At 70.0% G+C, this 56,791-nt stretch carries 50 protein-coding genes (2 of these 50 only partly in view); 23 read left to right on the forward strand and 27 right to left on the reverse strand.

What is annotated here, in order from left to right:
• Window positions 1-560, reverse strand: the 5' end (the start) of a protein-coding gene (locus tag AB0C35_RS16795; protein WP_358456125.1) for a helix-turn-helix domain-containing protein. 718 nt of this gene lie to the left of the window's left edge; the window shows 560 of its 1,278 coding nt (coding positions 1-560); its start codon is at window positions 558-560; the stop codon falls past the left edge of the window.
• Between the two features lie 363 nt (window positions 561-923).
• On the opposite strand from AB0C35_RS16795, the gene AB0C35_RS16800 reads away from it, so the two are divergent.
• Window positions 924-2,525, forward strand: coding sequence for a ubiquinol-cytochrome c reductase cytochrome b subunit (locus AB0C35_RS16800; protein WP_358456289.1), 1,602 nt, complete (start codon window positions 924-926; stop codon window positions 2,523-2,525).
• A 13-nt stretch (window positions 2,526-2,538) separates the two neighbouring features.
• Here the strand turns inward: AB0C35_RS16800 and AB0C35_RS16805 are convergent, their stop codons facing one another.
• The 5 genes from AB0C35_RS16805 to AB0C35_RS16825 all read right to left on the reverse strand — a co-directional run bounded on the left by AB0C35_RS16805 (window position 2,539) and on the right by AB0C35_RS16825 (window position 5,455).
• Window positions 2,539-3,639, reverse strand: coding sequence for a crosslink repair DNA glycosylase YcaQ family protein (locus AB0C35_RS16805; RefSeq protein ID WP_358456128.1), 1,101 nt, complete (start codon window positions 3,637-3,639; stop codon window positions 2,539-2,541).
• Window positions 3,636-4,007, reverse strand: coding sequence for an HTH domain-containing protein (locus AB0C35_RS16810; protein WP_358456131.1), 372 nt, complete (start codon window positions 4,005-4,007; stop codon window positions 3,636-3,638). Before AB0C35_RS16810 ends, AB0C35_RS16805 begins: the two co-directional genes overlap by 4 nt.
• 122 nt (window positions 4,008-4,129) lie before the next feature.
• Window positions 4,130-4,339, reverse strand: a complete 210-nt coding sequence (locus AB0C35_RS16815; RefSeq protein WP_358456133.1) for a zf-HC2 domain-containing protein — start codon at window positions 4,337-4,339, stop codon at window positions 4,130-4,132.
• Window positions 4,336-5,022 (reverse strand): cytochrome b/b6 domain-containing protein, encoded by a 687-nt coding sequence (locus tag AB0C35_RS16820; protein WP_358456136.1) that lies wholly within the window; start codon window positions 5,020-5,022, stop codon window positions 4,336-4,338. The genes AB0C35_RS16815 and AB0C35_RS16820 overlap by 4 nt, the downstream gene beginning before the upstream one ends.
• Window positions 5,012-5,455, reverse strand: a complete 444-nt coding sequence (locus AB0C35_RS16825) for a hypothetical protein (protein WP_358456138.1) — start codon at window positions 5,453-5,455, stop codon at window positions 5,012-5,014. The genes AB0C35_RS16820 and AB0C35_RS16825 overlap by 11 nt, the downstream gene beginning before the upstream one ends.
• Before the next feature lie 139 nt (window positions 5,456-5,594).
• Between AB0C35_RS16825 and AB0C35_RS16830 the strand changes: the two genes are divergently transcribed.
• The 7 genes from AB0C35_RS16830 to AB0C35_RS16860 all read left to right on the forward strand — a co-directional run bounded on the left by AB0C35_RS16830 (window position 5,595) and on the right by AB0C35_RS16860 (window position 10,446).
• Window positions 5,595-6,107: a sigma-70 family RNA polymerase sigma factor gene (locus AB0C35_RS16830; RefSeq protein ID WP_358456140.1), complete on the forward strand. Its 513-nt coding sequence runs from the start codon at window positions 5,595-5,597 to the stop codon at window positions 6,105-6,107.
• Window positions 6,100-6,777: a zf-HC2 domain-containing protein gene (locus AB0C35_RS16835; protein WP_358456143.1), complete on the forward strand. Its 678-nt coding sequence runs from the start codon at window positions 6,100-6,102 to the stop codon at window positions 6,775-6,777. The genes AB0C35_RS16830 and AB0C35_RS16835 overlap by 8 nt, the downstream gene beginning before the upstream one ends.
• Before the next feature lie 106 nt (window positions 6,778-6,883).
• On the forward strand, window positions 6,884-8,119 hold the full coding sequence (locus AB0C35_RS16840; RefSeq protein WP_358456146.1) for a PP2C family protein-serine/threonine phosphatase: 1,236 nt from the start codon (window positions 6,884-6,886) through the stop codon (window positions 8,117-8,119).
• A gap of 75 nt (window positions 8,120-8,194) precedes the next feature.
• Window positions 8,195-8,548 (forward strand): PRC-barrel domain-containing protein, encoded by a 354-nt coding sequence (locus AB0C35_RS16845; RefSeq protein WP_358456149.1) that lies wholly within the window; start codon window positions 8,195-8,197, stop codon window positions 8,546-8,548.
• Between the two features lie 34 nt (window positions 8,549-8,582).
• Entirely contained in the window at window positions 8,583-8,753 is a 171-nt protein-coding gene (locus tag AB0C35_RS16850) for a hypothetical protein (protein ID WP_358456152.1), read from the forward strand.
• Window positions 8,754-8,855: 102 nt separating this feature from the next.
• On the forward strand, window positions 8,856-9,152 hold the full coding sequence (locus AB0C35_RS16855) for a helix-turn-helix transcriptional regulator (protein WP_358456154.1): 297 nt from the start codon (window positions 8,856-8,858) through the stop codon (window positions 9,150-9,152).
• Window positions 9,153-9,249: 97 nt separating this feature from the next.
• Window positions 9,250-10,446 carry an MFS transporter gene (locus tag AB0C35_RS16860; RefSeq protein WP_358456157.1) on the forward strand — a complete coding sequence of 399 codons (1,197 nt, stop codon included), beginning with the start codon at window positions 9,250-9,252 and terminating at the stop codon, window positions 10,444-10,446.
• On the opposite strand, the gene AB0C35_RS16865 is transcribed toward AB0C35_RS16860, so the two are convergent.
• The 3 genes from AB0C35_RS16865 to AB0C35_RS16875 all read right to left on the reverse strand — a co-directional run bounded on the left by AB0C35_RS16865 (window position 10,333) and on the right by AB0C35_RS16875 (window position 13,230).
• Window positions 10,333-11,190 (reverse strand): AraC family transcriptional regulator, encoded by an 858-nt coding sequence (locus AB0C35_RS16865; protein WP_358456160.1) that lies wholly within the window; start codon window positions 11,188-11,190, stop codon window positions 10,333-10,335. The genes AB0C35_RS16860 and AB0C35_RS16865 overlap by 114 nt on opposite strands.
• Window positions 11,191-11,355: 165 nt before the next feature.
• Complete coding sequence (locus AB0C35_RS16870; RefSeq protein ID WP_358456162.1) at window positions 11,356-12,009, reverse strand: maleylpyruvate isomerase N-terminal domain-containing protein; 654 nt, start codon at window positions 12,007-12,009, stop codon at window positions 11,356-11,358.
• Window positions 12,010-12,312: 303 nt separating this feature from the next.
• Window positions 12,313-13,230 carry a hypothetical protein gene (locus tag AB0C35_RS16875; RefSeq protein WP_358456164.1) on the reverse strand — a complete coding sequence of 306 codons (918 nt, stop codon included), beginning with the start codon at window positions 13,228-13,230 and terminating at the stop codon, window positions 12,313-12,315.
• Between the two features lie 148 nt (window positions 13,231-13,378).
• Between AB0C35_RS16875 and AB0C35_RS16880 the strand changes: the two genes are divergently transcribed.
• Window positions 13,379-13,669 carry a hypothetical protein gene (locus AB0C35_RS16880; protein ID WP_358456167.1) on the forward strand — a complete coding sequence of 97 codons (291 nt, stop codon included), beginning with the start codon at window positions 13,379-13,381 and terminating at the stop codon, window positions 13,667-13,669.
• Between the two features lie 120 nt (window positions 13,670-13,789).
• On the opposite strand, the gene AB0C35_RS16885 is transcribed toward AB0C35_RS16880, so the two are convergent.
• The 3 genes from AB0C35_RS16885 to AB0C35_RS16895 form a co-directional block, all read right to left on the reverse strand.
• On the reverse strand, window positions 13,790-14,260 hold the full coding sequence (locus tag AB0C35_RS16885; RefSeq protein WP_358456169.1) for an HAD domain-containing protein: 471 nt from the start codon (window positions 14,258-14,260) through the stop codon (window positions 13,790-13,792).
• Between the two features lie 61 nt (window positions 14,261-14,321).
• Window positions 14,322-14,612 carry a DUF397 domain-containing protein gene (locus AB0C35_RS16890; protein WP_358456172.1) on the reverse strand — a complete coding sequence of 97 codons (291 nt, stop codon included), beginning with the start codon at window positions 14,610-14,612 and terminating at the stop codon, window positions 14,322-14,324.
• The gene (locus AB0C35_RS16895) at window positions 14,609-15,376 is read right to left on the reverse strand and encodes a helix-turn-helix transcriptional regulator (protein WP_358456174.1); all 768 of its coding nucleotides are present in this window, start codon (window positions 15,374-15,376) and stop codon (window positions 14,609-14,611) included. Before AB0C35_RS16895 ends, AB0C35_RS16890 begins: the two co-directional genes overlap by 4 nt.
• 315 nt (window positions 15,377-15,691) lie before the next feature.
• On the opposite strand from AB0C35_RS16895, the gene AB0C35_RS16900 reads away from it, so the two are divergent.
• From AB0C35_RS16900 to AB0C35_RS16910, 3 genes are all read left to right on the forward strand, one after another.
• Window positions 15,692-15,820 carry a hypothetical protein gene (locus tag AB0C35_RS16900; protein ID WP_358456176.1) on the forward strand — a complete coding sequence of 43 codons (129 nt, stop codon included), beginning with the start codon at window positions 15,692-15,694 and terminating at the stop codon, window positions 15,818-15,820.
• 1,099 nt (window positions 15,821-16,919) lie between these two features.
• Window positions 16,920-17,639: a hypothetical protein gene (locus AB0C35_RS16905; RefSeq protein WP_358456178.1), complete on the forward strand. Its 720-nt coding sequence runs from the start codon at window positions 16,920-16,922 to the stop codon at window positions 17,637-17,639.
• A gap of 40 nt (window positions 17,640-17,679) precedes the next feature.
• Complete coding sequence (locus AB0C35_RS16910) at window positions 17,680-18,279, forward strand: class F sortase (RefSeq protein WP_358456180.1); 600 nt, start codon at window positions 17,680-17,682, stop codon at window positions 18,277-18,279.
• A 100-nt stretch (window positions 18,280-18,379) separates the two neighbouring features.
• On the opposite strand, the gene ccrA is transcribed toward AB0C35_RS16910, so the two are convergent.
• Together ccrA and AB0C35_RS16920 are read right to left on the reverse strand one after the other, a co-directional pair.
• The gene (gene ccrA, locus AB0C35_RS16915; RefSeq protein WP_358456182.1) at window positions 18,380-19,705 is read right to left on the reverse strand and encodes a crotonyl-CoA carboxylase/reductase; all 1,326 of its coding nucleotides are present in this window, start codon (window positions 19,703-19,705) and stop codon (window positions 18,380-18,382) included.
• Between the two features lie 37 nt (window positions 19,706-19,742).
• A complete protein-coding gene (locus tag AB0C35_RS16920; RefSeq protein WP_358456183.1) occupies window positions 19,743-26,489 on the reverse strand; it encodes an SDR family NAD(P)-dependent oxidoreductase in 6,747 nt (2,248 codons plus the stop codon).
• Window positions 26,490-26,779: 290 nt separating this feature from the next.
• Between AB0C35_RS16920 and AB0C35_RS16925 the strand changes: the two genes are divergently transcribed.
• Together AB0C35_RS16925 and AB0C35_RS16930 are read left to right on the forward strand one after the other, a co-directional pair.
• Window positions 26,780-30,022 (forward strand): DHA2 family efflux MFS transporter permease subunit, encoded by a 3,243-nt coding sequence (locus AB0C35_RS16925; protein ID WP_358456186.1) that lies wholly within the window; start codon window positions 26,780-26,782, stop codon window positions 30,020-30,022.
• 21 nt (window positions 30,023-30,043) lie between these two features.
• Window positions 30,044-31,264, forward strand: coding sequence for a glycosyltransferase (locus AB0C35_RS16930; RefSeq protein ID WP_358456291.1), 1,221 nt, complete (start codon window positions 30,044-30,046; stop codon window positions 31,262-31,264).
• Window positions 31,265-31,480: 216 nt separating this feature from the next.
• Here the strand turns inward: AB0C35_RS16930 and AB0C35_RS16935 are convergent, their stop codons facing one another.
• From AB0C35_RS16935 to AB0C35_RS16945, 3 genes are all read right to left on the reverse strand, one after another.
• Window positions 31,481-34,555, reverse strand: coding sequence for an MMPL family transporter (locus AB0C35_RS16935; RefSeq protein WP_358456189.1), 3,075 nt, complete (start codon window positions 34,553-34,555; stop codon window positions 31,481-31,483).
• A gap of 178 nt (window positions 34,556-34,733) precedes the next feature.
• A complete protein-coding gene (locus AB0C35_RS16940) occupies window positions 34,734-36,530 on the reverse strand; it encodes a fatty acyl-AMP ligase (protein ID WP_358456192.1) in 1,797 nt (598 codons plus the stop codon).
• A 350-nt stretch (window positions 36,531-36,880) separates the two neighbouring features.
• Complete coding sequence (locus AB0C35_RS16945) at window positions 36,881-37,186, reverse strand: hypothetical protein (RefSeq protein ID WP_358456195.1); 306 nt, start codon at window positions 37,184-37,186, stop codon at window positions 36,881-36,883.
• 1,614 nt (window positions 37,187-38,800) lie between these two features.
• Between AB0C35_RS16945 and AB0C35_RS16950 the strand changes: the two genes are divergently transcribed.
• Window positions 38,801-39,547, forward strand: coding sequence for an IclR family transcriptional regulator (locus AB0C35_RS16950; protein ID WP_358456197.1), 747 nt, complete (start codon window positions 38,801-38,803; stop codon window positions 39,545-39,547).
• A 105-nt stretch (window positions 39,548-39,652) separates the two neighbouring features.
• Here the strand turns inward: AB0C35_RS16950 and AB0C35_RS16955 are convergent, their stop codons facing one another.
• On the reverse strand, window positions 39,653-40,015 hold the full coding sequence (locus tag AB0C35_RS16955) for a YkvA family protein (protein ID WP_358456199.1): 363 nt from the start codon (window positions 40,013-40,015) through the stop codon (window positions 39,653-39,655).
• A 428-nt stretch (window positions 40,016-40,443) separates the two neighbouring features.
• On the opposite strand from AB0C35_RS16955, the gene AB0C35_RS16960 reads away from it, so the two are divergent.
• Window positions 40,444-41,496, forward strand: coding sequence for a hypothetical protein (locus tag AB0C35_RS16960; protein WP_358456202.1), 1,053 nt, complete (start codon window positions 40,444-40,446; stop codon window positions 41,494-41,496).
• Window positions 41,497-41,639: 143 nt separating this feature from the next.
• On the opposite strand, the gene AB0C35_RS16965 is transcribed toward AB0C35_RS16960, so the two are convergent.
• The 6 genes from AB0C35_RS16965 to AB0C35_RS16990 form a co-directional block, all read right to left on the reverse strand.
• Complete coding sequence (locus AB0C35_RS16965; protein ID WP_358456204.1) at window positions 41,640-42,224, reverse strand: septal ring lytic transglycosylase RlpA family protein; 585 nt, start codon at window positions 42,222-42,224, stop codon at window positions 41,640-41,642.
• A gap of 557 nt (window positions 42,225-42,781) precedes the next feature.
• Window positions 42,782-43,663, reverse strand: coding sequence for a hypothetical protein (locus tag AB0C35_RS16970; protein ID WP_358456207.1), 882 nt, complete (start codon window positions 43,661-43,663; stop codon window positions 42,782-42,784).
• Between the two features lie 416 nt (window positions 43,664-44,079).
• Complete coding sequence (locus AB0C35_RS16975) at window positions 44,080-45,189, reverse strand: ferritin-like domain-containing protein (RefSeq protein ID WP_358456210.1); 1,110 nt, start codon at window positions 45,187-45,189, stop codon at window positions 44,080-44,082.
• Window positions 45,186-45,728, reverse strand: a complete 543-nt coding sequence (locus tag AB0C35_RS16980) for a hypothetical protein (RefSeq protein ID WP_358456213.1) — start codon at window positions 45,726-45,728, stop codon at window positions 45,186-45,188. Before AB0C35_RS16980 ends, AB0C35_RS16975 begins: the two co-directional genes overlap by 4 nt.
• A 43-nt stretch (window positions 45,729-45,771) precedes the next feature.
• The gene (locus tag AB0C35_RS16985; protein WP_358456215.1) at window positions 45,772-46,380 is read right to left on the reverse strand and encodes a hypothetical protein; all 609 of its coding nucleotides are present in this window, start codon (window positions 46,378-46,380) and stop codon (window positions 45,772-45,774) included.
• A gap of 46 nt (window positions 46,381-46,426) precedes the next feature.
• Window positions 46,427-47,050 carry a TetR/AcrR family transcriptional regulator gene (locus AB0C35_RS16990; protein WP_358456218.1) on the reverse strand — a complete coding sequence of 208 codons (624 nt, stop codon included), beginning with the start codon at window positions 47,048-47,050 and terminating at the stop codon, window positions 46,427-46,429.
• A gap of 150 nt (window positions 47,051-47,200) precedes the next feature.
• Between AB0C35_RS16990 and AB0C35_RS16995 the strand changes: the two genes are divergently transcribed.
• From AB0C35_RS16995 to AB0C35_RS17010, 4 genes are all read left to right on the forward strand, one after another.
• Window positions 47,201-48,517, forward strand: coding sequence for a GH1 family beta-glucosidase (locus AB0C35_RS16995; protein ID WP_358456221.1), 1,317 nt, complete (start codon window positions 47,201-47,203; stop codon window positions 48,515-48,517).
• Between the two features lie 72 nt (window positions 48,518-48,589).
• Window positions 48,590-48,919 carry a chorismate mutase gene (locus AB0C35_RS17000; RefSeq protein ID WP_358456224.1) on the forward strand — a complete coding sequence of 110 codons (330 nt, stop codon included), beginning with the start codon at window positions 48,590-48,592 and terminating at the stop codon, window positions 48,917-48,919.
• Window positions 48,920-48,953: 34 nt separating this feature from the next.
• The gene (locus tag AB0C35_RS17005) at window positions 48,954-50,828 is read left to right on the forward strand and encodes a peptidylprolyl isomerase (protein ID WP_358456227.1); all 1,875 of its coding nucleotides are present in this window, start codon (window positions 48,954-48,956) and stop codon (window positions 50,826-50,828) included.
• Between the two features lie 80 nt (window positions 50,829-50,908).
• The gene (locus AB0C35_RS17010) at window positions 50,909-51,607 is read left to right on the forward strand and encodes a hypothetical protein (protein WP_358456230.1); all 699 of its coding nucleotides are present in this window, start codon (window positions 50,909-50,911) and stop codon (window positions 51,605-51,607) included.
• Here the strand turns inward: AB0C35_RS17010 and AB0C35_RS17015 are convergent.
• Window positions 51,599-52,135: a hypothetical protein gene (locus AB0C35_RS17015; RefSeq protein ID WP_358456233.1), complete on the reverse strand. Its 537-nt coding sequence runs from the start codon at window positions 52,133-52,135 to the stop codon at window positions 51,599-51,601. The two genes, AB0C35_RS17010 and AB0C35_RS17015, sit on opposite strands and share 9 nt — an antisense overlap.
• A gap of 287 nt (window positions 52,136-52,422) precedes the next feature.
• Here AB0C35_RS17015 and AB0C35_RS17020 point away from each other — a divergent pair, with 287 nt between their 5' ends.
• The gene (locus AB0C35_RS17020) at window positions 52,423-52,620 is read left to right on the forward strand and encodes a hypothetical protein (RefSeq protein WP_358456236.1); all 198 of its coding nucleotides are present in this window, start codon (window positions 52,423-52,425) and stop codon (window positions 52,618-52,620) included.
• Between the two features lie 79 nt (window positions 52,621-52,699).
• Window positions 52,700-53,461 (forward strand): class I SAM-dependent methyltransferase, encoded by a 762-nt coding sequence (locus tag AB0C35_RS17025; protein ID WP_358456238.1) that lies wholly within the window; start codon window positions 52,700-52,702, stop codon window positions 53,459-53,461.
• 61 nt (window positions 53,462-53,522) lie between these two features.
• Here the strand turns inward: AB0C35_RS17025 and AB0C35_RS17030 are convergent, their stop codons facing one another.
• Window positions 53,523-54,785 carry an ROK family transcriptional regulator gene (locus AB0C35_RS17030; protein WP_358456239.1) on the reverse strand — a complete coding sequence of 421 codons (1,263 nt, stop codon included), beginning with the start codon at window positions 54,783-54,785 and terminating at the stop codon, window positions 53,523-53,525.
• A 321-nt stretch (window positions 54,786-55,106) separates the two neighbouring features.
• Here AB0C35_RS17030 and AB0C35_RS17035 point away from each other — a divergent pair, with 321 nt between their 5' ends.
• Window positions 55,107-55,670, forward strand: a complete 564-nt coding sequence (locus AB0C35_RS17035) for a dihydrofolate reductase family protein (protein ID WP_358456241.1) — start codon at window positions 55,107-55,109, stop codon at window positions 55,668-55,670.
• Window positions 55,671-56,116: 446 nt separating this feature from the next.
• On the opposite strand, the gene AB0C35_RS17040 is transcribed toward AB0C35_RS17035, so the two are convergent.
• Window positions 56,117-56,791: the 3' portion of a helix-turn-helix domain-containing protein gene (locus AB0C35_RS17040; RefSeq protein ID WP_358456242.1), read on the reverse strand. Its footprint extends 294 nt past the window's final position; only the last 675 of its 969 coding nucleotides appear in the window; its start codon lies beyond the right edge, outside the window; it ends in the stop codon at window positions 56,117-56,119.

A 56,791-nucleotide genomic window follows, 5' to 3' on the forward strand; every position in this document is an offset into this window, starting at 1 on the left:
GCCTCCTGGGCGGCGGGCGGGTCGGCGAACAGCAGGTCGAGCAGGCGCTTGCGGCGGCGCTGCATCTCACCGGCGACGGCGGCCTTGGCCTGGGAGAACCCTTCGGCGGCGGCGTGCGCCAGCTCGTTCTGGAACTCCATCAGCACTTCGCCGACGGCGCCGAGGGTGCGCGGTGAGACGTCCAGGGCGTCGGCGCCCTCGGTGAGCCGCCGCCAGGCGATCATGCCGCCGACCCGCATCGCGCTCTGCATGGCGTCGAGGCTGCGTCCCTCCCCGGCCTCGCCCCGTCCGATGGCGCGGAAGAAGTCCACCACGGGTGCGGAGTCGTGGCCGGGGTCGGCCACCCGGTCCACGAAGTAGTGGAGCACGCGCTCGACGGCGAGCCGCAGTGTCCCCGAGTAGGAGCCGTCTCCCGGCCGGTCGTACTCCCTGACGCGCGTCTGGATTTCCTGGATCATGTCGTCCGCCACCTCGTCGAGGTGCGGCCGCATGTGATCTGCCAGTTCCCTCGGCAGATCCGGCCACAGGCGCCCGTTCGTGGTCGAACCAACGTCCGCCACAGAACCTCCCAGCTCTCGTCCCCCTGCGTTGCGCGCCGTACACACGGGGTAATTAATTACTTATGGTTCTTGTGTGAGGCAAATCATGACCCGTGGCGGGCCCGGGAGCAAAGTGTAGGTCGATATTCGACCGAATTCGGCCGGGTTCGTTACAAGGAGTCAACAGGACGGAGAACTCTGGCCGGTTCGCCCGCCCGGTGCGACAGTGGTGGCACAGCGAGCGAAGCGTGAGGTGATCACGTGCCGGCGAGCCATGGCGACCGCGTGCCTCCTCGAACCCCCGGCACGCCCCCGAAGCCCCTGGGGACCCCTCCGAAGGCCCTGCCCCCGCCCCCGAAGGCCCTGCCCCCGCCTCCGAAGGCCCTGGGCGCCGCGGGCGGAGCGGCCGACGACCGGTTCGGCGCGGCGCCGTTCATGCGGAAGGCGCTGCGCAAGGCGTTCCCCGACCACTGGAGCTTCCTGCTCGGCGAGATCGCCATGTACTCGTTCTTCGTCATCCTGCTGACGGGCGTCTTTCTGACCCTGTTCTTCGTCCCGAGCATGAAGGAGGTCGTCTACGGCGGCTCCTACGAGCCGCTGCAGGGCGTCCGGATGAGCGAGGCGTACGCGTCGACGCTGCACATCAGCTTCGACGTGCGCGGCGGGCTGCTCATGCGGCAGATCCACCACTGGTCGACGATCATCTTCATGGCGGCGATCCTCGTCCACATGCTCCGCAACTTCTTCACCGGAGCGTTCCGGAAACCCCGCGAGCTCAACTGGCTGATCGGGATCGTCCTGTTCATGCTGGTCATGGTGAACGGCCTGTTCGGCTACTCCCTGCCGGACGACCTGCTCTCCGGTACCGGCCTGCGCATCCTCGAAGGCGTCATCGCCTCGATCCCGCTCGTCGGGTCCTACGTCCTGATGTTCCTGTTCGGCGGCGAGTTCCCCGGAACCGTGATCATCCCGCGGCTCTACGTCATCCACGTCCTGCTGATCCCGGGCATCCTGCTCGCCCTGATCCCCCTGCACGCCATCGTCCTCACCTGGCGGCAGACCCACACGCAATTCCCCGGCAAGGGCAGCTCGAACACGACCGTCCGCGGCTACCGGTTCTTCCCCGTCTTCATCGCCAAGACCACCGCGTTCTTCCTCTGGGTGTTCGGCGTCACGGCCCTGCTGGCGACGATCTTCCAGATCAACCCCGTCTGGCTGTTCGGCCCCTACGACCCGGGCGCGATCAGCTCCGGCTCCCAGCCCGACTGGTACATGGGCTGGCTGGAGGGCTCCCTCCGCATCATGCCCGCCTGGGAGATCAACGCCTGGGGCCACACCGTCCCGATGAGCGTCCTCGTCCCGGCCCTCGTCGTCCCCGGCCTCCTGTTCACCGGCCTCGCCGCCTACCCGTTCCTCGAACGCTGGGTCACCGGCGACCGCCGCGTCCACCACCTCCTCGACCGTCCCCGCGACGTCCCCGCCCGGACCGCCGTCGGCGCGGGCGGCGTCGCCTTCTACGGCGTCCTGTGGGCGGCCGGCGGCAACGACGTGATCGCCGAGACGTTCGAGATCCCCCTCTTCTGGACGACCTGGTTCTTCCGCGGCGCGATCGTCCTTGGCCCGCTCGCCGCGTTCGTCATCGCGTACCTCATCTGCCTCGGCCTCCAGCACCGCGACCGCGCCCTGGTCCACCACGGCCTGGAGACAGGCGTGATCCGCCGCCTCCCGAGCGGCGAGTACCTCGAGGTCGAACGGCCCCTCGACGAGGAACGCCTGGCCCCCGTGACCGACGACCGTCCACCCGCCGCCGTCGCCCTGGAACGTCCCGAAACAGACGGGGTCGACCCGCCCGTAACCCGCACCCGCCTCGGACGCCTGCGCATCGCCCTCAACCGCCGCTTCAGGCACGACCTTGCCCACCCACAAGACCTGGCCCGCACACCCGCCGACGAGCGCGCCGACGAGCACAAGGCCCTCGGCCCCTGACCCGGCCGCCGCGTCAGTCGAACTCCAGGTCGAATCCGGAGGCGCCGGCACAGTCCGCGATCGTCGCGGCATCGGACTCCGCCGCCTCGCGTCGCCGGGCGTCCAGCGCACCGAACGGCTCGACCCTCAACGCGAGCCGGTCACGTTTCCGCCGTTGCCGCCACACCCCGGCGATCTCGCCGTCGACCAGCATGATCCCCGGATCGGCCGCGGGCCGCCACACCGCCTTGCGCCTGGCCGGATCGGGCACGAGAAGATGCCGGTCGCCCAGCTCGGTGAGCGGATCGTACGGCGGCAGCAGACGAACACCACTCGGATCGGCCGCCGCCTCCAGCGCCTCGATCTGCCCGGCATGCGCCCAGCACTTGGCGCCCTCCACCTCGACGGGTCGCAGCTCGTCCTCGACGAGCTTCCACCAGCCGCGCGCGGCCCCCGGCGTGACGCCGAGCCAGGACGCCAGCTGAGCCGGCTTCGCCGGACCGAACGTCGCGAGGAACCCGCGCACCAGCTCGGCGCGGCCGTCGAGCGGATCCGCCGGCGGGAACGGCTCGGCCGGGCGGTAGCGGAACCGGCCCGCAGCCCCGGCGTCGACCTCGACGACGAGCCCGGCCTGAAGCGTGGCCTGCCGGAACAACTGGTCCTGGACGTGGAACACCCCGCAGCCCTCGCACCACGGCGCGAGCCGCCGGTCCACCTCCGGGCTCACGGCCCCGCTGAGCTCACCCTTCGTCGGCGACCGCCCGTCCGCGACCGCCGCCCGCATCGCCGCGGCGACCTCGTCCAACGCGGCGCCGAAGGAGACCCCCGCCTCGGCGAGTCCGGCACCGAACGGCCCGATCGACTGCGGCGGCAGATCGGCCCCGTCCTCGACCCGCAGCGCCGCCGCCAGCCGAGCCAGGTCGGCGGGACGGTGCATGTGCAGGGCGGCCCGTATCGAATGAACCAGCACCGCGTCCGGCACCCGACCCGCCCGCAAGCGCAAGGCGAGCGACGCGGTCCGTCCAGGCGGATAGTCCTGGACGCCGGTCGCCAGCACGGTCTCCGCCCGGCCCAGAGGGCCGAGCCCGTGCGCGGCGAACCGGTAGGAGATCACCTGCGTCCGGCCGACCCTCATTCCGCCTCCCGGCCGCACATCACGTCGAGCAGCTTCCCCATCGCCGACTGGGCCGTCGCCGACGCCCGGGGCCCGACGGCGGTGAGCGACGCGACCAGCGCCGCCGCCTCACCCGGCGTCAGCGTGAGCGGCGGCAGCGCCGAGCGCAGGTCGAGCCCGTACCCGCCACCGCTGCCGCGCCGGGCCTGGACGGGCACACCCGCGGCCTGAAGTTCGGCGATGTCCCGTTCGACCGTCCGGGTGGTGACGCCCAGCGTCTCGGCCAGCTCACCCGCCGAAACGTACGGCCCCCTCCGGAGCCGCAGCTCCTCGATGAGCCGGTGCTGACGCTCCACCCGTCCGATCACAGGCTGCGTGGACCTGAGCATGCAACCCACGCTAGGCCACCATCCCGACACGCCGGTGTCGGCAACTCCGATCACCGGACGTTCCACGTCATAGCGGGGACGGCGCCCCCGGCCGCCCGCGTCGCCACGAGCGTTTCACCGGCTCACGTCCGGCGGCCGGGATCGTCACGTTCAGCGGCTCCGCTCATGTGCGCGACAAGGCTTCGAAGTGTTCGGAGCATCGTGGTGAACTCGGCGACATCGGACCGGCAGGCCCGGCAGCCTTCCAGGTGAAGCGCCATCCGCGTCCGGTCGCCCGGGGACAGGACGCCGAGGGCATAGGCTCCGGTGTCCATCCGCAGCGGGCAACTCATCGCGGCTCCCGCCGGTCGTCCCGGACGCGGTCGAGCCAGCCCGGCCAGAGCCGCCCGGCCACGCGGGCGTCGAGCCGTCCGCCCAGATGCATCGACCGCCAGACACCGCGATAGCCCGGGAGGACACCGGCGGCGATGAGCACATGTCCGGCGATGAGAACCGTGCAGAAGTACGTCGACCATTTGTGCAGGCGAGCCAGCACGGCGAATGTCGGGCCGCCGTGCAGGAGCACGAGTCCTACACCACTGCCGACCAGGACGAAAAGCCCGGCGACCAGCAGGACGTTGACCATCCGCTGGCCGGGATCGAAATGGCCGTCGTGCCGGGCGAACCGCCCGGTCAGCACGGCCGACGGCCAGGTGAGGAACCATCGCGCGTCGCCTGCGCGGAACCGCAGCGATTCCATCACGAACGTACGCACCGCCCGCATTCCCAGGACGAGGCCCACCACGATCAAAGCGGCCAAAGCCCAGCCGACATACTTGTGGACGGTCGTGTCCGGTGTACGAAGCAGTCTGGACACCGGACTCGGGTCGCCTTCACGTCCCAGAAGCAGCCACCAGCCGGTGCCCAGCAGCACGAGAACCGCGAGATAGACACCCGCGTGGAACCAGCGCGCCGGCCGCGAGTACCGCTCGACCGTGCCGAGGCGAACGGGTTTCTCCGCGGGCTCAATAGCCATAGCCGCCGCTGCCTCCGGTCTCGCCGCCGCCGTCCCCCGTGTCTCCCCCGCCGCCGACGACGTTCACATTGACCTCGGCGCTCGCGCCGGCCGGGGAATGGTCGGCGTGCTGGAGCGTCACGCCGATGACATGCCGTCCCGGCGTCAGGTCCTTGATCTGATGGGTCGTCGATGTGACGACGGTGTAGTCGTTGGTCCTGCCGTCGATGACGACGTGGACGTGGTGCTCGCCGGACTCCTCCGGGCCGATGTCCTCGCTGCTGGTGAACTCCAGCGTGACGGGAAGCCGCACGTCCGCGCCCTGGGCGGGCGCGGTGATCGCCAGTGTCGGTTCGCCGCCCGCGCTCGACGCCCCCGCGCCCGAGCACGCGCTCAGCCCGAGGGCCGCGCAGGCGAGGCCCGCCGCCGCCAACGCCTTCAGGTGCATCGCCATGATTCTCCCCTTCGCCGCCTGTACGTCAGAGGTAATACCGGCGAGGGGAGCGAAAAGATTCGCTCATCCGTGAACCCTTTTGGGGCTCGCATCCGTATCCCTTATGTGGGAACTATCAGATGAGTCCCTGCTCACCGGCATGGCCGCAGGGGACCCGGAGACGGCTGCCATCTTCGTCCGGCGATACCAGGCTCGCGTCTACGGCCTGGCATTCGCACTGGTCGGATCATCGGCGATAGCCGAGGAGGTCGCGCAAGAGGCATTCCTGCGCGCCTGGCGGCATGCGGGCGCCTACGATCCCCGAAAGGGACGGGCGATCACCTGGCTTTTGACGATCACGCGGAACCTGGCCGTGGACGCGATCCGGCTCCGCGGCGACAGGCCGGTCGATCCGCATATTCTGCTGAGCACGCTCACGAACAATGAACAGGCCGATTCCGCGCCGACCACCTTCGAAGACGCCGAGGAACTCCGCGAGGCTCTGCGTGCTCTTCCGCCCGAACAGAGCACTCCCATCGTGCTCTCGGTCTTCTACGGATTGACCGCGGGCGAAATCGCCGACCGTGAGCACATACCGTTGGGAACGGCCAAGACCCGGCTCCGCCGGGGGCTCGCCAAACTCCGCGAGGCGCTGGGAGTGACCAATGACTGACCGTCCCGCCTGCGCCGAGACACGGCAGCTCCTCCCCGAACTCGCCGCGGGGATCGCCGCACCGGAAGAACGCGCCGGAGCCCTGCGCCACCTCGCCGGATGCGGGCGATGCCACCGCGAACTGGAAGCGCAGACGGCGCTCGTCGACGAACTGCTCCAGCTCGTCCCCGAAATGCAGCCGCCCGCCGGTTTCGAGGCCGCCGCGCTCGCCCCCACCCGGAACCGGCGACGGCCCCACCGGCTGCGCACCACGGTCCTGCTGGCCGCCTCAGCGGCGCTCATCGCCGGGGCGACCGGGGGCGCGGTCTGGCAGCAGACCGAAAGCGACCGGCAGCTCGCCGGCAAGTACCGCCAGACGCTCGCCGTCGCCAACGGCCAGTACCTGCGCACCGTCCCCGTCAACGGAACCAGCACGACACCGTCCGGGTACGTGTTCGCCTATCAGGGCTCGCCCGCATGGCTGTTCGTCACGATGACCGCGGTGAGCCGGCCGGGCGACTACCGGATCTCGCTCGTCAGCCGCGACGGCCGGGAGTTCGGACTCGGCACCATGACCGTCCAAGGCGACCGTGGTTCGTGGGGCAAGACCATCCCCGTCGCCGTCCACGACATCCTCGTCATACGCTTCCACGGCCCCCCAGGCCACGAACTCCTAGCCCGCTTCACCTGACGGGGCCCCCGGCCCCGCCCCCTCCAGACAAGAACGACCTACCCCCGGCACGGGCGATCTTTACGCGTCCGAAGTTACCGGTGCGCTGGTGGGGAACAGGGCAGGAATGGCGGAGTCGGCGGGCCGCGACGGTGCGGTGGATCGGAGCGAGGGGTTCGGTGAGCGGCTGCTGGGGCAGTTGCTGGACCGGGCGCATGAGATGCCGCCGCAGCTCATCGCTCCGCTGGTGGCCGAGGAGGTGCGCGGGATCGGCGGCCGGGACGTTGCGATCCTGCTGCAGGACTATTCCCAGCTGACGTTGGTGTCACTGCCCGGCTGGGGCCTCACCTCGCGTGAACCGATGCCTTTGGAGGGCTCTCCGGCCGGGGAGGCGTTCTTGTCCGAGAGCGTGATCGAGCACCGGCAGGACGGCGGCGTGCAGATGTTCCTGCCGCTGCTGGACGGCAGTGACCAGATCGGGGTGATGTCCCTGACCCTGGACAACGTCGATGATGACGACCGCCGACTGCTGCGGCGGCTCGCGGGCCTGGTCGCCGAACTGATCGTCACCAAGGACCGCTTCACCGACCAGTTCTTCCAGGCGCGGCGCCGCGAGGCGATGACCGTGTCCGCGGAGATCCAGTGGTCACTGCTGCCCCCGCTGACCATGACGACCCCGCAGGTCGCCGTTGCCGGGATCCTGGAGCCGGCCTACGACATCGCCGGCGACAGCATGGACTATGCCCTCAACGACGACATCCTGCACATGGCCATGGTCGACGCGATGGGCCACGGCCTGAACGCCGCCGTGCTGGCCACCGTGGCCATCGGCGCCTACCGGCACGCCAGGCGCGCCGACTCCGGCCTGGCCGAACTGTACGCGTTCATGGACAAGGCCATCGATGAGCAGTTCGGCCCCGACCATTTCACGACCGCGCAGATGATGCGCCTCAACGTCACGACGGGTGACCTGCGATGGGTCAATGCCGGCCATCACGCGCCGCTGCTGATCCGCGGCGACCGCGTCCACACGACCCTGGAAGGGCACGGAACACTGCCCGTCGGCATCGGCGCGACGCCGCAGATCAACACCCGGCAGCTACGCCCCGGCGACCGGGTTCTTGCCTACACCGACGGCCTTATCGAAGAGCACACGCCCGGCGGGGAACAATTCGGTGTAGAACGCCTGATCGACGTTATCGAGCGTGTCGCACCCACCTGCGGGACCGTGCAGCACATGGTGCGGAGACTCTCCCACACGCTCAAACGAGAAAGAGGCGAAATCACCACCGACGACGCCAGCATCTTCCTGGTCGAATGGCGCGGCGACACGACCGAGCACCTCGCCGTCCCACTGCCGTGACCGGTTAACTTCGGTGAGATGGGTAGGTGCACAGGTACCTGACCAGGGTTCGGGACCCCAACGGCTGGACGTGACATGTTCGAGATCGAGGACATTCGGCAGTGGCGCGGCCGCGAAGTGATCGACGAGTCCGGAAGCAAGGTCGGCCAACTGGAGGCCATCTACGTCGACACCGCGACCGACCAGCCGTCCTTCGCCACCATCAAGACCGGCCTGCCGACCCGGCAGCGCCTCGTGTTCGCACCGCTCTCCGGGTCGACGGTGGGGCCGGAGCACCTCCGGGTCGCGCACTCCAAGAAGCAGATCAAGAACGCTCCCGCGATCAGTACCGACGGAGAGCTTCTCGCCGTCGACGAGCAGGCGGTCTTCGACTACTACGAGATGCCCTACGAAGCGGCCCCGGACGAACGCCGCCTGGCACGCCGCTGACCGGCCGCCAAGTCCGCCCAAGGGAGGGATCGCCATGAGACTGTTCCTGTTCGTCCTCCTGGTGGCGATCGTGCTGGGAATCATCGGCTTCGTCGTGAAGGGCCTGCTCTACCTGCTGATCATCGCTGTCCTTCTGTTCCTGGCCGACCTCGTCTGGAGCGGAATACGCCTGGGCCACCACCGCGCCTCCCGCCCCACCCGTTGATCTCACCAACCGCCTCACTCTCGCCGCGCGATAGCGTTCGATGCATATAGCGTTCGATGCATATGGAGTATTACGTCGAGACGGCAGAGAGGTCTTCAGGACGTGGCGCAGCAGTACGGCCCGCATGAGCGATGGGTGCCGGGGAGTGGTCGCGACAACGACGAGGTGCGGGCAGGGCGCGAGGAGGCTCGCCTGGCCTTTGAACTGGGCAATGCGGTCCGGCAACGGCGTCTCGCCCTGGGGCTGACGCAGACGGAACTCGCTAGAAGGGCCGGTCTGACCCAGCCCGCTCTCTCCCGATTGGAGTCGGGCGGGCCGACGCCGACGATCGGGGTCCTCGACCGACTCGCGCACGCCCTCGGAGCCAAACTCAAGGTGGAGTTCACCGACGCCGCCTGACGTGGACGGGGTGCCGACCGGGCAAGGCCGGTCGAGCGATCAATCGCACGCTTCACACGATCAACCACGGTGACGGGGACGTGGCGAAGCTGGCCCCATGACCGCCACCCAGTCGTCACCACCGTCCCCCGACTCTTCGCCGCCCGAGAAATCGGCACCGCCGGGCGCCCGTTCGAACTGGTCACCGATCGTCGCGCTCGCCGGCGGGATCGCGGTGCTCGTGGCCAGCGAGTTCCTGCCCGCCAGCGTGCTGCCCGCGATGGCCGCCGACCTCGGGCTCAGCGAGGGCACCGTCGGCCTCTCGGTGGCGGCGACCGCGATCGCGGGCGCGGTCACCGCGCCGAGCATCGCGGCGCTGCTGCCACGGACCGACCGGCGCACCGTGCTCGTCGGGCTCCTGGCAGCGGCCACCGTCGCGAACCTGGCCGTGGCGATCGCGCCGGGCTTCGCCGTCCTGCTCCTCGGCCGCCTCGTACTCGGCATCGCCATCGCGGGATACTGGTCGTTCGCGTTCGGCGCGGGCACCCACGCCGTGCCGGGACGAGACAGCGTGGTCTCAACGTCCATCGCGCTCGGCGTCACCATCGCGACCATCGCCGGCGTCCCGCTGGCGTCCCTGATCGGCGACGCGGTCGGCTGGCGCTCGGTGTTCGCCGGCGCGGCCGTCCTCAGCGCCGCCGCGGCCCTGGCCGTCGCCGCGGCACTGCCGCCGGTGCCTCCGCACCCGGCCGCCGGGTTCACCATGCTGCGGTCGGCGCTCGCCAACAAGTGGCTGATGGCCGGGGTGCTGGGAGTGGTCCTGGTCGCGTTCGGCAACTTCACCGCCTACCCGTACATCAGGCTCGCGATCGAAGAGGTCGATGCGGACGCCACGGTATGGCTGCTGCTCGCCTGGGGCGTGGGCGGAATGGCCGGCAACCTCGCGGCCGGACGGTTCGCGGGCCGGTTGCGGGTGGTGGCCGCCGCAGCGCCGCTGCTGCTGGGCGGCGGCCTCCTGGCCACCGTGACCGCGACGTCCCTTCCGGTGCTGGCCGTGGGGGTCGTCGTGTGGGGCCTGGGCTTCAACATGGTCCCGGTCGCCACCCAGTTGTGGGTGACCCGCGTCGAGCCCGTCCGCGCCGAGTCGGCCCTGTCGTTGCAGGTCACGGCGTTCCAGGTAGCGATCACGCTTGGGTCGGCGTCAGGAGGCGCGCTCCTGGACGCGCACGGCGTCACGGCCGCGTTCCTGCTCGGCACCGGATTCGCCGTAGCGTCCGGGACGGTTTTCGCCGCCCTGCGCGTCCCGCGTGGGTGACATGTCGCGCCAGGCCTGCGGCGCGATGCCATGGTGGGACGAGAACGCCCGGCTGAAGGCGGCGGCGGAACCGTACCCGACGGCGTACGCGACGTACTCCACCGGACGCGAGGGATCGTCGAGCAGCCGGCGCGCCTCCCGCATCCGGACCTCCCGGAGCACCTCCGCGGGTCCGCGGCCGAGCGCGCGGCGGAACCGCTCGCCCAACGCGGAACGCGACAGATGGACCAGGCGCGCCATGCCCTCGACGGTCCAAGGCTCCCCCGGCCTGGCGGTCACCGCGGCCACCACGGCGGCGACGGCCTCGTCCATCCGGACGTTGTCGCTGCCGCCCTGGTCCTCGATCCAGGAAGCGGTCATCGCCGCGCCGATCAGATTGCCGTAGCTGGCGGCGAAGAGGGAGGGCTCGCACACGCGCTCAAGCGGGCACTTCCCGACGAGCTCCGCGACGCCGTTGTGCCGGGTGCCGAAGCCGCGAACGATCAGCGGATTCGGCAGCCGATGGACCGGTACGACCAAGCGAAGATCCCCGACGGCCAGAACGGAATGCTCGTACCGGTTCGACGCGATGACCCGGTGGGCGACACGGGCGTCCACGAGGACCGCGTCGCCTTCAGCGAGAACGCTGACCCCCGATGCCACCTCGAGCGTGACCTCACCCGCCAGCACCAGCCCCCACCACGAGCCCGACGGGGTGCTGAGCGTCGCGCGGGCCCGCAGCCGGACATGGTGTGAGCTCGACATATCCCACACCGCCGCCGGCGAAGCGGACCCGTCCACCCCGGCGCGCGCGACATCCACGACGTTCGCCACGCGAGGTGCAGCACAGGAAGAACCGTCGGCTATTCCCCGTCGTCCACCGAACACGGCGAACGTCCGGTTCCTTCCGGCACCGCCAGGGTGGCTCGGTCAGCCGAGAACCAGTGGGATCTTCGCGGCCAGGTCGCCCAACTCGGCGGTCTCCGCGTCCGTCGGTGCTCGACGTCCGGTGCCGACCAGCAGGGCGTCCGTGTCTGAGAACGCCGCCGGAATCGGTGCCCCGGCGATCTTTTCCAGTGCCGCGCGGGCCGCGGCGAGGGTCTCGGCGGGCGGTTCGGCGGCCGAGGGCAGGTGCGCGATCAGGTCGAGGTGGTGCAGTGTCCATTCCAGGACGTACGCGGACAGGTAGTCGCCGACGGTCAGCACCTTGTCCTGGGTGCTGACGCGAACGCCCGGGTCCGCGAGTTCGGCCGCGCGCCCTGCGGCGGACCCAACGTCGTCGAAGTGGAACTTGAGCAACCTCGGCTCGCCGTACGCTGCGGCCAGCCGGGGGATCAACGCGTCGAGCGGGTCCTCGCCGGTCGGGGGTTCGACCAGGTCCCAGTAGGTGACCGAGTCCGCGGTCGGTTCGGTCTCGGCGGGCGTGACCAGCGTGATCAGGACGTCCTGGGCGTCGATGATCAGATGGCACACCAGGTCCCGCACGAGCCAGCCGGTACAGCCGGACGGCCGTTCCCAGTCCTGATCGGACAGTTCGCCGACCGCCGCACGCAAGGCCGCCCAAGAACACGAGAAAAGATCCACCCCGGCAAGCTAGTACCGCCCCGGAACAACAAACCAGCGCATTCGGCCGACCACCCCGCACACCTAGATCGAGGACGGAAAGTTCACCGTCCCGGCGTACGGAGGATGGACGATGCTCGCTGCCGGGCCGGTCACCCGCAATGCAGCAAGGAGATCACAGGTTATCGGCCCAGGTGAGGGCTTGGTCGACTGAGCGGCGCGTGAGGCCGGTCGCGAGGTCGCGACTCGGAGGAGCAGGGCTCCTCCAGGAGTTTGCGGGCGGCAGCAGGGAGTCCGGCCACCACGGATGCCGAAGGCGGAGGTCTAGGCGAAGAGGTCGGCAGCGGTGTCGACGGTGGAGGCACGCCGAATCCAGCGCTCGATCTGGTCGAGATCGGTGCAACCTTCTACCCGGCCGCGGACCTCATCAGAGACGGCAATGCCACGGCTCTGCAGGACCAGCAAGAGCGCCCTGACCTCACCTTCTGCGTGGCCCTCCTCACGGCCTTCTGCGTGGCCCTCCTCGCGGCCTTCGGCGCGGCCTTCCTCGCGGCCCTCGGCACGGTGGCTCTTAGCGAAGTCCGACTCCCATTCGTAGCCTTTGACCGACATGGTCTCCTCCAGGAGCTTGCGGGCCGCGTCAGAGAACCGCGACGTTACGTAGTCATAATAGAGCTTACGGGTATCACCGGCCACTGAGTGAAGGGCGTCGGTAAGGCTGTCGAGGACGGCTTTGGCCTCCGGTCCCTCCGCATGAACAGGGGCAGCGAGGACTGCGAGTTCAGGGAGTAGCCGCGCCTGCCCGGGGTCCACGATCGGTGGGAGCATGCCCGGGTGGACGGTCAGGGGATTGAGCACCCAGCCGGGGTGACCCATGTCGATCGGGGCGGCGCAACCCCGCGCGGTGCCCTTGTCCGGGCAGAGCACGAGAAGCATCACGGGACACTTACGGCGCTGGCGCAGTGAGGCGAGGTAGGCGGGCCAACTGTAGGACTTCTGATCCCGTGGACGTAGCTGTGACTCCACCACCACACCAAGCCTGGGACGCTTGGGGTCCCCGAGCAGGACGGTGGCGTCACACCTCAACTCGGCCGGGTTGACGTCGGCGTAGGACTCCGACGTCAACGTGGTCGACACAAGGTCGGGCACATCGAGGCCGAAGACGCTGCGCAACAGTTCGGGAACGAGCTGCGGCCGGTTGCGGACCATCTCAAGCGGCAGCTCGTGCTTGTTCGTGGGCACGAACTACAAACTAACAGTAATCGAACGACCACGTTGAGGTTATGGCGCTCGCCTATCGAAGATGGGTGCGGCTCATCGCAGGGACCCGCTGAGCTGGTCGGAGATGGTTCTGCGGCAGGATTGCGCGCTTGCCAGATAGCGTCTGCGGGTGATCAATATGGCGGTTCGTGGCGATCTGGGTAACTTCATCGCTCGCGCGACCTGTGGACTGCCATGGTCCGAGGCACTGGCCGGTTTGGATCCGGCGGGCTTCCCGATGCTGGCCGGGTTGCTTCCGTATGGCGATGCCGTTTTCAACGAACGCCAGATCCCTGTGCTGTTGAAGGAACTGAAGCGGCTGCCCCCTGAGCTGGGCGGGGCCTGGGTCGAAGAGGTCCGCAGGTTGTGTTCCATCGCGCTCCAGGCCCCGCACCGCTACGTGTGGTTCCTCGGAGACTGAGTGAGCCGGCGAGCTGGTCTGTTGCGGAGCTGGGTTGTTTGAGTTCGCCGTCTCGGCGTGAGGCCCCATAGAGGTGGACGATGCTTGCTGCGAAGTGACTCTCGGAAGACGAGCACGGGATCACGAGCTGTCGACCCAGGTGAGGGCTTGGTCGACTGAGCGGCGGGTGAGGCCGGTCGCGGGGTCGATGGCAATGAGCAATGTGGGCTCGGTGCGGTTGCGGGACCAGGTCGAGGCTTCTGGGGTGTGCGCGTCATCGATCCAGACGGCGGGTCTGTGCCGGCAGAACTCCGCGATGAGGGGGACCTTGGCGCTGGGATGGCACGGGGCGGACGGCATGGTGACGATCGGCAGTGGGGCGATGCCGAGCAAGGGCGTCAAGAGGCGGTTGGCGTTCTCGTTCCAGAAGGTCGCCCAAGCCACGTCGTAGACGTCAAGGAGTTCGGTGATCCACGTCCCGTGCCCTGGATTGATCCGGACGGGTTCTTCACCTGGGAAGAGAGCGTGCTCCGTGAAGCCCGAAGGGCAGCGAGGGGCACCGAAGGGGTTGAGCACTCCGTCGACGTCGAGGAGGAGCAGCGGACGCGTCATCCTCGTGATTCCTTCCCCAGACGAGCCCCCGTCCGATGCGGGCAGGGGCTCGCTCCGGAGCTCAGGGGAGATCGTGGGCGTTGGCCTTGATACGGCTCGTGAACGCGCGCCAGGTGGCGCCGCCGAAGGCCAGCTTCGGCCCCTCTGGATCCTTGGAATCCCGGACAGCGACCACCGGTGCGGCACTCGCGACTTCAACGCAGGCGCCACCCTCATGGCCACTGCGGCTCGCCTTGCGCCATCCCTCAATCGGGACCTGAGGGATGCTTCCGACCTCGACACAGTCGCCGCCATGGTGATCACTGCGGCTTGCCTTGCGCCAGTTCACGGCTGACAGATCCGGTGTGATCATCCGTACTCCTCCATCACCTTCGTGATCAAGGCACGCGACTCCGCAACGCGGAGCGCGTCACCTCGCAGTGAGTTGTACGTTACTGCAAACTTTGCGACGATCCGTGGGTCCTGGATGAGCATTCCCTGCCCTCCCAACTCTCCGTACACGACGTCCGGCGCGTTGGTGAATCCCAAGATGGTGAAGCTTCCTGCGAGACCCGGGTAATACCCCGCGCTCAGTGGGACGACGTCGATCGAGATGTTGGTGCGTTCCTCCAGGGAGAGAATGTGAGCGAGTTGCTCGCACATGACCTCCCGCTCAGCGACCTCGCGCCGTAGCGCCGCTTCGTCGAGCGTAAACCACACATAGGGCGGATTCTCTCGAGTGAGGATCTGCTGCCGCTTGAGGCGTTCGGCGACGAGCCGGTCAGCGGTATCGGGGTCCTGCTTGGGGCCGACGACGGCGCGGATGTATTTCTCGGTCTGGAGTAGGCCATGGACCAGCGTCAGCTGGTAGATCCGAGCCTGGCTGGCCTCGGCCTCGCGCTCCTGGTACTCGGGGAAGCCGGGCGGGAGGACGGCTTGGTAACGGGTGTCGATGATGCGCTTCCACAGGCGTTGGAACAGGCCGTTGGTGTGGAAGTAGGTGTCGAGGTTCTCGGCGAACTCCTTGGACGGGATGCTCTTGGCGGCCTCGACCTGGCTGATCCACTGTGGGGTGTAGCCGAGGGCCTCGGCGAGGGCCGTCTTCGTCAGTCCGGCCTGTGAACGCCACTCCGCCATTTCACAGGCGAATGTCTGAATTGCGGGGGCTTCATATGGTTCACTCCTCGATCCCATGGGAGCTCCTTTTGAAACCCGGCGACGGGTTTCGTTGATCTTTTGGGGGGTCGCGCATTGTCCGTGCGACTTGCTGGCCGGGAACAACGCGTCGCTGTGATTCTTATAACACATATCCCGACGCCGAATCCGACCATGGGACCTTCCGTGAAAGACACATCTTCGTTCGATAACCCGGCTCTCGATGGGCTACGTGAGGACTTTCCCGGGCATCACATTTGGCGATCACGGCGCTGGGACGGACATTTCGGGGAATACGTGGCCACGCTCATCGACCCGAAGGCCGGCGTGGACGCGACGGTGATGCGTCCTGACCCGGTCGAACTCCGGGCCGAGCTGATGAGGGAGGCGTTCCGGGCACGCGGCACCACTCGGAACCTCAGGTGACGGAACAGGACAGAACGTCCTCTTCGTCATCGAGGCGGGCCGTCCGCCCCCGGGCGGCCCAAGGGGGGAACAGGGCGGCGCGGCCGGTGGGGATTCCCCCGAGTCCACCGGCCGCGCCGTCTCCCTTGGACGGGCTCCGGGCCCGGCGTCACCTGTCCCGGGTCGCTCGTCGACTGCGGCGGCGCGGGTGGAGCGTTCAGAGCCGCCGGGACGGTCGCTTGTTGCGGCTGCGGGTGTTCGATTCCCGCGTTTCGTGTATCGGGGAACATGTCGCGGCCGTCCGGGACGACGACGGCTGGTGGTTCGCGTCGGGCAGCGGGGAGCGGCTGGCGCCTTGCGGCGATCCCGAGGGCGCAGCGGTCGGGATCGCCGTTCTCCTGGTTCCCTGGATCATCTGCGCCCTTGGCGGTGCGGCATTCACACCTATGGGCCGCGAGGGCACCGCCGAGGAAAGTTCACAACGGTGCAGTGATCGTCCCGGTTGAATCCTTGCGGTGTCCGCTGGGCCATTTGAACGTGTCGGGAGAACAGTTTCGGCGTCCGGACGGCGATGTCGCATGGCATTCGACACAGGCCGTTCTGCTGATCGGTCCACGGTGACGCTCTGTCGCCGACTCTGGTTCCGCCAGAGGACTCAGTGTGATCGACTTCACTCTTCATCGTGACCCTGCGTGGGCGTTACAGAAAGTCACGGCAGCGTGATTTTCAGCATCGGATGACCCTGCGTCCGAGCACCGCGGACCTCATCCCCGCAGGGGAGGCCGGCTCCGCATTAGTCGCCATCCAAGCATGTTTCCGCAGGTCAGAGCGTCGATATTCCATTGTTCGCGAAGGTGGGTCGCTCGGCCAATGCGGAGGGTTTACACGATTCTCGGCATGACCGAGTTAGGCCATTCACCGGCTGTTCTCCTGCATTTCAGGTTGCGCCGGAACGAGTTATCACTACACTGCTGCCTCATCGTCCTCCTACGTACCCCCGGGCCTCGCTAACTGCGAGCACACCCGCCATGTCTGCCGCATCAAGCGGCATCCCCCGCCATCGCTAGGTGTGATTCCCCCCGAGGACGTGGAGAGTTCCCCGAACATGAGGAGAAACGCAATGCGCGCAACTCAGCTGGCCGCGGCAGGATTCGCCGCAGGCGCGATGGTGCTTGGGATGGCGGGCCCTGCACTCGCCACCCCGGGCGACCCGGTCACCCCTGGTGCCCCCTGCAGCAACGTCGGGGCCACGGCCGAGAACGCGGCCGGCGAGCTGATGAAGTGCATCAAGAAGGCGGGCGAGGAGAAGGCCACCTGGCAGCCGGCCGCCCCGGGTGACGAGAACCCGACGCCGACGCCGACGCCGACCACGCCGACCTTCAAGTTCGGCTACGACAAGGTGAAGCTGTCCACCACGCGCGTCGCCCCCGGTCAGAACGTGACGTTCACGGTCACCTGCCCGACCTCGGTCACCGTCGCGGGCAACGGCTACACCAAGAACCCCCTGCCGGTGAAGAAGGCGGGCGAGAACACCTTCACCGCCCAGGGCACGTACCGCAGCAACCTGCCGGACCCGACCACCGTCACGGTGGTCTGCAAGGACTTCGGCTCGGTCAAGTACAGCACCAGCCCTGAGAAGGCCGAGGGCAGCGGCAACGGCAACGGCAACGGCATGGCGCCGAAGACGCCGAAGGTCCCCACCGGCCCCATCAACACCGGTGACGGCAGCTCGCTGGGCACCGGCGGCTCGCCGATGATGGCCGCCGCCTGGGGCGTGTTCGCGTTCCTCGGCCTCGGTGCGGTCGCGCTGCGCCGCCGGACGGTCTCGGAGCGGTCGTAAGTTGCCTGAATTCTCAGCAACGGCCACCGGTCGCCGCGCCATGGGCGTGGCGACCGGTGCGCTGCTCACCGGACTCCTGTTGAGCGGCTGCGGTGGCGACGACGGCAGCGTCACGGCCGAGGGGACCCCCGAGGGCACCCCGGCGGCGACCGCCTCCGCGGCGCCGGTGTCGGCGCCGCTGACCCATTCGCAGCCAACGAAGATCACCATCGAGAAGCTCGGTGTGTCGGCTCCCGTCAGCGAGATCGGGCTGCTGCCCAACGGTCGCGTCGAGGAACCGCCGCTGAGCAAGCCGAACCTGGTCGGCTGGTACAAGGAGGGCGTCACGCCGGGCGAGATCGGCCCGTCGGTCCTCCTCGGCCACGTCGACGCCAACGGCAAGCAGGCCGTGTTCTACCGCCTGAAGGAACTCAAGGCGGGCGACAAGATCCAGGTGGCGCGCAAGGACGGCACCACCGCCACGTTCGCCGTGCAGCAGATCCAGCGTGTGGACAAGAACGCCTTCCCCCACAAGAAGGTGTTCGCCGAGCAGCTGGACCACGCGGCACTTCGTCTGGTGACCTGCGGGGGCGCTTTCGACCCCAAGTCGGGCCACTACAAGGACAACGTGATCGTGTACTCCAAGCTGGTCAAGGCCTGATCAGTTCAACGCGGCCGCCCGCCCGTCCACGACTGTGGAGGGGCGGGCGGTCTCTTTGCGTGGACGGGCCCGGTGTCCGGACCCGTCCAGGAGCGGGGCCTCAGCGGCGGTACAGGTTCAGCTTCTCTTCACCGATGCGTTCGCGGAGGGCCGGGTCGTCGACGCCCTGGCCTTCGCCGGTGGCGCCGCACAGGACGGCGACCTTGCCGATGTGCTGGTTGGTCTGGACGGCGCGGGTCGCGTCGCCGGCCTCGTCCAGCGGGAACACGGCCGACAGCGTCGGGTGGATCATGCCGAGGCCGATGAGGCGGTTGACCTCGACGGCCTCGTGGTAGTTGAAGCCGTGCGAGCCGATGATGCTCTTGAGGCGCATCCAGAGGAACCGGTTGTCGTACTCGTGCTTGTAGCCCGTGGAGGAGCCGCAGGTGACGACCTTGCCGCCGCGCTTGGCGACGTACACGGACGCGCCGAACGTCTCGCGACCGAGGTACTCGAAGACGATGCCCGGGTCCTCGCCGACGAGGCGGCGGATCGCCTCGCCCAGCATCCGGCCGGCCTTGGGGTGGCGGAAACCCTGCTCGCCGAGGTCCAGGTCGTTGCGGTTGATGACGTGCTCGCAGCCCTGGGAGCGGACGATGTCGGCCTTCTCGTCGGACGACACGACCCCGACGGGGATGCCGCCGCCGTTCCGGACGAGCTGCGTCGCGTACGAGCCTAGGCCGCCGGTGGCGCCCCAGATCAGGACGACGTCGCCCTGCTTCATGCGGGCGCCGTGCGTCCCGACGAGCATCCGGTAGGCGGTGGCGGCGCAGAGGGTGTTGGCGCCCGCCTCCTCCCACGTGAGGTGCGCGGGCTTGCGGATGAGCTGGTTCGCCTTGACGATGCAGTACTCGCCGAGGGAACCGAAGTTCGTCTCGAAGCCCCACGCGAGCTGCGTCTCGCTCATCATGCCGTCGTCGTAGGAGCCGTGGTCCTCCTCGTCCACATAGGACGGGGACAGGACGACCTTGTCGCCGACCTTCCAGCTCTTGACGCCGCTGCCGGTGCGGACGACGACGCCGGAGCCGTCCGAGCCGAGGATGTGGTACGGCAGGTCGTGGCGGGCGCCGTACCAGCCCTGCCGGCCGAACTTCTCCAGGAACGCGAACGTGGGGATGGGCTCGAAGATCGCCGACCAGACGGTGTTGAAGTTGATCGCGGCGGACATCACCGCGACGACGCACTCGTCGGGGGCGAGTTCGGGCATGTCGACCTCGCCGACGTGCATGGAGCGGCGCACGTCCTTGTCGGTCTGGCCCTCGAAGATCCCGACCTCGTCCTTGCGGGTGAACGCGGCGCGGAAGCGGGTCGGCAGGTCGATGTCCTGCAGCTCGGGTCCGGTCGCGCCGGACCGTACGGCATCGAGAAGGTCGTGGGACTGGGCCATGGGGGTGTCCTCCGTGGAACGGGGTTAAGGATGGCCCTCAGCGGGCCGGGTTCGACGTGTCGGTCGGTGCGGCCGGCTCGCGCCGTCCGGCCAGCCGGCCCTCCAGGTGCGCGGCGAGCGCCTCCACACCGGGCGGGTCCAGCAGGTTGAGGTGGTGCACCCCGGGGATCGTGACGATCTCCAGGTCGGAGCAGAGCCCGCCGAACCCGTTGGTGCCGTCGAGCACGTAACGGGCATCGCGGACGGCCCAGGGGGTCTCCTCGGGCGCGTAGTAGAGGACGACGCGGCCGTCGTACGGCCCGGGCTGGTACGCCTCCAGGGAGCGGGTGTCCTGGTGGGACGTGAGCTGATGGGTGAGGGCCGCCGGGGGAATGTAGTCCACCAGCGGGGCCGCACGCTCCATGACCAGCGCGAACTGCGCCTCCTCGTCCAGCCCGGACAGTTCCTCGTAGGTGAGAGTGACGTCCAGGCCGTACGTCTCGTTGATGTAGTCGGCGAACGCAGAGAACCGGCGGGCGAGGGTGTCGGACTCGTCGTCCACGGCGAGCGGCAGGCCCGCGTCGAACAGCGCGACGAACTCGACGTCGCGTCCGGCGGCGGTGAGCTGGCGGGCCGTCTCGTAGGCGAGGACGCCGCCGAACGACCAGCCGCCGAGCCGGAACGCGCCGTCGGGCTGCGCCTCCAGGAGGTGCTGGACGTAGCGGGCGGCGCGTTCCTCGACGGACGGCGCGTCCTCGAACCGCTCCAGCCCGTACACCGGCTGGTCGTCGCCGAGCAGGTCGATGAGCTGCCGGTAGCAGGCGGTGGTGCCGCCGGCGGGATGCGCGATGAAGATCGGGCGGCGGCCGCCTGACGCGTCGTTGGAGGGGGACGTCCCCCCGGGCCGGCCCGGAGTCAGCGGCCGGACGGTCTGCCGTGCGGCCTCCTCGTCGGCGGCGCGGATGAACTCGGCGACGTTCTCCGCCGTCGGCACCTCGAACAGTTCGCCCCGCGTGAACTCGCCGGCGAGTTCCGCCGCGACCCTGGCGACGATCTGGTCGGCCTGGTCGTCCCGGCCGCCCAGTTCGGCGAAGAAGTCGGCGGTGACGCCGACGCGGTCGAGGCCGAGGACGTCCTCGAAGATGCGGACGGCGAGGCGTTCGGCGGCGTCGCGCGGCATGACGTATCCGGCTTCGGCGTTGGACACGGCGGCGGGCGCCCGCGCCGGAGCCGGAGCGTCCGACAGGCCCAGTTCGCCGGCCGCCCACTCCTCGAAGACGTTGACGCTCGCGCCCTGCAGCAGCACCGACGCGGGGACGGTCAGTCCCAGGTCGTGCTCGACACCGCTCTTGATCCGGACGGCGACGAGCGAGTCGAGGCCGAGGTCGGTGAGCGGGACGGCCGGGTCCAGGCGCTGCGGGTCGAAGCCGAGGACGGCCGCGATCCGGTGCCTGACCTGCGTGGCGATCATCTTGCGGGCGGTGGCGGGGTCGACGTCCTTGAGCGCCTCGATGCCGGGCCAGTCGCCCGCGTCGCCCGCTCCGGCGTCGTCGGCCGCCTCCGTCAGCGCGGCGAAGTACGGCATGTCGCGGATCTCGGGGAACAGCCCGACCGCCGTGACGGGGTCGAACCGCAACACACCCGTCGCCGGCCTGTCGTGGACGAGCAGCGCCTCCAGCGCCTCGGCGCCCTCCGCCGGGCTGAGCGGGTCGATGACGGTGACCGACGTGTCCGCCGCCCCGCCGACCTGTGACCAGGTGCCCCAGTTGATGGTGGTTCCGGGACGTCCGGCGGCCCGCCGGTACGCCATCAGCGCGTCGATCGCGGCGTTCGCGGCGGCATAGGCGGCCTGGCCGGGCGAGCCGAGCAGCGCCGCGGCCGACGAGTGCATGACGAGCCAGTCGAGGTCGAGGTCCCAGGTGGCCTCGCTGAGCCGCCGCGCGCCCTCGACCTTCGCCGTCCACACCCTGTGGAGATCGTCGGCGCCGAGGTCGGCGATCAGCCGGTCGTCGATGGCTCCGGCGCCGTGCACGATTCCGCGCAGCCGGGCGCCGCCCTCCTGCGCGACCCTGATGAGCCGCTCGGCCATGCCCGGCTTGGCGATGTCGCCGAGGACGACGCCGACGTCGACCCCGTCCTCACGCAGGCGGGCGATCACCTTCTCCGCGTCGGCGTCGGGGCCGCTCCGCCCGGACAGGACGATGCGTCCCGCGCCGCGTTCGGCCAGCAGCCGCGCGGTGACCAGCCCGATCCCGCCGTACCCGCCGGTGATCACATAGGCGCCGCCGCGCCGGACGGCCCGCTTCGGCTTGGCCGCCGCCTCCGGCAGCCTCGCCTGCGCGAGACGCGCCACATGGCGTACGCCGCCGCGCCAGGCGACCTCCCGCGCGTTGTCGCCGCCGAGAAGCTCCGCGACCAGATCGGCGGGACGGTCGACGTCCACATGCGTGGCCCGCTGGACGGTACGTTCGAACGCCAGCACGCGGGTGAGCGCGCTGATGAATCCGTGGCCGGGTTCGCCTCGTTCCCCGTCCTTCACGGGGAGCGCCCTGTGCGTCGCGACGTAGAGCCGCGGACCGTCCGGGAGCGAACGGCTCACACCGGCGACGGCGAGAACCAGGTCCTCGTCCACCAGATCCGCGGACGGGACGAGGACGACGCCGTCGACCGGGTCGTCCATCGCCGGGTGCTCGTCCGGCGGGCGGTTCGTCAGCCGGTGCCGGACGACCCGCCGCCCGCGGCCTTCCAGCCCGGCGACGGCCGCGGACGCGAGCGCGTCCTCCTCGTCGGACAACACCAGCCAGATTCCCCGGCCACCGCCACCGGCCTCGCCACCGCCGGCCTCGCCACCGCCGGCCTCGTGCCCGCCGGCCTCGCCACCACCGGTCGCGTGCCCGCCGGCCTCGCCACCGCCGGCCTCGTCACCACTGGCCTTGCCATCACCGGCCTTGCCCTCAGCGGTCTCGGCCGACGACCGGGCCGTGTCCGGCGCGGGGACGTCGAGGTCGGAGGCGTCCGCAGTGGGCAGCGGAGCCTCGTCCCAGACGAGTTCGACGAGCTTGTCGGCCACGGGGACGGGCACGTCATGGCGCTCGACGCGGCGCAGGACGATGCCGGTGGCCTCGGCGAGAACCTGGCCGTCCGCCGCGAGAAGCAGAACCGACCCCGTGACGCCCTCGTCGTCGTGGGACACCGCGGCGCGGACATGCCCGCCGCGGTGCGTCGGCCCGTACACGCGCAGGCTGCCGATGGTCTCGGCCAGCCACGTTCCGTCCGCGAGGGCCGCCGCCTCGTCCGACAGAACGGACAGGCAGCGGCCGAACACCTCGGGGTGCAGCCGGTAGTGGCGGCTGCCGCGCTCGGCGCCCGCGACCTCGGTGGCGGCGCCGGGCTCGGACGCCGCCGGGGACCGCAGGTCCTCACCGACGTCCGCGCTGGCCAGCCGCGTCCATGTTCCCGCGGGCGTCAGCGCGTGCACCTCCACCCGCTGCTCCGCCTCCGTGAACGTCGTCGTCACGGTCGTGTGGTCGGCGAGCGCGAGCGGCCGCTCGATCCACAGGCTGTTGACGCGGACGTCGCCGGTGCCGAGCGCGGTCGCCCCGGCGGCGAGCGCCATCTCCGCGAACGCCGCGACCGGAAGCGTGTGCAGGCCGTGGACGGCCGCGCCGCCGAGCCACGGCTGCGCGGCGAGGCCCACGTCGGCGCGCCAGGCGTGCCGCTCTTCGCCGGGCATTTCGACATGTGCGCCGAGAAGGGGGTGCTCGTCCCGTCCGCCGGACGTGCGCGCGGACAGGTCGACCCAGTGCCGCTCGTGCCGCCACGGCGCCTGCGGGACGTCGATGATCCGCCCGTCCGCGGGCGCGGCGACCGCGTGACCGTACGCGGCCAGGGTGGCGAGCTGCGCGTGGAAGGTCAGGGTGTCGTCTGTACCCATTACGCCGCCCGAGCCCACCTCCTGCCCCTTCGGTGCCCGCTTGAGCGTGTGGGTGACGAGCGCACCCGTCCCCTCAAGCGTCTCCCCGACCGCGTGCGCGAGAATGGGGTGGGCGTTGACCTCGACGAACGTCCGGAACCCGTCCTCGGCGGCCGCCGACACCGCATCGGTGAGCCGCACGGCGTTGCGCAGGTTCGCCGCCCAGTGGGAGACCCCGAGCCCGCCCGCTTCCTCGATGAGGGCGCGGGGGTCGTCGAGGGCCGTCGTGTAGAGCTTGATGCCTTCGGCGAGGGGCGTGCCGCGTTCGGTGCCCACCTCGGCGAGGAGTTCGCGCAGCTCGGGGAGCAGCGGGTCGACCTGGGGCGAATGCCCGGCGCCTTCGGCCTGGACCATCCGGGCGAGCCGGCCCTCGGCCTCCGCGCGCTTGACGATCTCCGCGACCTGGTCGGCGTCGCCGGTCACCACGGTCTGCTTCGGGGACGAGTGCACGGCCGCGTACACCTCGGGCAGCCCCTCGCCCAGGCGCGCGACCTCGTCGGCGGACGCGCCGAGGACGGCCATCGCACCGCCGCCGACGAGCCGCGTCAGCAGGCGGGACCGGCGGCAGATGACGCGGACGCCGTCCTCCAGTGTGATCGCTCCGGCCACGACGGCGGCCGCGACCTCGCCCATCGAGTGGCCGATGACCGCGCCGGGCGTGACGCCGTACGACTTCCACATCCGCGCGAGGCCGATCTGGATCGCGAACAGCACCGGCATCGCGACGACCGGGCCGTCCGGCTTCTCGCCCTCTTCGAGCAGCGACCACAGGCCGGGGCCGCCCTCCTCGGCGAACAGGCCGTCCAGGTCGTCGATGGCCTCGGCGAACGCGGGCTCCTCCTCCAGAAGCCGCTGCGCCATGCCCGCGCGCTGCGCGCCGTACCCGGAGAACACCCACACGGGACGGCCCGGAGCGCCGAGCGCGGTGCCGTTCACCACACCGGGATGGGGCCGGCCTTCGGCGAGGGCGGTCAGCCCGTCGATGAGGCCTGCGCGGTCCCGGGCGGCGACGGCGGCGCGGGCCCGTCCACGGCCGCGGCGCCGGTGTAGGGTGCGCGCGAGGTCGGGGAGCTTCACGTCCTGGGCCGGGAGCCACTCGGCGAGGGCGGCGGCGTGGTCGCGTATACGGTCGTCGCTGGTGTCGGACAGCGGGAACGTGCGGACGACCGCCGGATGGACCGTCGCCTCCTGCGCGGGGGCCTTCTCCAGAAGGACGTGTGCGTTCGTCCCACCGAAGCCGAACCCGGACACACCGGCGCGTGCGGGATGACCGCGCTCAGGCCAAGGCGTCTCTTCCGCGACGACGGCGAGGCGCAGTTCGTCGAACGGGATGTGCGGGTTGGGTTCTTTGTAGTGCGCGCTAGGCGGGATTACGCCGTGATGGAGCGCGAGGACGGTTTTGATGAGCCCGGCTATGCCCGCCGCCGACTCCATGTGCCCGAGGTTGGACTTCGCGGAACCGAGCAGGAGAGGGGCATCGGGTTCGCGTCCGGCGCCGAGGACGTCACCGACCGCCTTGGCCTCGATGGGGTCGCCCAGGAACGTGCCCGTCCCGTGGGCTTCGACGTAGTCGACCTCACGCGTGTCGACGCCCGCGCTGGCGTACACGTCGCGGAGCAGGGAGCGCTGCGCGTCGGAGTTGGGGGCGACGAGGCCGTTGGACCGTCCGTCGGAGTTGACGCCGGAACCCTTCACGACCGCGAGGATCCGGTCGCCGTCCCGGACCGCGTCCGAAAGCCGCTTCATGACGACGGCGCCGCAGCCCTCCGCGCGGACCATCCCGTCGGCGGACGCGTCGAACGCCTTGCAGTGCCCGTCGGACGCCGTCCCGCCGGCGAGGTCGAACGTCATCGTGACGGTCGGCGACAGCAGGACGTTCACGCCGCCGGCGAGCGCCACGTCCGCCTCGCCGCTGCGCAGCGCCTGCACGGCGAGGTGCGTGGAGACCAGCGACGACGAGCACGCCGTGTCGACGATCATGCTGGGGCCGCGCAGGTCCAGCAGGTACGACAGCCGGTTCGCGATGATGCTGAGCGCCGCGCCGGTCGCCGTGAACGGTTCGAGGGACGCCAGGTCGGACGCGGTGAACGCCGCGTACTCCGGCGCGGACACCCCGACGAACACGCCGGTGCGGCTGCCGCGCAGCGACGCCGGGCCGATGCCCGCGTGCTCGAACGCCTCCCACGCGACCTCGAGGACGAGGCGCTGCTGCGGGTCCATCACCGCGGCCTCGCGCGGGGTGATGCCGAAGAACTGCGCGTCGAACCCGGCGAGGTCGTCGAGGAAGCCGCCGAGCCGGGTCGTCCTGGCGAGCAGGTCGCCGACCTCGGGGGAACCGTCGTCGAACGGATCCCAGCGGCCGTCCGGCACCTCGCGGATCGCGTCGCCCCGGCCGGTCAGGAACCGCCAGTAGTCCTCGGGGCCGGTGAGGTCGCGTTCCCCGCCGGGGAAGCGGCAGCCGATGCCGACGACGGCGATCGGCTCGTCGTTCGCGGCCTCCCGCATGGCGACCGGTGCCGGTTCCGGACGCGTCGCCCCGGAGCCGCCGCCCGCGAGCGCCACGGAGAGCTTGTTGATCGTCGGATGTTCCCAGACGAGGGTGGCGGGGAGGGCCCGGCCCAGCATCTGCTCGAGCTCGCCCGCGATCGCGACCGCGTCCCGGGACGCCAGCCCGAACTCCTCCAGCGGCCGGTCGGGGTCGATCTCGGCGACGGTGATCCTGGAGCGACGCGCGATCTGCTCGATCAGGTGCCGGCGGATCGAATCCTCACTGATCCGAGTCTCGTCCTGCGCGTTGTCCCGCGCGGCTCCGGAACGATCATTGCTCTGCATACGGTGGGGTCCCCCCAAAAACCGGGATCGTTCAGCGAAGCGGAGGGACCCACTTTGTCCTACGATGACGAGCTCACGATGCGCACCCAGACCACTTTTCTCATCCGCTACTTGTCACGGTGATGACAAGACTCGGGAGTAACCATTGTGGCCTGATGGGATAGTTGAGGTGCCTTGGCCACAGTCAGGGTGGAGTAACGACCTATCAACCAATAGTAACAATAGCGACGAGCGCTTTTAGGGGGAAGCGGCGGATTTCCTGACTGTGGGGATTTCACGCCGTACGCACAGTGACCCGGGGCCGGTACCGATGGGCGCTGGCGGTCGTGGCCGTCAGCGCGTTCATGACCACCATGGACAACACGGTGGTCTTCACGGCGCTGCCCACGATCATGGCCGACCTCGACATGTCGTCCTCCGCCAAGGACTGGGTCGCCACCGGGTACATCCTGATGTTCTCCTGCCTGATGATCATGGGCGGGAGGCTCGCCGACGTCTACGGCTGCCGCGTCACGTTCACCTCCGGCATGGTCGTCTTCACCGCCGCGTCCGCCGTCTGCGGGCTCGCGCAAAGCTCCGACGTGCTCATCCTCGCCCGCATCGTGCAGGGCGCCGGCGCCGCGCTCGTGCTGCCCGCCACGCAGGTGATGGTCACCGTCGGACGCACCGACAAGCAGCGCTCCATCGGCAACATCGCCTTCATCGGCGCCGCGTCCAGCGCGACCGCGCTCGGCCCCACGATCGGCGGCGTGATCGTCCAGCACTGGCACTGGGGCTGGATCTTCCTGATCAACATCCTGCCCGGCATCCTGGTGATCGTCCTCGGCCTGTTCGTCCTCACCTCCCACGGCGAGAACAAGCACGCCCGCATCGACCTGCCCGGTGTGCTGATCTCCGCCACGATGCTGTTCGCGTTCATCTACGGGCTGGAGTCCGGCAACAAGTACGGGTGGTCCAACCCCTCCGTGCTCAGCGTCTTCGCCCTCGGCGCGATCGCACTCGTCTGTTTCATCCTGGTGGAGAGCTGGGCCCCCGACCCCATGATCGACCTGCGGTTCTTCCGCAACCGGGTCTTCACCGGCGGGCTGATGTCGCAGATGCTCTACGGCATCGGCTTCAACGGCATGATGTTCTACTCGCAGCCGTTCCTGCAGCGCTTCCTCGGCTTCTCGCCCCCCGAGGCCGGCCTCGTCATGCTGCCCCCCGCCATCGCGATCATGCTGCTCACCCCGGTGGCGTTCCTGCTCGCCACCAAGATCGGCCCGCGCCCGGCGATCGGCGCCGGCATGGCCCTGATGGGCCTCGGGATGTTCCTGTTCTCCACCCTGCAGACCGGCGACGGCTACGCCCAGCTGATGCCCGGCGTCATGCTCGTCGGCGTCGGCGCCGCCCTGGGCATGCCGCTGGTGATGTACGTGCTGAAGGCCGTCCCTGAGCGGCGGGCGGGCGTGGCCAGCGGCGTCATCAACGTCATCCGCGAGGCGTCCGGCGCGTTCGGCATCGCCATCATCGGCCTGCTCATCCACGCCGTCCCCGACCAGGGCGCGAGCGCCGCCGAACTGGAGACGTTCCGCGACGGCACCTCGTCCGGCCTCATCCTCGGCGCCGGCCTCGTCCTCATCGGCGGCGTGATCAGCGCCCTCACCCTGCCCAGCCGGCGCGGCTGGCTCGGCCCCAAGCACGGCAAGAAACCGCCCCTCATCACCGAGCCCGGCCCCCGCGAAACCCTCCCCGACCCCATCCCGGTGACCCCCCTGGGCGCCCCCGTCGGCCTGGCCGTCGTCAGCGCGGCCCCGCCCATCGCCCCCGTTCCGCTCCCAACCACCTGGGAGGACGAAGACATGCCGGACGACCGCGCCCCCACCCCGGGCCCCCACTGGTGGACCGACACGGACACCGACACCGACCCCGAGGCCAAGCCCGACGACGACACGTTCACCTGGCAGAAGGACACCGGCCCGCCGACCCCCTGGCCGGCTCCACCGTCCGAACCCCCACCAGGCCCCGCGAACGCCTGGGAGGACTGGCCCGCCGCGCCCCCCACCGACAGCGCACAACGCATCACCGCTCCCATCCCCACCATCGCGCCGCCACGCACGGCAGCTACCTGGAAAGACACCCCGGCGCTGCCCGACGACGCCACAGAGCCAGACCCGACGCAGACGCGACGTACCCCAATCCCCGGGCAGACCACCGAATCGCCAGACAGCGAGCCAGGACCACCGGGCACCACAGAGGCACCGCTCGCCGAGCTCACACCGAGCCACCAACCCGAAGACGCGCGCGACCCGAGCACGCCCACGGAAACCCTTGCCGACGGAGCACTGACCGCACCGCACCCGTCCACACCGCACCCGTCCACCGGGCCGACGCCACAAGAACCACCCACGCGCCACCCCGTCCAGACGCCGACCAGCCTTGCACCCCCTCACACCGAGAACACGCCAAGGCCCCCGAGGCGCACGGTTGAGAGCCCGCCCACCGACCCCCTGCACAACACCACAGAAGCCGGCTTCGCCCCGGCCCCGGTCCCACCGCCGACCGACAGCCACATACCGCCCCCAACAGCGAACACACCCCAACGTCCCACCGAAGACACCGGCGCGCTCTCAGCAACCGCCCACCCCACCACCGAAGACATCCCCACCAAAGACACCGGCGCGCAGCCCAGCGACCACCAAACCGAACCAGCCACGGGCGTCGGCGAGCGCCAGAGCGACGGCGTCAGGACGCCACCCGCACCCACACAGGCCACCACCACCGACAACACCGGTCCGCAACTGCGCGGCCACCGGACCGAACCGGCAGAGCGCGCCGGTGGGCGCCCCGGCGATGGCGTCAGGACGCCACCCGCATCCACACGGGCCACCCCCACGGCAGACACCGATGCGCAGCCGAGCGACCACCAAGTCGAACCAGCCGCGGACGTTGGCGGGCCTCCGGGCGATGGCCTCAGAACGCCACTCATACCCACCCAGGCCACCACCGAGGACACCAGCGGCCAGCCCCGCGAACAACACGTCGAACCAGCCGCGGTCGCCGGTGAACGCCTGAGCGATGACGTCAGGACGCCACTTGTACCCACTCACGCCACCACAGAGGACACCAGCGGCCAGCCGCGCGAACAACACGTCGAACCAGCGGCGGTCGTTGGTGAGCGCCTGAGCGATGACGTCAGAACACCGCCGGTACCCGCACAACCCACGACCACCGAGGACGCCGGTCTCCAGCCGAGCGGCCATCGGGTCGAACCGGCGGCGGGCGATGGCGGGCAGCTAGGCGATGGCGTTAGGACGCTGCGTGTGACCGCTCGGGCCAGTTCGGTCGAGGAGGGCGGTGCGCTGGTTGGGAGGGCCTCGGGGTCGGGTGCGGGGTCGGCGGACGAGGTCGTGGGCGGGGATGGGGCGGCCGGGCCTTCTGCGGAGGAGGACGGTGGGCGGCCGGCGCCTCCGGAAGGGTGGTACGAGCCTTATGTCCCGGAAGAGGGCCCGGTGGACGAGCCGCAGCCCAAGCCGCGCAGCGACGCCTGGTAGGAGGACAGCGTGAGCAGAATCGTGATCTTCGCGGCGGGGTCGCGGGGGGACATCCAGCCATGTGTGGCGCTGGGGCGGGTGCTGCGGCGGCGGGGGGACGAGGTGCGGCTGGTGGCGAGTGCGCGGTACTCGCCGATGGTCGTCGCCGCGGGGCTCGAACTTGCGCCGCTGACGGCGGATCCGACGGAAATCCTCGAATCGGACGCCGGCCAGGAGTTGCTGGCGGGCGGACGCAATCCGGTGAAGTTCCTCGGCGGGTTCCGGCGGATACTGGGGCCGATGGCCGAGCGGCTGTTGGCGGAGTGTTTGGACGCTTGTAAGGGCGCCGATCTGATATTGGGGCCCACTTTGGGTTTTCTTCCTCAGCATATTGGCGAGCATCTCGGTGTTCCTTGGGCGCTGATTCATTTTCAGCCGAGCCGGCCTACGGGCGCGTTCCCTCATCCGTTCGTTCCGCAGGCGCGAATGTTCGGGCCGTGGGCGAACCGGGCGAGTTTCCTGGCGGTCGATCAGATCGCGTGGCAGTTGTCGCGGCCGTTCATCAACCCGTGGCGGGACACGGCGCTGGGGTTGCCTCGGCTGCCGGTGCGGGGCAGGCGGGCTGACGGTGGGACGGTGCTGGCGTGTTTCAGCCCGGCCGTGGTCCCGAGGCCGAAGGACTGGCCGTCCAATGTGAACCTCACCGGGTACTGGTTCCTCGACGAGCCTGATTGGGAGCCTCCGAAGGAGCTGGCGGAGTTTCTGGCGGCGGGTCCCGCGCCGGTGTACGTCGGGTTCGGGAGCATGGTGCCGAAGGACTCCGAAATGACCGGAATGGTGGTACGGACGGCGTTGAAGCTCGCCGGAGTGCGGGGCATCGTGCAGGGCGATCCGGACACTTCGGATGATCACGTTCTCGCCGTCCGGGACGTGCCGCACTCGTGGCTGTTCCCGCGAATGGCCGCGGTGGTGCATCACGGCGGTGCGGGGACGACCGCGGCGGGACTGCGGGCGGGTGTGCCGACCGTGGTGTGCCCGTTCTTCGGCGACCAGCCCTACTGGGGCGAGCGTGTCGCGTCGCTGGGTGCGGGGCCGGCCCCGCTGCCGTTCCGCGCGCTGACGGTCCCGCGGCTCGCGTCGAAGATCCGGCGTGCCGTCCGGGATCAGGGGATGGCGGACCAGGCGGGTGAGCTGGGCCGGCGGATCCGGGACGAGGACGGTGTCGGGCGGGCGCAGGAGATCATCGATTCGCTCCTTCGGTGAGGTCTCATAGCTACGTCGGATGAACGAGCCGGACTCCGACGGGGCGTCGACGGAAGTTGTCCGTGCCGCAGGGGTAGGGGCATCTGGCGGCGGAGTTAGGTGCTGCGGAGTTAGGTGCTGCGGTGGGCCTGGTCGTGCATCGGGTCGGTGATCGTGGCGCAGGGGCGCTCGCTGGGGCGCTCGCTGTGCGTGGACAGCCCGCTCTGCGTGGACGAGTCAGGCGTCGTCCTGTACCTCGCCCCAATGCCATCCGCTGCCGTCCGGGTTGGGGACGATCGCCCGCTTGGTGCGGGGGGTGCGCGGGGGCGTCGGCTGTGGCGGGCCGTCCGCCCAGGGGGTCCACGGTTCCCCGGACGGCCTGGATCCGCCGTTCTCCTGGCGCGACCCACCCTCGGAACCGGGCGGCGTTTGGAAGACCAGCTTTGGTGGCTCGTCGGTGGTGGGTGGTGGGACGAGCCTGAAGGCTTCGCTCGCGTCCACCTGCGGGGGCGGCGGGGTGGGCGCCCGTGGCGGGACTGACGGCTCGGCAGGCGCGCCCGATGGCATCGGAGGCGCGGCAGGTGGGCCCTGTGGCGCGGGTCCGGTACCGGGCGTCCTGGGGCGTCCGGCAGGCGGCGCGGCGGCGGGGCCAGGGCCGGGGGCAGTCGGACGAGCGCCAGCGCGGCCGGGTACGGCCGGGCCAGTGGCTGCGGGATGAGCGGCGGCCGGGCCGGGGACGGCGGGATGGGCTGTGACGCGGTCAGGGACGCCCGGGTCAGGGACGTCCGGGCCAGGGGCGGCGGGATGAGCCGAGGCCGGGCCAGGGACGGCGGGGCCAGGGACGGCGGGGGGAGCGGCGGTCCGGCCGGGGGCGGGCGGAGGAGCGGCGGCGCGGCCAGGTGCGGCGGGACGAGCGGAGGCCGGGGCGGGGGTGGTGGGGCTTGCCTCTTCCCAGTGGAGGGCGTACGGGAAGGGCTGCTCGTCCGGCAGGCGGGGTGGGAGGGCGGGGCCGGCCGCGGTGAGGGGGGTGCTGCGTTCGCGCAGGTCCATGCGGGCGTGCAGGCCGGCGAGGAAGCCCGGCAGCCACCAGTTGGCGGCGCCCATGAACCGCATCGTGGCCGGGACGAGGAGGGAGCGGACGAGCATCGCGTCCACGACGACGGCGACGAACATGCCGACGCCGATGAGCTTGACGACGGTGATGCCGGCCGTGCTGAACGCGCCGATGACCACGAGGAAGAGCAGTGCGGCGCTGGTGATGATGCTGCCGGTGTGCTGCATGCCGCGCGCGACCGCGGCGCGGTTGTCGTGGGTGAGGTCCCATTCCTCGCGGATGCGGCTGAGCAGGAAGACCTCGTAGTCCATGGACAGGCCGAACACGACCGCGAGGATGAGGATCATGCTGGTGGCCTCGACGCCGCCGGTGGGGGTGAAGTCGAGGAGGCCGGCGAGGTGGCCGTACTGGAAGCCCCAGACGATCGCGCCGAAGGACGCTCCGATCGACAGGACGTTCATCACGATGGCCTTCAGCGGCAGCACGATCGAGCCGAAGAACATGAACAGCAGGATGAACGTGGCGATCCCGACGACGAGCGCCATCTTGGGCAGGGTTTCCATCAGGCTCGACATCAGGTCCATCTGCGCGGCCGTGCTGCCGCCGACGTCGACGTGCATCGGGTAGCCGTCCTTGGACAGGCTCATGCCCCGGATCTTCGTGACGAGGTCCTGGGCCTGCTGGTCCATCGGCTCGTACTTGTGCGTGACGGAGATGCGCACGCCTCCGTACGTGCCGGAGTAGCCGGTGAACTGGGCTTCCGACACGCCGGGCAGCGACCCCAATTCCTTCCTGAACTCGTCCAGGTAGGGCGGGATGGGGTCGTTGTCGTCGGGCGTCCAGTTGCGCGGGATGAGGTCTCCGGAGACGACGACGTCGATGGGTTCCGCGGATCCGTTGGGGAATTCCCGCTTGACGGTCTCGACCACGGCGCGTGTGGGGCTGTCCTTGGGCAGGACGCGGGCGTCCACGCTGCCGAACTGCACGTTCAGGAACGGCACGAACATCACGCCCAGGATGACGAGCACGATTGCGAAGTACGGCAGCGGATGCTTCATCACGCTGTGGCCGAGGCGGTACCAGAAGCCGCTGTTGGGGTCGCGCTGCGCGCGCTTGGACGTAGGACGCCGCCACGGCATCCGGCCGAATTCGACGCGCGGGCCTAGGAGCGCCAGGAGCGTCGGCAGCAGGACGGTCGCGCCGAAGACGGCGACCATGACGGTGGCGATGCCCGCGAGCCCGATCGTCCGGAGGAACATCTGCGGGAAGAGCAGAAGCCCTGCCAGGGCGGCCGACACGGTGATGCCGCTGACCACGATGGTGCGGCCGGCGGTGGCCATGGTCGCCGACAACGCACCCTGCCTTACCGGACGCATCGCCGTCCGGTACGCCTTCTTCGCGGCCTTGCGAGATCTCCTGTCGCGTTCTCGTTTCCAAGGTTTGCCTGCCGCGATCCCCTGCGCGGCCATGTCGCGTGCCAGTTCTTCACGGAACCGGCTGATGATGAACAGCGAGTAGTCGATCGCCAGCCCGACGCCCATCATCGTGACGACTTCCAGCGCGAAGGACGTCACGTCGGTGGCATAGGTGACCACATGCAGGACGGCCAGTCCGCCGATCGTCGAGAACGCGCCCACGACGATGGGCAGGGACGCGGCTATGAGCGCACCGAAAAGGACGACGAGCAGTATGAGCAGGACCGGCAGGGTCATGAGCTCGGCGCGCACGATGTCGGCGACGACCTGTTGGCCGAACTCTTCGCCCAGGGGGATGGCGCCGCCGTACTGGACCTCCAGCCCAGGCGCGACGAGCTTTTCCTTGACGGCGTGATAGTTCTCCATCATCGTCGCGCCGTCGTCGCCCTGCAGTTTCACGGCGACGAACGTCGAACGCCGGTCGTGGGACGCGAACGAGTCCGCGGCCTTACCGTCGAACGACCAGTACGAGATGATCTCTTCGACGTTGGCCTTGGGCAGCCGCGCGATGGTGGTGACCACGCTCGCCTGGTAGCGCGGGTCGTCCACCGTCATGGTGTCGCTGCTGTAGAGGACGAGGACGTCGGGGTTCGTACTGCCGAAGTAGGTGGCGCCCAGCTTGGCGACCAGAGTCGAGGACGAGTCCGGGTCCTCGAAGCCGCCCTCCTTGAACTTGGAGAGCACGCCCAGGCCCCAGGCCCCGGCGACGATCGTCGTGACCAGGATCAGGACAAGGCTGGTCCAGCGACGCCGGTGAATGAGACGCCCCAGCCCCGAAAGCATGTTCCTCCTGTTTCGTCACGGCCGCCGGAGAGCTGCGTCGCCCCGGCGGGCCCATCGCCCATCCCGGACCGGACACCAAGGTGGCCGTCGGCTGCCCATTCTCGACCAACGGCCGCACACCCGGGACGGCACGCCCGGAACGGCACGCCCGCCCAGCCGGGACGGTGACCCCGCACGGCTACTTACGAGACGCCAGACGAGCCTCTGTCGTTGGCAGCTCGCCGTCAAGGTAGCGCTGCCGGGTGGCCGCGCGGGCGATCTTTCCGCTGGAGGTACGGGACACGCCACCCGGTTCGATCAACACGAACTCGTGGACGCTCATCTCGTGCTCGACGTTGATGGCGCCCCTTACCGCCGACTCCACTTCGTCCACGTCCACCCGTCCGAGGGGGACGCGTCGGTTGCGCTCGGCGACGACCACCAGCCGCTCGGTCTCCTCCCCGGACAACGCGAACGCGGCGACGTGGTCGGGGCGGATCGCGGGGTGCGCCTCCTGTGTGGTGACCTCGATGTCCTGCGGGTAGTGGTTGCGGCCGTCCACGATGATGAGGTCCTTGATGCGGCCTGTCACGTACAGCTCGCCCTCATGGACGACGCCATAATCACCGGTCTTCATCCAAGGCCCGGACGGAACTTCACCCGGTTCTGACAGTTCGCCGCCGAACGTGTCCTGGCTGCGTTCGGAGTTGCGCCAGTAGCCGGGGGCCGTGTTCGGGCCGTGCACCCAGATTTCGCCGACCCTGCCGTCAGGCTGCTCGACGCGCGTGTCCGGGTCGACGATCGCGACGATCTGCCCGCAGGGGCGCCCGCACGAAACGAGTGCGCTGGCCCGCTCGGACGCCTCGTCACAGAGCTGCAGGCCGCCCTGGGTCAGGTTGTCGCGGTCCACGAAGATGACCTTCGGCGGGACGTCCTCGGCCGCCGCGGTGACGAACACGGTCGCCTCGGCCAGCCCGTACCCCGGCGCCTGCGCGCCCGGACGCAGACCGGCCGCCTCGAACGCGTCCGCGAACACCGACAGCGTGGACGTCCGGATCGGCTCCGCGCCGTTCAGGCACGTCGTCAGCCCGGACAAGTCCAGGTCGGCGATCTTCTCCGGCGTCGCCTGGGACGCCACGTACTCGTAGGCGAAGTTCGGCCCCGCCGTGTAGACGTTCTTGCCCGGACGGTCCGAGATCAGCTTGAGCCACCGCATCGGGTTCATGATGAACGAGACGGGGTCGGTGAAGATGGCGTGGTCGCCGCGCACCAGCGGCAGCGCCATCGTCGAGATCAGCCCCATGTCGTGGAACAGCGGCAGCCAGCTCACCAGTTCGGGGTTCGGCCTGTCGGGCGCCCACCCGGCCCAGAGCTGCGCGGCGTTCGCCGTCACGTTCCCGTGGGTGATCTCCACCCCGGCGGGGCGGCGGGTGGAACCCGACGTGTACTGCAGGTACGCGAGGTCGTCGAAGGCGATCGGCTCGTCGTCCCACCGTCCGGCCAGGGAGAGGTCGATCTCCTCGGCGAACACGATCTCCTTCGGCTGCGGGACGTCGTGGTCGGCGAGGAACTTCTCGACGTGCGGCAGCGCGTTCCGCGTCGTGACGATGACCGCCGGTTCCGCGTCGGTGTAGGCGCCGATCAGCCGGTCGGCGTGCCCCGGAAGGTCGGGCGAGAACAGCGGCACGGCGATGACGTGGGAGTACATCGCGCCGAGCATGGTCATCATGTATTCGAGGGTTTGCGGCAACAGCAGCGCGGCGCGCTCGCCGGGCCCGGTGACCTGCCGGAGGGTCGCGGCCACCGCCCGCGCGCGCCGGTCCGTCTCGGCCCAGGTCAGCGTGACATGGGCGCCGGACGGGTCGGTCGAGTAGTCGACGAAGGTGTAGGCCGGGGCTTCCGGCTTCTCCTTCGCCCACCTCGCGACCCGCTCGATCAGCGGGGTGCGGCCGGAGCCTCCGGGCAGGAGGTCGGGAAGCAGCGAGCCCAATGCCATTGATCATTCTCCCGAGGGGACGAGCCGGGCGGGGGCCATGTGAGGGTGGGCGCCGTCGGCGGATGTGGCGCGCGCCGGCCGGACGACTGTGTCTGGCGCCCCCCGGCAACCGGCGATGATCGTTAAGCTACCGGATGGTAGTCAGTGCGCGATATTAGCCCGCGGTCACATTCGTCAAACCCGGGTTTGTCACCGCCGTGACAAGAGGAAATCCCCTTTTACATATGGGCGTCTACGTGGTCACCGACCGTGCCCGGAGCCCGCCGGCCGCGGGCGCGCCGGGCACTGCGGCGCCGCGTCTGACCTACCGGATCCCCCGTCCGTCACGACGACCTTTACCGTCGCTCGCGTCACCCCATGGCCGGACCGGCTTCCGCCGCCTTGGACGCGGCACGGTACAGCGCGATCCGCCGCCGCCACAGACCGACGCACGCCGCTCCCCACAGCAGCCCGATCTCGGCCACGAGCGCGATGCCGATGACGATCGCCCAGTCCGTCTCATTCTGTTCGCTCAGCGCGGTCGGGGACATCAGCGTCATCTGGCTCTCGCCGACCGCCGAATTCGCCTTGTCGGGAACGGTCAGCGGCGGCAGGACGACCGCGCTCGGCTCTGTCGCCGAGGGCGCCGACGGTGCCGCGGTCGGCAGGTCCGGCACGGCGAACTCCTGACCGCCCGGCACCTCGGCTCCGGGCGCTCCCGCTCCCGCACCCGTCCCGCCGGACCCCCCGGATCCGGCCGAACCACCGGATCCGGCCGAACCGCCGGGACTGACGGACGGCGCCTGTGCGTCATCGCAGGACTCGCCGCCCTCACCCGGCTGACACGCCTCATCCGAGGGCGCGCCCGCGCCCGCAGCCGCGCTTGGCCGGCCGGACCCGCCCGGCTCGCTCGTTGTCCCGGGCTTCACCTCTGTCCCCGGCTTCACCTCCGCGTCGGCGGACGGCTCGCCGCTGTGGCAATCCTTGCCACTGCCCGCCCCACACGACGGCTGGCCGGCGGGCCCACCGTCAGCATCAGACTGACCGGTCGAAGTCGGCTTGCCACCCGTGGGCTGCCCAGACTCACCGCTCGGGCTGGGACTGGGACTGGGGCTAGGGCTAGGGCTAGGGCCGGGGCTGGCCGCGCCGCCAGGCTCGCCCTCCTGACAAGGCTCGCCGCCCTCACACTGCTTGCTCTCACCACCAGGCTGGCCGCTCACAGTCGGCTTGGCTCCACTGGTCTGGCCAGAAGGTTCGCCAACAGCACCGGACTGACCCCCGGCACTGGGCTTGGCAATGCCACTGGAACTGGGCTTGGCAGTGCCGCTGGGCTTCACGGACCCACAATGCTTGCCGTCGCCACTACATGGCGGCGTGGACTCTCCACCGGGCTGCTCACCGGCACCCGGTTCGTCGCCGCTGGGCTTGCCTGCATGGCAAGGCTTGTCGCCCTGGCACTGACCGTCACCCGCGCTGGGCGGCGCTGGATCGCTGTGCTCAGCGGTGGGTTCGGTGCTCTGGCACGACGTCCCTCCATCCGTGGGCCGGCCGTGGCCCGCCCCGCCGGATTCCCCCGTCCCGCCTAGGCAGGGCTTCCCGTCGCCGGTCGGCGGAGTGATGAAGGCGCGGGTCGACCGGCGCTCTGCGTTCGCGGCGTCCGCCACCGCGAGGACGCTCAGCGGCTTCGCGGACGGGCTGCCCGAGGCCATCGAACTCGGCACGCGGACGGAGGCCGTTCGCTCAACCGCCGTCTCGCCAAGGTCGCCCAGATCGCATCGCAGTTCATGCTCCGCGCGCGTCTTCGTACAAGCCGGCGAGTGCGTCGTCCAAGACAACGGATCTTCGGCCATGAGACGCAACGTCGCGTCCTTGGCGATCCCGCCCTGTGCGTGCACTCGGACCGTGTACGCCAACGCATCACCGGGGCCGGACGTCGTTCCCCCGGTCGCCGTCATGTCCATGAGTAACCGGACGGCGGCGGGGCGTCCGTCCGGTACGGCCTCGGCGGCCGGGCCGACGAGTGTCAGCGACGGTACGGCCAGTGCGAGCGATGGCACGGCCAGTGCGATCGCACCCCGGCGTGTCCTGCGGCGCCCCGATTGCACACGATCCCCTCTCGCGTTTGCTCTCTCCCTACGGCTGCCAGGGGGACGGCGACGCGGCGCCGGGCACAGACAGTTATTGCCATGTCTCCGCATGTGTAACGTGCATCACTCCAACAACACCCCCTCTTTCGCAGAGTGAAATGGGCTCTCCGTAGAATCCGGGTGAGTCCGAGGGAAGGAGACGGGGTGGCGGAGGCCGTTCGGTCACTGGAGCGTGCGTTCGACCTGCTGGAGCATCTGGCGGACGCCGGCGGCGAGATGGCCCTGTCGGAGTTGACGGAGGTCTCCGGGCTGCCGATGCCGACGATCTACCGCCTGATGCGGACGCTGGTGAACCAGGGCTACGTGCGCCAGGAGCCGTCCAAACGGTACGCCTTGGGCCCCCGGCTCGTCCGGCTCGGCGAGGGCGCCAGCCGCCTGCTGGGCACATGGGCGCGCCCGGTGCTGTCCCGACTCGTGGACGAGGTCGGCGAGACGGCCAACATGGCGGTGCTGGAGGGCGACGAGGCCGTGTACGTCGCGCAGGTGCCGTCCAAGCACTCCATGCGGATGTTCACCGAGGTGGGACGGCGCGTCCAGCCGCACTGCACCGGCGTGGGGAAGGCGCTGCTGTCACAGCTTCCCGACCAGCGGGTCCGGGAGATCCTCGGCCGCACCGGCATGGACGCGCACACGCCCAACACGCTCACCGACCCCGAAGCCCTGTTGTCCGAACTGGAACGGATCCGCGAGCAGGGATACGCGCTGGACGACGAGGAGCAGGAACTCGGCGTCCGTTGCCTCGCGGTGCCGCTGCGGGGCGCACCGGCGCTGACCGCGATCTCGGTGTCCGGCCCATCAGGGCGCATGACACGCGAGGCCGTCCCGAACTTCGTCCCCATCATGCGGGAGGCCGCCGAGCGCTTCGCCAAGGAACTGGGCCCGAACACGTGAAAGGCGAGACCATCACACGGATGGCCTCGCCTTCAACGGGCTGTCACGTCAACGGGCTGTCACGTCGAGGGACTGTCACGTCGACGGGCCGTCAGCCGTTGCCGTTCAGTCGAGGGGTTCGCCCACGAGGACGGTCGGACGCCCACCACGCTCCCAGGCGACGAAGTCGCCCGCGGCCTTGACGAGGACCGCGGCCATCCAGAGAGCCAGTCCGGTGTCGTCGGCGATGCCCGCGACGGGAATCATGTCGGGGATCGCGTCGATCGGGGAGACGATGTAGACGACGCCCAGGGCGAGCAGTCCGAGCGTCCCGAAGGACATGCCCTTGTAGTGCCCGCGAAGGACCGACTTGAGCATCCGCGGGACCGCGCGTACGCGCTCCCAGAGCCCAGGGGCCTCGGGTTCCAGGGTCTCGCGATAGATCTGCCAGGCCTGCCCTGCGGCGGCCGCACTGCGTTTCCTGTTCACGAGCACTCCTCATGCGAACGTTCAGAGGGCGCGCCCCCGCGGCGCCCACGCTTATCTAGGACGCGGCAAGTGCCGGAAATGTTCCGCCGCACCGATCATGAGGCCGGTGTCACAGCCGTCCCGTCCGGACCTATGCGGGACCGATGACGGAACGATCGCGAAACGCCCCGGACGGACACTGACCTGGCCATGCGACCCGAGTCACCTCAGGTGAGTTCTTCATCACTCGTGGGCGACGCGCAGCGGGTTCACGGTGTGTCGGCCCCCGTCCGCTGGCAGCATGGACCGTCGCGGGAGGAGCGCCGCCTCCCCCGGCGCGACCGGCATCGCCCGTCGACCATCGCAGGAGCCGAACTATCCGATGAGCGGCAGTATCTGGTGAGCGGCATGTCTGATGAGCGGCAGAATCTCATGAGCGGCGACAACTGATGAGCGGCGACCGTACGCATCACCCCGTCCATGGCACCGCAGGGGGCGACCCCTACGTCGCGCTGCCCCCGACCGCGGTCGACGGGACCGCCACGGGCCCGACCCGGCTGATCGTGGCCTGGCCCGGCTTCGACCCGCCGCGCACCGCGAGGGCGCTCGCGTCGTCGATCCCGATGACGGGCGTACCGGTATGGCGGGTCTACCTCGATATGCCCGCCAGCCCGGCCGGCGGGCTCGGATCGGGCTCGATCCTTCAGACCGAGGCCATCGAGACGTACTGCGAGGCGGTCGAGAACGCCGCGCAGCGCCTCCCCGCCGCTCTGGCGGACATCCGCCGCGACCTCGCACTGCCGGACGGCCCCATCGGCCTGGTCGGCTTCAGCGCGGGCGGCGCCGCCGCACTGTTGGCCGTGGCGCGCGACGTCGTACCGGTGAGCACCATCGCGCTCGTGGCGCCCGTCGTGGCGCCCTCACGCGCCGCACGTGCGGTGGAGAAGCGCTCCGGCCTCGAACGGTCCTGGACCGACCGCGCCGCCGCGCTCGCCGACCGGCTCGACCTCGGCGCCCTCGCCGCCGACCTCGCCGGACGGGACGTCGCGACACTGCTCATCGGCGGCGCCAAGGACCGCGTCGTCCCCGCCCGCGAGATCACCGCCCTGCGCGACGTGCTGCGCCGCCACGCCATCGGCCCGGTGGAGTCCACCACGTTCCGCATGGGGCATGCTCTGGCCGCGGAACCCGGCACCGAGGCCCGCGCACCCATCACCGAGGCCGTGCGCGTGGACGGCGTCCTCACCGACTGGTTCCGCGAACGCCTCGCCACCCCATCGCCGTCCACACCGGCGGACACCACCCGCCCGGCGGACGCCCAACCTATGGACGCGGCCGCCGAGGAGGCTCAGCCGGTGGACATCGGAAGTGGGCCGGTGGACACCGGACATGGGCCGGTGGACACCGGGCATGGGGCCTGGTCCCTGGACGCGGCCGACGGCGTCCGCCAGGCGCAGGACACGGTCGAGGCACGTCACGCAGAGTTCAGCACGGGACGCTGAACCCCACAGACCACCGAACGATGCAGAGCGCTGAACCGGTGCAGGCCGAGTCGGCGAGCGTGTGGGCCCGGCCGGCGAGCATGTGGGCCCGGCCGGCGGGCGCGGTCGGGCGCCCGCCGGGCGGGTACATGCGTTCTCGGGGATCAGCCGCGCGACAAGACCTCGTACCGGACGGGGATGACGCCCGCGCCCGTGCCGCCGACCTTCTTCATCGCGGCCCTGGAGAGGTCCAGGCAGCGTCCGCCGGCGTACGGTCCGCGGTCGTTGATGCGGACGGTCACCGAACGGTCGTTGTTCTTGTTGGTCACGCGGACCTTGGAGCCCATCGGCAGCGTCTTGTGCGCAGCCGTCAGTTCGCTCGGGTCGAACGGCTCTCCGCTGGCGGTCATCTGACCCTGCCAGTAGTAGGAGGCCTCGCAAGAACCCGACTCCACGACCTTGTTCCGCTTCTTCTTCTGCTGCTTCTTTTCAGCTTCGGGCACGTGGCCCGCCTGGGTGTCGGACCCGCGCTTCGAAGTCTTCGTCTTCGTCGGTGACGGCTCCGGTGAGCGGGGCTTGCCGCGGCTCGCCCGCGGCGGTTCGGATCGCGGCCGGTCCGCCGGCGGTGCCGTGGCCCGCGGCGCGGTCTGCGCGGCTTGCGCCGACTTCGCGGTGCCCTTGCCGTCGCCGTTGACCAGGGCGAACGCGCCCAATGCGAGAACCGCGGCGGTGGCACCGGAGATGATCATTATCGTGCGTAGGCGTGCTCGAAGAAGACGCCTGACAGGGCTACCCACAGAGGTGTCCTTTGGTTGGGGACAGGGCCCCGGACGCCCGGCGTGTCGTACCGCCGTTCTCGCGGCGCGTTCAGGCGACGTCGATCGTCCTCGTCCTCGTCCCCGAATCCCCCGCCGCCCGCGGGCTCACTGGCCCGCCTCCGCACCGATCCTCAAGGCGCCTGCGCGTCATGGTCTTCATGGCGCTTGCGCGTCATCGCGGTCACGGCGTCCGGCAGGTGCGGCTGGAAAGGCATCTTCACTTTTGATCTCTAAGACGCCGCACAAGTCCTTGACCGTACGTTGTGTCCCGCGTGAATCGTGCCGCAGGCCCCTGATTTGTGGGGTTTGTCACCCGACCTTTTGCCCTCCGAAGTGGATCAACCGCATGGGGTAACCAGCTCGGAAGATCGTATTTACTCGCCCAAGAAGGTGTGATCTCGGACAAATAACAAACGCTTGGTCACAACACGGCGAGGCGTCCCGCGGATGCCGTCGCCATCCGCGGAACGCCTCGTTTCCTTGCCGGTTCAGCCGAGGCCGGGTGCCCCCGGCAGCCCGACACCGGAGGCGTCCAGGAGGGACACCGGGGCGTCCAGCGGGCCGTCCAGCGGGCCGTCCACCGGCCCTGCGACGCGGTCCTGCGCCTTCAGTACCTGCACCACGTGACCGACACCGCTCTCCGTCTCGTCGAGGCCGAGACCGGCCTGGTTGACCGCCTTGTTCGCCTGGCCGAGGACGTCGTCGGCCGGTCCCGGCCGCGTGTGGCGTGCGGCCGACGGGAAGAGTGTCGTGCCGGCCGGCAGCCCGGCGGGGAGCACGGAGCCGAGCGCGGACGGGAGGCTCGGCAACACCGTGCTCAGCGGCGCCTCGGCGTAGCGGCCGTTGGGAAGAGCGGTGCGCCCACCTGGGAGCCCGCCGAGGTTGGTGACATTCCCCAGGAGCGTCTCGGACAGGTCGTTCACGGTACCGGGCGGGACGGGCAGCGCGTCCGCGGCCGGACGGCGGTCGGTTCGGGGCGCCGACCGAAGGCAGTCGCCCTTGGGAAGCGCGCCCAGCGGGGTCTTCTCAGGGACCATCAGAGCGGTTTCCGGAAGACTGGTTCCAGCGTCGGAGTTGACGGCCTTGCCCGGGTTCAGGGTGCATCGTGCCGAGCGGAGGCCGGGCCCGGCCGGGGCGCCGCGAAGGACACCGTCGGCCATTCCCGTGGTCTTCTCCGCGGTCTGCCCGGCGAGGATGGTGACGGGCTCGGGGAGCGTCTGGGCGACCGGCGCGGCCGCGGCGTACGTCTCGTAGAAGAGTTCGGTGGACGGACCGGGCGCCGCGTTCGCCGGCGCGGCCGCGACCGCGAACGCGGCGGCGACCGGAGCGAGGACGGAGACGCTCAGCAGATTCCTGACGGATCGGTTCATGCTTCCCCCCGGGGGTTTCGGATTGACCCTGCACGTGTGATGTGCGCCCGTACGGCTTGCAGAATCCGGCGCACCGTCGACCGGCGACATTAGTACAGGCCGGAGGCGTACACGGCCAATTGGAGAAGCAATTGGTAAACGCGATATAGATCTACGGAATTGATCGGCGACATCCCCACGCGAACAAATGGCGACAAGGTCCGACAAAGTCATCCCAGAGACGCGGAACCGCCATGCGAACCGAGGGGCGCGAAAGGCACGCCACCCCCTAGACGCGACCCCGCGGACCGCGACCCCGGGTACGCGAACGGGGTACGCGAACGGGGGACGCGAACGGGGGACGCGAACGGGGTACGCGAACGGGGGACGCGAACGGGGGCGGCCCGGTGGGCGCCCCCGTTCGGCTTGCGGGTCGGCTACTCTGCGGCGCCGCCGAGGGTGATGGCGTCGTCGACCTCGGTCTTGCGGGCGGCGAGTTCGGCCGCGTACCGCTCCTCGTCGACCTTTTCGGCGATCTCCTCGTCCTGCTCCATCAGCGCTTCCAGGTCGGCCTTGGCGTTGTCGAGGACGCCCATGTCCGCGTAGGCGGCCTGCACCTTGTCGCCCCAGAGCCCCACGTCCCGGACGCACGGGACGATCCGGCTGAACAGCAGCGACTGATAGAGCGTGTACATGTCGGAGTTGTCGACGAATTCCATGCACTTGTCGACGGGCATGTCCAGCTGCTCGAAGACCTCGCGTCCCTTGAAACGGTCCCGCATCAGGTAGCAGCCCTCGACGACGAACTCCTCACGCTCGGCCCGCTCCTTGTCGGTGAGCTCGGCGTAGTAGTCCTTGAGCGCGAGCCGGCCGAACGCCACGTGCCGCGCCTCGTCCTGCATGACGTAGGCGAGCAGCTGCTTGACCAGCGGGTTCGTCGACATGTCGCGGTAGAGGCCGAACGCGGCGAGGGCGAGGCCCTCGATGAGGACCTGCATGCCGAGGTAGGGCAGATCCCACCGGCTGTCCTCCAGCGACTCGGCGAGCAGCTTCGCCAGGTCCTGGTTGATCGGGTAGTACATGCCGATCTTCTCGTGCACGAACTTCGTGTACAGCTCGACGTGCCGCGCCTCGTCCATGGTCTGGGTGGCGGCGTAGAACTTGGAGTCGAGGTCCGGGACGGACTGCACGATGCGCGCCGACACGTTCAGCGCGCCCTGCTCGCCGTGCAGGAACTGGCTGAACAGCCACGAACCCTGGTGCCGCCCGAACTCGTCGCGCTCCTTCTGCGACATCCTCTCCCAGATGTCGGAGCCGAAGAGCGGGTTGAAGTTCTCCGGCAGGCCGGCGACGTTGTTCGGATCGACCTCAAGGTCCCAGTCGATGCGCTTCTGCGCGTCCCACTGCTTGTCCTTGCCCTTCTGGTACAGGTTCAGCAGCCGGTCGCGGCCCTCGTCGTACTCCCATGTGAAGCGGGTGTCACCGGACATCGGGACGTTCCACGTATCCGTCGGGACCGGCGTGGAGTAGAGGTCGTAGGAACTCACGGGGGATCCTCCTCGGGGGGATGACGCCGCACGAACGCGACGCGGGTGTGCTCCGCCCACGGCTTTACATACCTTCGTAACATGTAAAGCGCCACGAGGCCAGGGTCATGCGAGAACCCGGTCGACTTCTCGGCCGTGAAAGGCCGAGAAGGACGGCTGAGGTTCCTCGCCAAGGATCGCCGACAACTCCCCTCGGCGACGACGGACACGGTCACACTGCGGACGCAAGGCGAACCGCCCGCCCGACACATGTGGACGCGGCGCACCGTGTGGACGCGGCGCACCGTGCGTGCGCGGCGCACCGTGCGTGCGCGGCGCACCGTGCGTGCGCGGCGCACCGTGCGTGCGCGGCGCACCGTGCGGGCGCGGCGCACCGTGCGTGCGCGGCGCACCGTGCGGGCGCGGCGCACCGTGCGTGCGCGGTGAAGGCACTGGTCGCCCAGGACGCGGTGGACGGGCTCGCGCGCGGGTGGCGGCATGTGGAGGCGGCGGGCCTCCTCCTCGGCCTCCTCCTCGGACTCCTCCTCGGCGTCGTCCACGGACTCGGCCATGACGTCCGGTGGCCGTCACGGACGGGGGCCGTCAGCGGGATTGGAGGGCGTCCAGGCCCACGGCCTGGGCGATGACCAGGCGGCGGTCGAGGCGCGGATCCTTGATGTCGACGACGTAGCGGTCGCGGATGCCGAACTTCTTGTCGACCGAGAAGACGACCTGGTCACCGGCGTAGAAGTCGAAGTGGTACGGCCAGGCGAACGGCAGGGCGTCGACGTAGGGGATGATCTGCCAGACGCGGCGCAGCACCGCGATGGCCTTGTTGCGTTCGCTGCCCGTGGTGACGCCGAGGCCCGGCTGCTCCAGGTGCCAGGTGGAGGCGAGCAGCGACTTCTTGAAGTCCTTGCGGAAGACGCCGATCGGCTGGCCGTGCGCGTCCGTGATGTCGTACGCGGACGCGAGGTCGATGCGCTTGCGGGCCTTGAACCCGAGGATCGGACGGGTCTTGGCGTCGTCCGCGTACAGGGTCACCTGCTCTTTGAACGCCAGGCGCTTCTGCTGCGCGAACGCGAGCAGCTCGCCTTCACCGCCGCCCGATGCCTCGGCGTGCACCTCGTACTGATTCACCATCAGGCGGATCCGCTGCCGAATCAGCAGCCGGTTCTGCGCCTGAAGCCGTTCCTCGTCCAGCGGACTCACCCGTTCTGTAGCGTTCTGCGGAGTCTGGCACAGACGAGTGCCCCAGTCAGGACTCTTCGATGTGCGAGGCCAGATAGCCGTGGATCAGCCGCTCCGCCTCGGCGACGATCATCGGGTCGCCGTTCGGGTCGCTGCGGAACGCCATCTTCAGCACGGCGTCGCCCGCCTCCACCGAAATGGCGAGGGCGGTGGCGAGGCCCGGTGTGTCGCGCAGGTCGAACGTCTCGACGATCACCCGGCGGAGCCGGTCGGCGACGACCGCGTTGTTGTCGGCGTCGGAGTCGAGCAGGTTGACGTCCGCGACGTCGCCGAACCGCAGCACCCGGAAGCCGGGGACGGTGCGGTGCATCTCCACGAAGATCTCGATGATCGCACCGACCGTGTCGGACCAGTCGGCGAAGTCGTCCTCGGCCAGCCGCGCCGAGATCCGCTCCCCGAAGACCTCCAGGTTGCGCAGGGCAAGGGCCTGCGCGACCGCACGCTTGTCGGGGAAGAACTGGTACACCGAGCCGATCGCCACGTCGGCGCGCTGCGCGATGCGCGTCGTGGTGAGGCCGTCGTAGCCGTCCTCGTCGAGAATGCCCGCGCAGGCGTCGAGCATCCGCTGGACGCGTTCGGCGCTGCGGCGCTGGGCGGGACGACGGCGGAGCGGAGTCCGGATCTCGGTCACCCCACCATTGTCACCCGAACGTGACGTCCCTCGGCATGCGCGACCTGCCCTTGCCCACCCCCAGGTCATGGGAGTCTTCCGTGCACACCACCCGAGCACCTAATATCCGAAAGCTATTCGCATTTGGCCAGGGCATGGGAGAGAGACGCGATGTGGCTTCCGGAAGGCTTCCGCTGGGGTGTCGCCACCGCCGCCTACCAGGTCGAGGGCGCGGTCGACGAGGATGGGCGGGGCCCGTCCACCTGGGACACGTTCTCCCGCACGCCGGGACGCGTCCGCGACGGCCACACCGGCGACGTCGCCTGTGACCACTATCACCGCTGGCCCGAGGACGTCGCGCTCATGGCCGGTCTCGGCGTCGACTCCTACCGGTTCTCGATCGCGTGGCCCCGCGTCCAGCCGTCCGGAAACGGCCCCGTCAACACTCGGGGACTCGACTTCTACGACCGTCTGGTCGACGGACTGCTCGCCGAAGGCATCGCGCCCGCCGCGACTCTCTACCACTGGGACCTCCCCCAGCCCCTCGAAGACGCAGGCGGCTGGATGGAACGTGACACCGCCTACCGGTTCGCTGAATTCTCCTACCTCGCCGCCGAGCGGCTCGCCGACCGCGTGGAAATGTGGATAACCCTGAACGAGCCGGTGGTCGTCACGGCCTACGGCTACGCGTTCGGCGTCTACGCCCCCGGCCGGACGCTCATGCTCGACGCGCTCCCCACCGCGCACCACCAGCTCCTCGCCCACGGACTCGCCGTCAACGCCCTGCGCAGCCGGAACGCCCGCAAGATCGGCCTGACGAACCACTACTCCCCGGCCTGGGCCGCGTCCCCCGCCGACCAGCCGGCCGCGGACGCCTTCGACGGGTTCATGAACCGGCTCTTCACCGACCCCGTCCTCCTGGGCCGCTACCCCGGCATCATGGACGACGCGCCGTTCGTCCGTCCCGAGGACCTCGCCGTCATCGCCTCCCCCATCGATTTCCTCGGCGTGAACTACTACCAGCCGACACGGCTGACCACGCCCTCCGAGGGCCCGCTCCCCTTCGAAATCACCGAAGTCACCGAGTACCCCACGACCGGCATGGGCTGGCCGATCGTCCCCGACGCGTTCCTTTCACTCCTGCGTACGCTCGCCTCCAGGTACGACCTGCCGCCGCTCTACATCACCGAGAACGGCTGCTCGTTCCCGGACGAGATCGGCCCGGACGGCACCGTGGACGACTCGTCCCGCATCGACTTCCTGGACACCCACATCAAGGCCATGCGGACCGCCATCGACGAGGGCATCGACATCCGGGGCTACTACGCGTGGTCGCTCCTGGACAACTTCGAATGGTCGGAGGGCTATCACCCGCGCTTCGGGCTCGTCCACGTCGACTACGAGACCCAGAAGCGCACACCGAAGAACTCCTACACCTGGTACCGGGACCTCATCGCGTCCTCCCGAAAGCCCGCCGAGTCACGATGACCCCCCTGGACAGGGCGACGGCACAGGCGGGCAAGGCGGCACAGGCGAGCAAGGCGGTGGCATGCTCTGCGCATGGACACCCCGGAATCGCTCGCGGACGTGCGGGCCCGCATCGACGGCATCGACGGTGAACTCGTCCGGCTGCTGGCCGAACGGCAGGACCTGGTGCGGGCGGCGGCCGCGTTCAAGGCCGACGAGCAGGCCGTCCGCGCGCCCGACCGGGTGGAGAAGGTCGTCGCGCTGGCACGCGAGCGCGCCGCCCGCGCTGGCTTGGCACCGGAGGTGGCCGAGTCGGTGTGGCGAGCGATGATCAGCGCCTTCATCGACCTGGAACTCACGGAACACGGAGCGCGCGTGACGGGCGGCCGGTCTGGGACACGGTGTCAGGACGCCCGCGGATAGTCTGCTCACGCCGCTCATGCCGTGGAGGTCCCGAATGCCCGACCCCCGTCCGCTGCGTCCGAACGATCCTCGCGAGGCCGGCGGGTTCCGGCTGACCGCACGGATCGGGGAGGGTTCCCAGGGCAGTGTGTTCCTGGGCGAATCGGGCACCGGTCAGCAGGTGGCGGTGAAGCTCCTGCACGCCGACTTCGGACGGGACGCCCGGGCACGCACCGGTTTCGAGCGGGAACTCGCCGCGGCCCGGCGCGTCGCCCCGTTCTGCACCGCGCCCGTCCTCGCCGCGGAGGCCGACGGGGACACGCCGTACATCGTCAGCGAGTACATCGACGGGCCGTCGCTGCGTGACCTGGTCTCGGAGCGCGGAGTGTTCACCGCCGCCGACCTGACCCGGCTCGCCATCGGCACCGCGACCGCGCTCGCGGCGATCCACGACGCGGGCGTCGTCCACCGCGACTTCAAACCGGCCAACGTGCTGCTCGCCGCGGACGGCCCGAAGGTCATCGACTTCGGCATTGCCCGGCCGCTGGACGCCACGTCCGCGACCATGACCGGTGCCGTCGGCACGCCCGCCTACATGGCGCCCGAGCAGGTCGCCGGGACCACCGGCGGCGCGCCGCTGGACATGTTCGCGTGGGGCTGCACGATGGCGTTCGCCGCGAACGGGGTCCCGCCGTTCGGCCACGACTCCGTGCCGGCGATCATGCAGCGGATCCTGTACGGCGAGCCGGACCTGGGCGCCCTGACCGGGGACCTGCGCGATCTGGCGGCGTCCTGCCTGGCCAAGGACCCGGCGGCGCGTCCGACCGCGCTCCAGGTGCTGCAGCGGCTACTGGCCGCCGGACCGGACGCGAACCTCCTGGCGGAGGGCACCTCAGCCGCCGCCCTCCCCGTTGCCCCGCCACCGCCACCTCCGGCAGTTCCGCCGTCCCCCGCAGGGGCGTCTCCGTTCGCGCCGCCGGACAGCGCGGGATCTCAGTTCGCGTCACCGGTCAGCGCGGGGTCTGCGTTCTCGCCCCCGGATGGCGCACAGCCTCCGTTCGCGCCACCGGATGGCGCGGGGCCGGCTGAAATGTTTCCGCCCGCCGTGCCGCCTCCGCCGCAGCCTCCGCCCCAGCCTTCGCCCCAGCTTCCGCCACCGCGCGAGTTTCCGTATTCCACGCGTCCGTCGGCTTCTGGACGGAGCGGCCGTCCGCTGCTGATCGCCGCCGCGGCCGTGGCCGTTGTGCTGCTGGGCGCCGGCGGGGTCGTCGCCGCGGTCCTGTTCAGGGACGGCGGGAAGCCCGGTACCGAAGGCGGGACGCCGGTGGCCCAATCGGGCCCCGCCACCGCCGCCACCACTACCGCTCCCGGCTTGAACGGCTGCAGCTACAAGCCCGTCACCGACGGGCGGGTGAAGGACGTCGGGACGCCGCCCGTGTCATCGGCCCTGCCGACCGGCGCGACCGTCAAGACCAACCTCGGCACACTGGAACTGGAGCTGGACGCCGAGAAGGCGCCGTGCGCGGTGAACTCCCTCGCCCACCTCGCGAACCAGCAGTTCTACGACAACACAACCTGCCACCGGCTCACGACGAATCCGACACTGAAGGTCCTCCAGTGCGGCGATCCATCCGGCACCGGAACCGGCGGGCCCGGCTACGAGTTCGCCAACGAGAACACGACCGGCGTCCGCTACATCCGGGGGACGGTCGCCATGGCCAACGCCGGCCCGGGCACCAACGGCAGCCAGTTCTTCATCCTCTACGAGGACGCACCGGATCTGCCCGCCGACTATCCCGTCATCGGCCGCGTCACCTCCGGCATGGAGGCCGTGGACAAGGTCGCCGGTGCGGGGGTGGCCACCGGCGGCGACGACGGCGAACCGAAACAGAAGATCACCATCACCGAGTTCCGCACGCTTGCCGGTTAGCCCCGACACGCTCCCGAGGCGGCTTTGCGGTCTCGCATGGCATGCTGCGGCTTACCGACTCCGGCCTTGGTGGGGTTGACGTGGATCTATATGCGGCGTTCGCGGACGTTGCGCGTCCTGCGGAACTGCACGGATGCCCGTGTTGCGTCGCCTCCGACGAGGGGCGGCCGCTGCTCGCCCGTCCGCTCCGCGACCTCACCGCCGAAGATCTGGCCCGGTACGCGGCCAAGGCTTTGAGTACTTGGGGCGGCCCAGAGGATTTCCGCTACTTCGCGCCGCGCCTGCTGGAGTTGGCCGCCGACGACGCCTTCGGATACCGGCTGGACGCGGAGGTCATCTTCATCAAACTCGGTGAGGCGGGCTGGCGGGACTGGCCGCAGCGCGAGGCGATCGTCGACTTCTTCCACGCGTTCTGGACGCGGACGCTGGCGGCCTTTCCTGCCCGCCCCTCCGTGGGCACGGCCCTTTGCGCCCTCGGCGGCGCAGGTGCCGATATGGGCCCCCTGTTGGACGAGTGGGGCACGCTGACGTCCGAACAGGCGATCAGGCATCTGCACGAGTTCGTCAGCCTGGACATGGTCTGGCGACATGGCCGTCCGCGGCTGAGCAACGCCTTCTGGGACACCTCGTCCCGTCCGTCCCGGCAGGTCATCGCGTGGCTGACCGGCGGTCCGGCGGCCGGGGCCGTCAGCGCCGCCTTCGCTCGGATGGAGGGCGAGGCGGCGCTGCATCTCCTGGCCGAGATCGACTCCCGGGTCAGGCCGCCGGACTCACCCTGACACATAGGCCGGGGTCGGGACGGGTCGCGTGGTGCGGCGGCGGAAGTAGTGGACGGTCAGGACCGCCAGCAGCGGCCCCCAGGCGACGAACGGCGCATAGGCGAAGGTCATCACCGCCGCCGCGAACCCGTCCGGGCTCTCGGCGGCGGACATCGCCCCTGCCCAGTTCGAGGCTCCCGCTATGCCGATGAGAGTGACCGCGGCCGCGCCGAGCGACGCGGTGCCGACGGCGAAGGAGATGGGCACGCGGCGTCCTCCGACCAGGGGGCACCAGCGCGGGAAGACCTCACCCCACGGCCGCACCAGCCCGAACGCGAGCAGGGCGAAGAGCTCCGCGATAATGCTGAGCGCGAAGACATAGGGCGTCCCGAACGGATGCGGAAAGTCGGCCAGCTGGCTGCTCTCGGCAAAACCCACCGGCACACCGAGGCCGAGAGCTATACGCCACAGTCCGGACGGCAGCACCGTGAACGGGATGATGTGGGCGATGCGGTCGGCCCACGGGGGGATCGGACGAGCGGTGGTCATGGCGCGTCCTCCTTTGCGCTCGTTCGCGCGTATGTGCGCATGTGCGTATGTGCGAAGTTCCAAATGCGCGGACGCCCAAATACGCGAATGTCCAAATGCGCGATGTCCAAATGCGCGGACGTCCAAATGCGCGGGTGCTCCCCATGTTCTTCGGGACGCGCCGCCCGTGACCTCCCTCCCAGGGCCCGGCGCCCTCCCCCTCGCGGGTGAATGCGACAGGACTAACCGGTCGTCACCGCGCGTTGTACAAGACGGCCGCCCGCACCCTGACCAGGAAGAAGCCCCCGATGGTTCTCAAACGCCCGTCCTTCCTGCCGTCGCTGGACGAGCTTGAGCAGCAGGCTCAGAACCGCTCGTCCCAGCGCGGCCGTCCCGGATCCCACTTCGACCATCCGACGGCCAAGGCCGTTTTCCTCGCCATCCTGGTCATCACCGTCATCGCCCACATCGTCGGCGGCATCGTCTTCCTCGTCATGAGCGGCTGACCGGGCCCGGACGCCGATCTCAAGGCCCGCGGCGGCCCGCCGGCCGGCGACGTGTCGAGACATGGTGGATCATGTGGTCATGGACCGCACGTTCGAGGACCTGGTGGCCGAGGCCGAGGACGTTTCCCCGGCCGGCTGGGACTTCTCGTGGCTCGACGGCCGGGCGACCGAACAGCGTCCTTCCTGGGGATATCAGCGCCTGATGAGCGAGCGGCTGGCTCATGCCGACGCGGCCTTGGACATTCAGACGGGCGGCGGCGAAGTGCTGGCCGGAGCCGCCGAATTCCCGCCGACAATGGTCGCCACCGAATCGTGGCCTCCGAATGTCGCGAAGGCCACCCGGCTGCTGCATCCCCGAGGGGCGGTGGTCGTCGCCGACCCCGACGAACCGCCGTTGCCGTTCGCCGGCGAGGCGTTCGACCTGGTGGTCAGCCGTCACCCCGCCACGGTCTGGTGGACGGAGATCGCCCGCGTCCTGGCCCCCGGCGGAACGTACCTCGCCCAGCACGTCGGCCCGGCCAGCGTGTTCGAACTGACCGAGTTCTTTCTCGGACCGCAGCCACAAGCGCGGCGGAAACGCCATCCGGACACCGACACCGCCGACGCCCGGGCCAATGGCCTCGACGTCGTCGATCTCCGTTTCGAACGGCTGCGGATGGAGTTCTACGACATAGGCGCCGTCGTCTATTTCCTGCGCAAAGTGATCTGGATCGTCCCAGGCTTCACCGTTGACGCCCACCGTGATCGTCTGCGGGAACTGCACGAGCTGATCCGGCGCGACGGCCCGTTCGTCGCCCACTCGTCCCGCTTCCTCATCGAAGCCCGCAAGCCCTTCAGCTAACTAACTAGCTAGCGGAAGCGGGACGCCCCGCGCGGGCGGGCAACCGGCCGGAGGACGTCGTTCAGCGGCGCGGGGCGCATTCGGGCGCGTCGGCCAAGGTCACGTCGAGCGTGCCCAGCGGGTCGGCCAAGAGCGCGGCGAATCCCAGTTCGGCGGCGCCCGCCAAGGTGGAGTCGTAGCCGAGCGCGGCCGTCCGGAGCGCGACACGTTCACGGGAGACGGGCAGGACGCTGGCGTTCACGCGGGCACTGACCTCGGGCGCGGACCCCCGGTAGATCTCGCTCAGCATGCCGCCGAAGACGACGACTCCGGGATTGAACAGGTTGATCAGGTTGGCGACGCCGATGCCGAGCCAGTCGCCGACCCGGTTCAAAGCCGCGCGGGCGGCCGCGTCACCGTTCTCCGCCGCCTCCACGACGGCCCGCACGCCCTCGCGGCCGATCGGCCCGCCGGTGCGTCCGGCCGCCTCCAGCAGCGCCGATTCGCCCACCTCCGCCTCCAGGCAGCCACGCGAACCGCAGTTGCAGGGACGGCCGTCATACGGATTGACGATCATGTGCCCGAGTTCGGCGGCGTAGCCGTCGTCGCCGTCCAGCAGCCTGCCGCCGACGATGATGCCGCCGCCCACCCCGACGTCCCCGTGAAGGTAGACGAGGTTGCGGCTGCCGACGCCCGCACCGCGTTGGTGTTCGGCCAGTGCGCCGAGATGGGCTTCGTTTCCGACGGCGACGGGCAGCCCCAGTCCCAGGCGCCGGCCGAGAGCCGGGCCGAAGTCGACGTCCGTCCAGCCGATGGTGGGTTCCAGGCGCACCCTCCCGTCGGCGGCCCCGATCAGGCCGCAGTACGACGCGCCGACGCCCACGCATTTCGCGCCCGCGGGAGCGGCGGCAACGAGCGCGCCACCGAATTCGGCGAGGGCGGTGACCACCTCGTCCAGGTCGTCCTGGCTGCGGCGCCGCACCGTCTCCTTGCGCTCCAGCACCGCGCCGCCCAGCCCGACCCTGGCGGCGACCAGCCGGTCCACCGCGACATCGAAGGCCAGCACGTACACCTGGCTGGTCGCGGGACGCACCACCAGCGACGGCCGGCCCGCCCGGCCCGTCGTCGCCGAAGTCTCCTCGCGCACCAGGCCCGTCGCCGCGAGCTTGGCGATCAGCGTCAGGATCGTGCTCCGGTTCACGCCCATCCGGTCGGCCAGCTCGGTGCGCGACACCGCCCCGTCCCGGTGCACCTCACGCAGCAGAACGCCGAGTCTGCCTTGCCGAGCCGCCTGCGGAACCTGCCGCCCCGTGCCGGTAACGCCCGGCAGGAGAGAGGACGACACGGCTCCCCCTCTCACAATGCGACACCACCAAGTTACCCAAACAACCGCGCTCGGGGGCCGTCCGCCCGGCTCCCTCGTCCTGGCGTGCGACGGCGCAGACGCTCGACATACCAGTGATACACCGGCCGATTTGGGCAAGCCAGACACACCTGGATGGAGCCGTAAAGATTCCGTAAGCGGGTTGCGCCAAGCTACAGGCAGTTGAGGGGTAAGGCCGCAGGCCAGACGGATCCACCGTCCTCACCTCAGCCGAACACGAACGATTTCGAACCCGAAACCGAACTCTCGAACTCGAACTCGAACTCGGAAGGGAGCGTCCCCGTGCGCAAGTTCAAGCTTCAGGTGCAGACCAGCGTCGACGGCTATATGGCAGGCCCGAACGGCGAGATGGACTGGATGACCTTCCCCTGGACGGACGACATCAACACCTACATCGACGCGCTCACACAGCCGGTCGACACCATCGTGCTGGGGCGCAAGCTCGCCGAGGGGTTCATCCCCGCCTGGGAGTCCGGTCCCGAGGGCGAGGACCAGGAGTCCATCGACTGGATGAACAACACGCCCAAGGTCGTCATCTCCGCCTCGCTCACCGAGTCGCCGTGGAAGAACGCCACCGTCGCCGGCGGTGACCTCGTCGACACAGTGAACCGGCTCAAGTCCCAGCCGGGCGGCGACATGATCGCCTACGGGGGCGGCACGCTCGTGGCGAACCTGATCGCGGAAGGGCTGCTCGACGAACTCCACCTGTTCGTCAACCCGACCGCGCTCGGCGCCGGGATGCCCGTGTTCCCCAAACTGGACGCCCACCAGCGGCTTCATCTGGTCACGGCACGCCCGTTCGACTGCGGGATCACGGCCTTGCACCTCGAACCGAAGCGGTCCTGAGCAGGCGGCCACACCACCGCGGCCACGGACGGTCCGACGTGAACGGCACCTTCGCCGAGCCCGCGCCACATCCGCGCGTCACTCGCCCTCCGGAGCCCAGTCAACGGTGCCATGTTCGCCCTCCAGAGCCGTCATCGGTGGATCGCTCGCCACCGAGCCCGGCCACCGGGTGCTCGATCGTCCTCCGGAGCCGTCATCCGTGGATCGCTCGCCTCCGAGCCCGGCCACCGCTGCTCGACCGTCCTCCGAAGCCCGCCAACGGTGCCTCGTTCCCCCACACCGGAGCCGTCATCCGTGGATCGCTCGCCTCCGAGCCCGGTCATCGGTGCTCGATCGTCCTCCGGGGCCCGGCATCCGTGCGCCGCCTACATTCCAAAGCACCGTCGCCGTGCGTCGCTCGCCTTCCAAAACACCGTCGCCCGTGCGTCGCTCGCCTCCGAGGCCGGTCATCCGTGGGTTCGGGCGAAGCGTTCCCGGTAGGCGGACGGGCTGAGGCCGGTCTGGCGCCGCATCTGCGCCCGCAGGTTGGTGGTGCTGCCGAGGCCGCTGGCCCTGGCGACCGCGTCCAGCCTGGGCTCGCCGCGTTCAATGAGGGTGCAGGCAAGGGAGACGCGTTCGGCGGTGAGCCAGGCGAGCGGGGTGGTGCCCAGCTCGGCCTGGAACCGCCGGTGCAGGGTCGCCGGGCTGACGGCCGCCCGGGCCGCGAGGGCGGTCACGGTCAGCGGACGGTCCAGACGTTCCCGCGCCCAGCCGAGCAGGGGCGCCAGTGACGTGTCCGGGATCCTGGGCACAGGACGTTCGAGGAACTGCCGCTGACCACCGTCACGGTGCACGGCGAACACGAGGCGGCGGCTCACCGCGTTCGCCACCTCGGCGCCGTGGTCACGGCGGACGATGTGCAGGCCGAGGTCGAGCGCGGCGGCGCTGCCTGCGGAGGTCAGGACGTCGCCGTCGTCCACGAACAGCACGTCCGGCTCGAGGCGCACGGCGGGGAAGCGGGACCGCATCAGCTCCGCCCAGCGCCAGTGCGTGGCGGCGCGGCGTCCATCGAGGACCCCCGCCGCCGCCAATGCGAACGAGCCGGTGCAGAAGCTGACCAGCCGGGCGCCGCGCCGGGCCGC

The organism is Spirillospora sp. NPDC048819, assembly GCF_040650055.1.
GTDB lineage: Bacteria > Actinomycetota > Actinomycetes > Streptosporangiales > Streptosporangiaceae > Spirillospora.

Bases quoted from the DNA above. Each gene is read 5' to 3' on its own strand.
- AB0C35_RS16850 (WP_358456152.1), top strand. From the start codon at position 8,583: ATGAGACTGTTCCTGTTCGTCCTCCTGGTGGCGATCGTGCTGGGAATC.
- AB0C35_RS16890 (WP_358456172.1), bottom strand. From the start codon at position 14,612: ATGATCACACCGGATCTGTCAGCCGTGAACTGGCGCAAGGCAAGCCGC.
- AB0C35_RS16965 (WP_358456204.1), bottom strand. From the start codon at position 42,224: ATGATCATCTCCGGTGCCACCGCCGCGGTTCTCGCATTGGGCGCGTTC.
- AB0C35_RS17025 (WP_358456238.1), top strand. From the start codon at position 52,700: ATGGACCGCACGTTCGAGGACCTGGTGGCCGAGGCCGAGGACGTTTCC.
- AB0C35_RS16935 (WP_358456189.1), bottom strand. From the start codon at position 34,555: ATGCTTTCGGGGCTGGGGCGTCTCATTCACCGGCGTCGCTGGACCAGC.
- AB0C35_RS16860 (WP_358456157.1), top strand. From the start codon at position 9,250: ATGACCGCCACCCAGTCGTCACCACCGTCCCCCGACTCTTCGCCGCCC.
- AB0C35_RS16905 (WP_358456178.1), top strand. From the start codon at position 16,920: ATGCGCGCAACTCAGCTGGCCGCGGCAGGATTCGCCGCAGGCGCGATG.
- AB0C35_RS16960 (WP_358456202.1), top strand. From the start codon at position 40,444: ATGAGCGGCGACCGTACGCATCACCCCGTCCATGGCACCGCAGGGGGC.
- AB0C35_RS16865 (WP_358456160.1), bottom strand. From the start codon at position 11,190: ATGTCGAGCTCACACCATGTCCGGCTGCGGGCCCGCGCGACGCTCAGC.
- AB0C35_RS16820 (WP_358456136.1), bottom strand. From the start codon at position 5,022: ATGGCTATTGAGCCCGCGGAGAAACCCGTTCGCCTCGGCACGGTCGAG.
- AB0C35_RS16970 (WP_358456207.1), bottom strand. From the start codon at position 43,663: ATGAACCGATCCGTCAGGAATCTGCTGAGCGTCTCCGTCCTCGCTCCG.
- ccrA (WP_358456182.1), bottom strand. From the start codon at position 19,705: ATGGCCCAGTCCCACGACCTTCTCGATGCCGTACGGTCCGGCGCGACC.
- AB0C35_RS16995 (WP_358456221.1), top strand. From the start codon at position 47,201: ATGTGGCTTCCGGAAGGCTTCCGCTGGGGTGTCGCCACCGCCGCCTAC.
- AB0C35_RS16840 (WP_358456146.1), top strand. From the start codon at position 6,884: ATGGCGGAGTCGGCGGGCCGCGACGGTGCGGTGGATCGGAGCGAGGGG.
- AB0C35_RS16810 (WP_358456131.1), bottom strand. From the start codon at position 4,007: ATGCTCAGGTCCACGCAGCCTGTGATCGGACGGGTGGAGCGTCAGCAC.
- AB0C35_RS16805 (WP_358456128.1), bottom strand. From the start codon at position 3,639: ATGAGGGTCGGCCGGACGCAGGTGATCTCCTACCGGTTCGCCGCGCAC.
- AB0C35_RS16910 (WP_358456180.1), top strand. From the start codon at position 17,680: ATGGGCGTGGCGACCGGTGCGCTGCTCACCGGACTCCTGTTGAGCGGC.
- AB0C35_RS16895 (WP_358456174.1), bottom strand. From the start codon at position 15,376: ATGGCGGAGTGGCGTTCACAGGCCGGACTGACGAAGACGGCCCTCGCC.
- AB0C35_RS16940 (WP_358456192.1), bottom strand. From the start codon at position 36,530: ATGGCATTGGGCTCGCTGCTTCCCGACCTCCTGCCCGGAGGCTCCGGC.
- AB0C35_RS17015 (WP_358456233.1), bottom strand. From the start codon at position 52,135: ATGACCACCGCTCGTCCGATCCCCCCGTGGGCCGACCGCATCGCCCAC.
- AB0C35_RS16835 (WP_358456143.1), top strand. From the start codon at position 6,100: ATGACTGACCGTCCCGCCTGCGCCGAGACACGGCAGCTCCTCCCCGAA.
- AB0C35_RS16815 (WP_358456133.1), bottom strand. From the start codon at position 4,339: ATGAGTTGCCCGCTGCGGATGGACACCGGAGCCTATGCCCTCGGCGTC.
- AB0C35_RS16845 (WP_358456149.1), top strand. From the start codon at position 8,195: ATGTTCGAGATCGAGGACATTCGGCAGTGGCGCGGCCGCGAAGTGATC.
- AB0C35_RS17005 (WP_358456227.1), top strand. From the start codon at position 48,954: ATGCCCGACCCCCGTCCGCTGCGTCCGAACGATCCTCGCGAGGCCGGC.
- AB0C35_RS17000 (WP_358456224.1), top strand. From the start codon at position 48,590: ATGGACACCCCGGAATCGCTCGCGGACGTGCGGGCCCGCATCGACGGC.
- AB0C35_RS16885 (WP_358456169.1), bottom strand. From the start codon at position 14,260: ATGACGCGTCCGCTGCTCCTCCTCGACGTCGACGGAGTGCTCAACCCC.
- AB0C35_RS16830 (WP_358456140.1), top strand. From the start codon at position 5,595: ATGGCCGCAGGGGACCCGGAGACGGCTGCCATCTTCGTCCGGCGATAC.
- AB0C35_RS17020 (WP_358456236.1), top strand. From the start codon at position 52,423: ATGGTTCTCAAACGCCCGTCCTTCCTGCCGTCGCTGGACGAGCTTGAG.
- AB0C35_RS16825 (WP_358456138.1), bottom strand. From the start codon at position 5,455: ATGGCGATGCACCTGAAGGCGTTGGCGGCGGCGGGCCTCGCCTGCGCG.
- AB0C35_RS16920 (WP_358456183.1), bottom strand. From the start codon at position 26,489: ATGCAGAGCAATGATCGTTCCGGAGCCGCGCGGGACAACGCGCAGGAC.